Genomic DNA, 57671 nt, shown 5'->3' with positions numbered 1-57671 from the left:
GGGAATATATGGACAGGCCTTTGATCAATATAAGCGCGTGTCATTTGCTTGGCTTTTGCTTCGCAATAACGCTTTTCGAACTACTGACTTATATGGCCAGCGATATGATCATGCCGGCCATGTTGACTGTCACTCACGACTTGAATGCAAGTGCACAACATGTCCCATTCGCTTTCAATCTGTATCTGGCAGGAGGCATCCTGTTGCAGTGGCTTATCGGACCACTGTCCGATCACTTTGGTCGCCGTAGAATGTTACTTATCGGTTCTGCGGTATTCGCCCTCGCCTGCAGTGCCGCATTCAGTGTGCAAAGCATTTATGCGTTCAATGGATTACGCCTGATCCAGGGCTTGGGACTGGGGTTTGTCATCGCCGTCAGCTACCCGGCATTGCAGGAAGTGTTCTGCGAAGCGGACGCGGTAAAAATCATGGCACTGCTGGGAAATGTCGCACTGCTTTCTCCCCTTCTCGGCCCGCTGTTGGGCAGCCTGCTGCTGGAATGGTTAACCTGGAGGGAACTGTTTTTGCTGCTGGGCATGAGCGGCATGGCGGTCTGGCTGGCACTTTTTGTGTACATGCCGGAAACCGTGGGAACGTTACGCCATGACGGTCAACGCCTGATGGCCGTGCCGTTTGAATGGGGCGGTACCGTGCGCCGTTATGCCGCACTGCTCGGTAACACGCGATTCCTGAGCGCCAGTGTCGCGCTGGGCATCATGAGTTTGCCGTTGATTGCCTGGATCGGGTTGGCGCCACTGCTGCTGATGCATAACCAAGGGCTTTCGCCACTTGCTTACGGCCTGTGGCAAATCCCGGTGTTTGCCGCGGTCATTCTTGGCAACCTGATACTCAATCGATTGATCGCCAAGACCGACATCCCACAACTGATTAGATACTCGCTCTGGCCGTTGTGCGGTGGGCTCTTCGCATTGGTCGTCCTCAGTTTCTACGGCGTCTCGACGCCCTTGCTGATCGGTTGCCTTGGGCTTTACGCGGTCGGTCTTGGCATGAGCAACGCCGCACTCTATCGCCTTGCATTGTTCTCAAGCGATGACAGCAAAGGCCTGGTCTCGGCGATGATCGGCATGATCTCGATCCTTGTCATGGGGGGCGGTGGTTCGTTGCTTGCGGCAGTCGGCGCTGGTTACAGCCATGAATCCTTCTCCCTGATGGCGGGCATCGCCGGGCTTCTATCCCTGTTGCCCTTGCGGTTTTTTCTTCGCCGCAACGCTGTCGCACTTACCGTCTGATCCCCAAGCACAGGTCCATTGATGATCCATTTACCCCATACCGATGCGCTTTGCGCGTTAACGAAACCCTATTGCCTGGATTCGGTACCAGACGGCCTGTTTGATCGGGCGATGAGTGAAATCAGTCTGTTCCATTGTCAGCACACGCCGGGCTATGAACGCTGGCTGCACGCCAATGGCCTTGATGCCAACGCGCTGGCATCGATGGATGACTGGTCAAGAATGCCGCCGATTTTTGCCAACTATTTCAAGCGCCATTTATTACTGGGTTCCTCGGGAAAGGACGCGCTTGAGCTGACATCGTCTGGCACCAGCGGCCAAAAAAGTCGCATGCGCTATGACACTCGCAGCATGGCCGCCGCCCAAGGCATGGTGAACCACATTTTCCGGCACTACGGCTGGGACACTCCAGACAGCCCCTGCAACTACTTGCTGCTGAGCTATGAACCCGACGCAGTCATCAGCCTTGGAACCGCTTTCACCGATCAGTTTTTATGCCGCTATGCCCCCGTCAATCGAGTCGCCTATGGATTGCGCCGCACTGGAAATGGGCACGCGTTCGACCCGTTCGGGGTTGTCCACGCCTTGCAGCAATTTGCTGAAGAAGGCTTGCCCGTGCGCATTCTCGGATTTCCAGCGTTCCTGTCCCATGCGTTGCAACATATGGAAGACACCGGCCTGACGGACCTCAAGCTACCGGCCGAGTCATTGGTGATTCTCGGGGGCGGCTGGAAAACCCAGGCGGCGCAGGAAATGCCTCTGTCGCGGTTGTACCAACGGATCAACCGCCAACTGGGTATCGACCTGGCGCGCTGCCGGGATGGTTACGGCGCCGTCGAGCATGCCGTGCCTTACGTTCAGTGTGCTCACCAGCATTTTCATGTGCCGGTTTATTCGAAGGTTTTCGTGCGCAATCCCGCCGACTTCAGCGTCCAGCCCTACGGCAAACGCGGCTTGTTGGAGTTCGTATCGCCCTACATTTCTTCAAGCCCGGCGCATGCCGTGGTGATGAGTGATCTGGCGACATTACACCCCGGCGCAAGCTGCGGGTGCGGCTTGACGACCGACTGGTTTGAACTGCATGGACGCGCTGGAACAACCGCTAGCCGAAGCTGCGCAATGGCCGCGTCCGAACTGATGGGAGAGGCATGACATGTACTTGATCAATGGCCAACTGCGTGACGATGTCACCCTTGAGGCAACCCTTGAGCGCCTGCACCAACAACTGCCACGGCTACTGAGTGCACCGATCGACAGCGGTACCGTGATCGAAACCGTCACTCGTTTTGCCCTGCAATTGCAGACTCGAACAGTTGAATTGCCCCTCAACGATGAACAACGCCAAGGGCTTGTCGACTTCTGTCAGCGCAGCAACCTCAGCACCAAGCTTGAACGAGAACTGGGCGACCAACCCCGTTCGCTGCGACGTATCGACTACCGCCAAACAAGTTTTGAAAGCTGGCACCCGCTGGGGCTGGTGGTGCATGTGACGCCAGGCAATGCACCGCTATTGGCGTTCTGCGCGATCGTCGAAAGCCTGCTGGCCGGTAACATCAATTGGCTGCGCCCCAGTTCCAGCGACGAAGGCGTGACCGCTCGGTTACTCGCGGCACTGGTTAAGTGTGACACCAGCGACAGGTTGGCAGATTTCGTTGCGGTGCTGCCTGTCAGTACGGCACAGATCCCTGAACTCTGCACTCGCGCCGATGGCGTGTCAGCCTGGGGCGGCGAAGCGTCCCTTAAAGCCATTCGTCAGCACATCCCGGCCGGATGTCGCTGGATCGACTGGGGGCACAGAATCAGTTTCGCTTACCTGTCGCCAGACGCGGCCACTGCATCTACGCTGGACGCCTTGGTGGATGAAGTCTGCAGTCTGGATCAACAGGCCTGCTCCAGCCCGCAATGGCTGTTGGTCGACAGTGACGATCCCGTGGTGTTGCAGGGGCTGGGTGAACAACTGGTCGAAGCGTTTGAACGCCGTGCCCTGCAGTGGCCGGCGCTGACCCCGACCGATCAGGAAGCCTCGGAAATCACCACCCGTTGCGCCATGGCTCGACTGGATCTCTGCTTTGCAAACCAGACCGGCCAGGTCTGGAACGGCTCAGGATGGCGGATCATCTGGGAGCATGATCAAACACTGGCCCCCTCGCCACTGTTCCGCACGCTGATGCTCAAACCCGTGCCGCAACACTTGATCGCCGAGACGCTGCTGCCGTGGCGTACCGTGCTGCAGAGTTGCGCGCTGATCTGTTCACCCGCACAAGCGCCACAGCTGGTACGCACGTTGGTCAACGCGGGGGTCACGCGCATTGCGCCTTGCGGCTCTATTCATGATGGTTACGCCGGTGAACCGCACGACGGTGTCTACGCGCTGTCGCGTCTGAGTCGTCGCCTCTCGGTGAGCCTGCCGGCAGAAACAGCGACTGGCCGGGCAACACTCGACATGCCGCCACCGGCTCCCCCTTCAAGCCAAACGCCAATCATGGATAAAAACGCGTTCATGGCCCAGCCCATCAGTGGCGCAGCCCAACTGTATTTTCGTTCGGGGGGCAGCAGTGGCAGGCCGGCGGTGGCCGGGTACAGCTATCGCGACTTCGAGCGGCAAATGCGCGCGGCAGCCGATGGTATGTTCGCCGCCGGCCTCGACCCTTCTACGGACCGGGTGATGAACCTGTTTTACGGCGGCGGCTTGTACGGCGGGTTTTCCAGTTTTACCAAGGTGCTTGAGCTGATGGAGGTGACCCATTTCCCGATGGGGGCACCGCCGAATGACGACTTCAGCGAAATTGCGCAAATGATCGCGGACCAGCGTGTCACCGTGCTGATCGGCATGCCAAGCACCTTGCACCGCCTGTTCTTCAACGAGCAGGAACGCCTGCGCGTTTACGGCGGCATCCATAAAGTGTTCCTCGGCGGTGAACACCCGGCAGAGGCCAGCCTGCGCCTGATGGAAAGTTGTGGGGTGTTGCAGATTCGCTCGGCGATTTATGGCTCGGTCGATGCCGGTCCCCTGGGGCATGCCTGCGCATCGACGGCCAATGGGGTGTTTCATTTGATGGGCGATACCCAGCATCTGGAAATCGTCGAGATCGAACAGGATGTGCCCGTCCAGGCTGATGAAATCGGACGATTGCTGTTTACCTCCCGGGCGCGGCAAGGTCAGGACGTACGCCGGTATGACGTGGGCGATACCGGTCGCTGGGTACCCGGCCCCTGTCCTTGCGGACTTGAATCGCCGCGGTTCGAATTGCTTCAGCGCCACGGCAAGCTACTGCGGATAGGCACAGAGTTCATCTCGCCATCGGCGCTGCAAGAGCGTGTCGGCAGACCGATTCAAATTCAGCTGGATCATGCACCGAACGGCATGGAACGGCTGCGGGTTTTCATCGATTCAGACAGGGGTAGCGTTCGCCAGTCCCTATTGACCGATGAAGCCTTGTCGAGCGCGGTAAACAACTGCTTTTTAATGGTAGAAGTTCACGAATGTGCGGAATCGGCCTTCACAAGAAACAAACACAGCGGCAAAACACCCTTGGTTATTGATAACCGAATACAAATACACCGCTGATCAGCAACATCCTGTCTCTTAACCGTAGACATGCCTGATATAAAGAGAGCCCCGTGAATTCCATGTATTCGCTTGAACAACTCGTGCCTTTCATAAGGCAACACTCGAACTTTTACCGCAATCATCTGCAAGACTTGCCCATGTGCGAAGTTACCTTGAACGCGCTGCCATTAATAAACGTGGATGAGTATTGGGCAGACAGTCACGACTTGAATAACTGGGCCGTGCTGACAGGACGTATCGACGATGGCCTGGTATTTAAAACCGGGGGCTCGACCAGTCAAGGCAAACTTAGCGTTTATACCCCCAATGAATGGCGGACATTGGTAACCACATTTGCACACAGCATTTCCTCTCAACTGAAGAACGGCGACCGGGTCGCCAATCTGTTTTTTTCCGGTGATCTTTACGCCAGCTTCGTGTTCTTCCACGACTCACTGGCGCACGTCACACACTCCATTTGCGAGTTTCCCTTCACGGGCAATGTCGACCTGGACGTGCTGGCTGATGCTGTAGATCAGCATCGGATCAACGTGCTTGCCGGCGTTCCAGCCCAGTTGTTGCGATTTGCCGCCTACCTGAGTCGGCATCAACGGGTGTTGTGCGGCGTCGATACATTGCTGTACGGCGGCGAAAGCCTGTTCCCCGCGCAAATCGCCATGCTCAAGACAGCGCTTCCCAATGCGCGCATCGCCTCCGCCGGCTACGCCAGCGTCGATGCCGGCCTGATAGGGGCCAGTAGCCGTGACTGTGCCTTGGGAGAGCATCGGACGTTTGAACCCCACACACTGCTGGAAATTGTCGACGAACACACCGGCGAAGTCATCGAAGAGTGTGACCGTACCGGTTTGCTGGTGGTCACCAACCTTACGCGCCGGCTCATGCCCCTGCTGCGGTATCCCGTGGGTGACCGCGCTTGCTGGCGCGAGCCAAGCGCCACGCCGATGCGCAAATTCGCGCTCAAGGGACGCAGTGCCCACAGTCAACGGGTTCGGGTAGGGACATTGTCGTTGCTGATCGATGAAATCCTGTTGATCGTGCAGCACATCGCTGGCAGCGATCAATGGCAGTTGGTAATCGAGCAAGAGGGCGTCATAGACCTTGTGACGGTGAAGTGGGTGCCCACCATGCCATCCGCCGACACCCTCCCCATCTGCAGCGCGCTGCATGAAGCGCTGATCGCCCATTATCCCGGCATTGAGCAACTGAATCGCCAAGGGTTGATGGAACTGCGCGTGGTGCCCTGTGCAACCACCGATTTGAACCTTCACCCGCGCTCTGGCAAACAGATGCGGGTTCTGGACGTGCGCGCGTATGACTCGCCGTCAACGGAGCGTCAGTAATGTCGACCCTCGTTTATCGTCGCTTCCAGCCAGGTGATGCACGCGCCGTAAGTCAGTTGTTTCGCCAGATCTATGGGGATCATTACCCTCGACCGGACGTTTATCTGCCGAACATGATCAGTCAGCACAACGCCTGCGGCCAATGGTTCTCGATGCTGGCGGTCGACGGCGAATGCGTGTTGGGGCACGCCGCGTTATGCCGTGACTCACTGTCGGACATCCCCGAGCTGGCACTGAGCGTGGTCCATCCCGCTGCGCGAGGTCAGCGTATCGCGACACACCTGGGTCGGGAATTGTTGTTGCAGTCGCAGGCGCAACAGGTCAAGAACGTCTTGATCAAACAAGTCACGCACCATCCCCACACGCAACGCATGGCCCACAGCATCGGGTTTCACAGCACGGGATTGCTTCCCGACTACGCGCCGTCCCCGCTCACCAGGCCGCTGCCGGAAACCATGGTGCTCGGCTGTTATCTGGCCGAGGGGCACACACGTCCGTTACCCGAAGTTCAGTGGCCTGAAAGTTGTCGCACGCTTATGCAACGCTTGTGTGATGTGTTCGGGACTTATCGGGCCACGCTGTCGCCAGCGTCGATGCCGTTGCAAATCAGGCAAAATCACCAACGCTACGTCGTCGTCATTCAGCGTTTGAGCGACGCATTGCTGGACCAACTCCGGAGGTTGCCCAGCCATTGGCTCATCTCGGCCAAAATCGAGCTGTCACGCCACTTTGCCGAGGACCTGCACCGTTTGACCCTGCTGGGTTTCACCTTCAGCGGATTGATGCCCGCCCTGCGCAGCAACGGGTGGTTTGCGCTGTTTCACCGAGGGGCGCAGCCGCGTCATCTCTCCCTGCATTGCCCTGACATGCAACAGTTGCACGATAACTTGCAGCGCGACGCCAGCGCACAGGCCAACACCTGTTCAGCCGCTTGAACCCTTCCGGTAAACGTTAAGGCCCGGCTGCGCGCAAAGCTCCACCAGCCAATCGACAAACACCCTCACCCGCCGGGACAACTGGCGGTGAGGCGGATACAGCGCCGTCAACGGCATCACCGGTGGCGGCACGTTCCCGAGCACTTCACACAATCGGCCTTCATCGAGTTGGCGAGCAACGTGGTAATACGGGGTCTGAATCAGCCCATACCCCGCCTCACACGCCGCCAGGTAACCGTCGGCGCTGTTGACTGCCACCTGTTTGGGCAAATCCATGAGTTGCACTTCGTCATCAACCTGGAATTCCAGTCCAAAACGCTTACCGGTCGTGCCGGAGAAATACTCCACCATCCGGTGCCCTTCCAGGTCTGCCAGACATTGAGGGATTCCATGGCGTTGCAAGTAGTCAGGGCTGGCACAGGTGACCTGATCCAGCATGACCAATGGCCGCGCCACCAATGAATCATCCAGCGCGCAGCCACCACGCAACACGCAATCGACGCCTTCGCGGATCAGATCTATGGGGCGATCATTCAAACCGATTTCCAGCTCGATCAAGGGATAACGTCGGGTGAACGCCGGCAATGCCGGAATCACGATCAAGCGCCCAATTCCTGCCGGCATGTCCACCCGCAGCAACCCTTTGGGATTGTGTCGAGCGGCGGAAAACACCGCTTCAGTTTCTTCCAGGTCCGCCAATAGCCGCACACAACGGGGGTAATAGGCCGCGCCGTCGAGGGTCAGGCTGATCTGGCGCGTAGTCCGTTGCAGCAATTGGACCCCCAGATGCGCTTCAAGCTGCTTGATCAATACAGTGACCGAGGCTCGGGGCAATTGCAGGCTGTCGGCTGCTTTGGCAAACCCGCCCAGCTCGACGATTCGGGTAAACACGCGCATGGCGTTGAAACGGTCCATTACTCTGGCGTTCCTGATGATTATTTAGAAAAGACGAACAGTGATAGCAGTTTTAGCCGGTTTATCTTGTTTCTGTCGAGGTCGACACTGTGCGCTTACACCACAGGGAGTTGATTTCATGCAAACACGTCAATTGGGCAAAAACGGCCCGCAGGTTTCCGCCATCGGCCTGGGCTGCATGGGCATGACCGATTTCTACACCACCGGCGTAGACACCCAAGAGGCCACTGCAACCCTGCATCGCGCACTCGAACTCGGGATCAACCTGCTCGACACCGCCGACATGTACGGCCCTCACACCAACGAAGAATTGATCGGCAAAGCCATTGCCGGCAAACGCGACCAGGTATTTCTGGCGAGCAAGTTCGGCATTGTCCGTGACCCGTCCAATCCCACCGCACGGGGTGTCAATGGCCGACCGGACTACATTCGCGCCTCCATCGACGGCACACTCAAGCGTCTCGGCGTTGAAACCCTGGACTTGTATTACCAGCACCGGATCGATCCGCAGGTGGCCATCGAAGAAACCGTCGGCGCCATGGCCGAACTGGTGAAGGCCGGCAAGGTGCGTTACCTGGGCTTGAGCGAGGCGTCGGTCGCTACCCTGGAACGCGCGCACAAGGTTCACCCCATCAGCGCGCTGCAAAGTGAGTATTCGTTGTGGAGCCGTGACCAGGAAGAGAACGGTTGCCTGGCGGCGTGTCAGCGTCTGGGCGTGGCGTTTGTGCCTTACAGCCCATTGGGGCGAGGCTTTCTGACGGGCGCACTGAAAAGCCCGGATGACTTTGCGGCGGATGATTACCGTCGTTTCAGCCCACGTTTTCAAGGGGAAAACTTTGCGAAGAACTTGCTGCTGGTACAGCAAGTACAGGCATTGGCCGCAGAAAAAGGCGTGACAGCAGGCCAATTGGCGTTGGCCTGGGTGCTGGCGCAGGGTGACTACCTGATCCCGATCCCTGGAACCAAACAGCGCAAATACCTGGAGGAAAACGTTGCGGCACTGGAGGTCAAACTCAGCGCAGATGAATTGAAAGCGCTGGAGTCGATATTCCCCGCCAATGCCACCGCAGGCTTGCGTTACCCCGAGGAAGTCATGAAGTTGCTGGACCGCTAGCAACAGTGCCTGGCCCGCTCCACCCTGAGCGGGCCGGCAACCTTTCACGCCTTGGAGCTGACACCCTTGTCCGTAGGAGCGGTCGTGCCATTGCCCTTGCCATAAGTGGCCAGGTTTTGCAGGACGTAGATGGCGGTCTTGTATTCCGGGATCAGGCCAACCGCGTATTTATCGCCCTTGATGCTGTTGTTCTGGATGGTGTCCAGTTGCGTGGCGAAGTATTCCAGCGCATTGAACTTCGCATCCGGATCATTCTGTACCCCGAACCGGTCAAATTTGTCCCCGGCGTTCATCAAGGTCATCGACGTAATATCGGAGATCAGGCCTCTGCCCCGTAAAAATGCACTGAGATTGCCCAATTGTTTGGACGATACATTTTCCGGGTCGAAGCCTTTTACGTTCCTGAATATTTTCTGCTCATCCATCCTCGCCGCGTTCAGCGCATTTGGATTGGTGCCCACCAGCGCGAGCATTTGCTTGACCCTGGCGCTGTGCGTCACGGGCTTGCCGCCGCCAGTGTTCTGCACCAGTAGACCCGCCTTGGCCGTCCATCCCCCAGTATTGCCGATTGTCATGACTGAGCTTCCGACTGCGTGACCATATTCAGATCCTTCTTGAGTGGGTTTGGAGCGGGCGAGTATCGGGTCTGGCAACTGGCCACTCCAACCCCTATTTGCTCATTTTTACAATTTCCGTACATTTCAGATACAAACTGGCAAGTGCCCGGCTTTATTGCCCTAGACGAACTTTCCTGGAGGGGTCTAGACAACTAACCCAGCGATTTGTACGTCTCGGTTAGTTTGTTTGTATCCGTTTCGATACCTACCGCTTTCCGCTGATGCCCGTTCCTGGACGATCGTGCCTAAAGCTATCCCTGCCCAAGCCGATAGCCCGATGAAGCAGCGATGCCCCCTCCAAACCTAATAATAAAAATGCTGCACACAAGGACCGGTCCCATGCCCACATTCCGTTCGATCCAGGCTCGCTACACGCTGTTTCTGGTCCTGTTTATCCTGTTGCTGTTCGCGCTGACGGTGGTCGGAATCAGCCAGTTGGTCGCGCCTAAACTGCGCCATACCGAAGAACAGGTGGCCCTCAACCGCATCGCCGACGTCGCCCGACAAATCCAGGGCGAACTGAACAAGGTTCAGGCACAACAGCGCAGCATCACCCAAACCATTCCCTTACTCGACAGCGCTGGCATTGACACGGTATTGCCAGGCCTGGTGGATCAGTACGGTGAATTGAAAGTCTTTGGCGGCGGGATCTGGCCGTTGCCGGGCCAACGTGAAGCCGGGCGCAATAAATTCAGCACCTTCTGGCACCGTGACGCCTCGGGCAAACTGGCGGTCAATACGTTCTGGAACAGTGACGCCGCACCGAACTACTACGACCAGGCCTGGTACAAGGGCGGCATGCAAACGCCACGTGGCCAATGTGCCTGGGCGGCGGCCTATAAAGATGACGCCAGTGCCGAGCCGCGCACCAACTGCGCCATGGCCATTCAGAAAAATGGCGTGGCGTACGGCGTGTCGACCATCGACGTGACGCTGGGCTTCTTCAATGACTTGATCGCGCAAAAGGAAAAAGACCTTGGCGCCGAGATGCTGATCGTCGAAGCCGACGGCAAGATCATCAGCAACAGTTCGCGCATCAGCGGCCCCATCGTTCTGAAAAACATCAGTGAACTGGCGGGCAACTCACCGTTCGCCAGCCAAGTGAAAGCCGGCCTGCAAAACCGTGACCAATCGCAGCGCGTCGAATTCGACAACAACGGCGAAGACAGCACCTTCTTCATGCGCCCCATCGAAGGCTCACCGTGGTTCCTCGCCACCGCCCTGCCGAGCAAACTGATCACCGCCCAGCGTGATGACGTGCTCAGCACCCTGAGCCTGTTGCAAATCCCGATGGTCATTCTGCTGGCGCTGTTGCAGATCTACGCGATTCGCCAACTGGTCCAGCGCCTGAAAATCCTCAAGACCAATATCGATGCGCTGTCTGCCGGCGACGCCGACCTGACCAAACGCATCACCATCCGCGCCGAAGACGAACTGGGCGCCATCGGCCACTCGGTCAACGCCTTTATCGTCTACTTGCAGAACATGATCGGCGAAGTGACCCAGGCCACCGGCGCCATGGCCTCGAGCCTGGACAACCTGCAACGCACCTCGGCCCACACCAGTCAGATTCTGGTGCGCCATGCCTCGGAAACCGATCAGACCGTCACCGCCATTACCGAGATGAGTTCGACCGCTGAAAGCGTCGCACAAAATGCCGCCGAGACAGCGGCCTTCACCAAGCGCGCCAACGAAAACGCCGACCGTTCGCGGGTGGTGGTGGGCGAAGCGTCGAGCAGCGTAGTTGCGTTGATCGAGGAAGTGGCGAGTGCCACCCACAAAGTCGAAAGCATGCAGCAGGACGCGCAACGCATCACCGAGATTCTCGGGGTGATTGGTGCCATCGCCGGGCAAACCAACTTGCTTGCATTGAACGCAGCCATCGAAGCGGCCCGGGCCGGTGAACAAGGCCGAGGCTTTGCGGTGGTCGCCGATGAAGTCCGTGCCCTCGCCGGCCGCACCCAGGCCAGCACCTCGGAAATCAATGAAATGCTCACGCGCCTGACCCAAGGCGTCAGTTCGTCGGTCGCCGCAATGGAAAACACCCAGGCCAGTTGCCAGTCCGCCGCCGACGCGACAGCGCGGGTCAACTCGGGCCTGGATGAAATGGCCGGTTCCGTCAGCCACATCAACGGCCTGAGCACGCAGATCGCCACCGCGGCCTCGCAGCAAAGTGCGGTGACCGAAGAGATCAACCGCAGCATGGTGCAGATCCGGCACATGGTGGATGAACTGGTGAAAAGCGGTCAGGCCAGCGAGTTGAATACCCGGCAACTGGTGGACGCCAATGCGCGCGTCAGTTCGATCATGGGGCGGTTCAAGGTTCGTTGAGTACCTGAAAAGCCTGGAGCAAACCTGTGGGAGCGAGCTTGCTCGCGATAGCGGCCCTCCAGTCAGCATCATTGTTGACTGACACACCGCCATCGCGAGCAAGCTCGCTCCCTCAGGGTTTTGCATTGGCTGCATTGTCTTTGCATTACTTGGAAACAATCTCGCCCCTCATCCGTGGCTAAACTGGTCAAAATGCCTCTTTTTTTGACCGCCACCGAGTCGAGACCTTCCCATGCGAACCCCTCTGCGTCTGGCCGCCCTGAGCGTCCTTTTTATATCCTCCCTGGCTCAAGCCGCCGACCTGATCCCCATCGAAGTGCACCGCGACGCCAATTGCGGCTGCTGCAAAAAATGGATCAGCCACCTCGAAGCTAACGGTTTCAAGGTTGAAGACCACGTCGAAACCAACATGAGCGAATTCAAGCAGCAGCACGGTGTGCCACCGCGTCTGGCGTCGTGCCATACCGCGCTGATCAATGGCAAGTTCGTCGAAGGCCATGTCCCGGCGGACCAGGTGGTGGCGCTGAGCAAGCGTGACGACCTGCTGGGCGTTGCCGCACCCGGTATGCCCATGGGTTCGCCCGGGATGGAAATGGATGGCATGAGCGATGCCTATCAAGTGATCGGCCTGAAAAAGGACGGCAGTGATGTGGTGGTGGCGGACTACCCCGCCCATTGATGTCCGGTGCGTACCTCGGGCTGTTTCTCGCAGCGTTCGGTGCCGCGACGCTGCTGCCGCTACAGTCCGAAGCGGTGCTGGTGGGGTTGTTGCTCAGCGACCGGTATTGGCTTTGGTCGCTATTGGCGATCGCCACGTTGGGCAACGTACTCGGTTCGTTGGTGAACTGGTGGTTGGGACGCGGTATCGAACGGTTTCGCGACCGACGCTGGTTTCCGGTCAGCCCTCGTCACCTGGAACAGGCTCGACAGCACTATCAGCGCTACGGCCATTGGTCTCTGCTGCTGAGCTGGGTGCCGATTATCGGTGACCCGCTGACGCTGGTGGCCGGCGTCATGCGCGAACCTTTGGGACGATTTCTGCTGATGGTGACCCTGGCCAAGGCCGCCCGTTATGGCGTGCTGGCCCTGGCCACGCTGGGCTGGATGGGTTGAACGATCGAGCGCGGCAATTGCCTGTGTTTAATGTCGCCCTAATCAGGCCGATCCAGCATCGGCAGGTTTTCTTTGGAGTTCACCCATGCCCCTCGCCCTCTCCCGCTGGCTGCCCAGCCTGCTGCTGACCGCCGCACTGCCCCTCGTCGCCCACGCCGACGGGCCGGAATACGGCCCTCAATTGCAGGGCTTCGACTACCCCTACACCGTCAAGCATTTCGCCTTTGAGTCCCAAGGCAAATCCTTGCAAATGGGTTACATGGACGTCGCCGCCCATGGCAAGGCCAATGGCCGCAGCGTGGTGCTGATGCATGGCAAGAACTTTTGCGGTGCGACCTGGGACAGTTCGATCAAAGCCCTCAGCGAGGCGGGCTATCGGGTCATCGCCCCGGACCAGATCGGTTTCTGCACCTCGAGCAAACCCGAGCACTATCAGTACAGTTTCCAGCAACTGGCAACCAACACCCAGCAACTGCTCAAAGCCCTTGGCATCCAGAAAGCCAGCCTTCTCGGCCACTCCACCGGAGGCATGCTCGCTACCCGCTATGCGCTGCAATACCCCGAGCAGGTCGAGCAATTGGCGTTGGTCAATCCCATCGGCCTGGAAGACTGGAAAGCCCTCGGTGTGCCCTACCGCACCGTCGATCAATGGTACTCGCGTGAGCTCAAACTCAACGCCGACGGCATCCGCACCTATGAGCGCAACACCTATTACGGTGGCCGCTGGAAGCCGGAATTCGATCGTTGGGTCGACATGCTCGCCGGCCTGAACAAAGGCCCGGGGCATACGCAGGTCGCGTGGAACTCGGCGCTGATCTACGACATGATCTTCACTCAACCGGTGTATTACGAATTCAAAGACCTGAAGATGCCGACGCTGTTGCTGATCGGGACCTCCGACACCACGGCCATCGGCAGTGACATCGCCACACCTGAGGTCAAGGCGAAGCTCGGTCACTACGACGTGCTGGGCAAACAAGTGGCAAAACTGATTCCACAGTCGACCCTGATTGAATTCCCCGGCATGGGCCACGCGCCGCAAATGGAAGAACCGGCGCAATTCCACAAGGCCTTGCTCGACTGGCTGAACAAAACCAACCCCGTTCATTGATGAGGTAAGGCTGATGGCGGTGCAGATTGCGGTGATCGATGACTGGCAGGACGTCGCACGCGACGTGGTGGACTGGTCGGTGCTGGACAGCGTTGGCGAGGTGAGTTTCGTCCATGACTACCCCGCCGACAACGAAACCCTGGCCGAGCGTCTGGGTGCCTTCGAGGTGATTTGCGTGATGCGCGAACGCACCCGGTTCGATGAGGACCTGCTGCGTCGGTTGCCAAAACTCAAGCTGCTGGTGACTGGCGGTATGCGCAATGCGGCGCTGGACTTCAAAGCAGCCGCTGCATTGGGGATTCAGGTCTGCGGCACCGACAGCTACAAACATGCTGCACCGGAACTGACCTGGGCGCTGATCATGGCAGCGACCCGCAACCTCGTGGCCGAAGCCAACGCCTTGCGCGCGGGTTTTTGGCAGCAGGGCCTGGGCGGTGACTTGCACGGCAAAACCCTGGCCATCCTCGGGCTCGGCAGCATCGGCAAGCGCGTCGCCCAGTTCGGGCAAGTGTTCGGCATGCGGGTGATAGCCTGGAGCGAGAACCTGACCAGCGAGGCGGCTGCCGAAGTCGGCGTGACCTATGTCAGCAAGCAGGAACTGTTCGAGCAGGCCGACGTGCTGTCGGTGCATCTGGTGCTCAGCGACCGCAGCCGTGGCCTGGTCGACGCCCAGGCGCTGGACTGGATGAAACCCACGGCACTGCTGGTCAATACCGCCCGTGGACCGATTGTGGATGAGGCAGCGCTGATCAAGGCGTTGCAGAAGAATCGCCTGGCCGGTGCGGCGCTGGATGTGTTTGAAGTGGAGCCTCTGCCTGAACATCATCCGTTCAGGACGCTGGAAAATGTGCTGGCGACGCCGCATGTGGGGTATGTGAGCCGGCAGAACTACCAGCTGTTCTTTTCGCAGATGATCGAAGACATTCAAGCGTGGTCGGCGGGTAAACCCATTCGGTTGTTCACCTGATACCGCGATTTCGTTCTTCGCGAGCAGGCTCACGCCTACAAGGGACCGCATACCCCTGTAGGCGTGAGCCTGCTCGCGATGAGGCCATCAAATACCCCCATCAACCCGAACCAAACGCACCGCAACAGTGCACCACCCCCTCCCAATTCGCCCATTTTCGTGACTCACCAGTCCCATTTTGACCCACTCCCAAAAATAAACCTGCCCTTCGTCGGTGCGTTCCCCCCTGCGCGCGCGGTTCTTTTACCCTCTTGAAACTGATTGTCGAACAATTTCACCAGATGACCCGCCCCGCTCTAGGATCTGGCCTAGACTCAATTTCGCGAGGTAAAACCGGTCGGTCATCTGGTTGTAAAAAACTCGAAACTTTCAGTCCTGGCCAGGGGTCAGGTTAAAGGTAGGGCTAACGCGACTGGTGCATTCCTTGCAACGGCCCCTCCAACCCATCTGCTTCACCGCATTGGGCAGCATTTGCCACGATGCGTGCGCGTTTGCGCCCGGCCACAGGAATTGGCCACACCGTTTGTGCCAGACCTAAGCTTTAGATCAACACCACGGGAGATTCATATGATTAGTGCGGCTTTAGATATTCAGGGAGAGCGTGCTCATCAGCAGGTCGGCGAATCGAGCGCCGTCAATGCACCGAGCGCGCACCCCATCAGCGTCCCGGGAACCAAGACGCTGGCACCGGCTGCCAGTCAGAATCCAAATAGAAAGAAAGTGTTGTTCGTCACCTCCGAAATTGCCGACCTGGTCAAGACCGGCGGCCTGGGCGACGTCTCCGCCGCCCTGCCACGGGCCATGGCGCAGTTGCACGATGTGCGGGTGCTGATTCCCGGTTACCCGCAAGTGCTGCACAGCGAAAACCCGATCCACATCATTGGGGAACTGGGTGGGCACGCCGCACTGCCGCCCTGCAAGATCGGACGCATGGACATGCCGGACGGTCTGGTCATCTACGTGTTGATCTGCCCCGAACTCTACGAGCGTGAAGGTTCGCCCTACGGCGCCAACAATGGCCGCGACTGGCCAGACAACCACATTCGCTTCGCCCGCCTGGGCCTCGCCGCCGCCGATATCGCCGCCAATCTCGCACAAATTCATTGGTGCCCGGATCTGGTGCACGCCCATGACTGGCCTGCTGGCCTGGCGCCGGCCTACATGCACTGGCGTGGGCAGCGCACCCCAACGTTGTTCACCATTCATAACCTGGCCTATCAAGGCGTCACCAGCCTCGGCTCCTGCCCTGAACTGGGAATTCCCGCGCACGCCCTGCAACAGGAGGGTATGGAGTTCTACGGCAAGATGTCGTTCCTCAAGGCCGGCATGGCCTACTCGAGCCACATCACCACCGTCAGCGCCACCTACGCCCAGGAAATCACCACACCGGCCTTCGGCTGTGGTCTGGACGGTTTTCTCGCTGCCAAGACCCAGCAAGGCCTGCTCAGCGGTATTCCCAACGGTATTGATGAAAGCTGGGACGCGGCCACGGATTCGCACCTGTTCCGCCCGTTCAGCATTGGTGATTGGGACGGCAAAGCGGTGAACGCCGCGCACGTACGCGAATTGTTCGGCCTGGCCGATTCCGAAGGTCCGCTGTTTGCCGTGGTTTCGCGCCTGGTCTATCAAAAAGGCCTGGACCTGACCGAAGCGGTCTCCGAGTACATCGTTAAATCCGGCGGGCAGATTGCAATCATCGGCCGTGGCGAACCGGAAGAAGAACAAGCGATGCGTGAACTGGCCCTGCGTTTTCCAGGACAGATCGGCGTGCGCATTGGCTTCAACGAGACCGATGCCCGACGCATGTTCGCCGGCAGCGATTTCCTGCTGATGCCTTCGCGCTACGAACCCTGCGGCCTGAGCCAGATGTACGCCCAGCGCTTCGGCTCGTTGCCGGTCGCGCGCAACACCGGCGGCCTGGCTGACACCATTGAAAATGGCGTGACCGGCTTCCTCTTCGATGAATCCACCGTCGAGAGTTATCAGGAAGCCCTGAGCCGTGCGTTCAAGGTGTTCGCCTTCCCCGACCTGCTGCATGCCATGCGGTGCCGGGCCATGGCTGCGCCGTTCAACTGGTGCAAGGCAGTGGAACCCTACGCCGAACTCTACGAACAACTTGTGGCCAAGGCCTTGGGTAAATCAGGCCGACAGTAAGAGGTTTTCAACGATGCCGTTACGGACCCTTGAGACCTGGCCCCACGGCGCAATCATGCTGGACGCAGAGCACACGCGTTTTGCCTTGTGGGCGCCGGATGCGTTTTACGTCAGTGTCGAACTGGAAAATGGACAATCCTTGCCGCTGTTGCCTCAGGTTGACGGCTGGTTCGTGATCAAGACCCGCTGCCCCGCGGGCACCCGCTACCGTTACAACATCGATGGCGAGCTGGAGGTGCCGGACCCGGCCTCTCGCGCGCAGGCCGGCGATATTGGCAGCCACAGCGTGGTGGTCGATCCGCTGGCTTATCGCTGGCAACACAACACCTGGCAGGGCCGGCCATGGAACGAGGCGATCATCTACGAGCTGCACGTCGGTGTGCTCGGTGGTTTCAGTGCCGTCGAGCAACACTTGTCGCGCCTCGTCGAACTGGGCATCACCGCCATCGAGCTGATGCCGCTGGCGCAATTCCCCGGTGATCGCAATTGGGGCTACGACGGCGTCTTGCCCTACGCGCCGCAGGCGTCCTATGGCTCGCCGGAACAACTCAAGCACCTGATCGACACCGCCCATGGCCTTGGCCTGGCGGTGATTCTCGACGTGGTCTACAACCACTTCGGCCCGGATGGCAATTACCTGCACCGCTATGCCAAGGCCTTTTTCCGCGAAGACAAACACACGCCGTGGGGTGCGGCCATCGACTTCCGGCAGCGCGAGGTGCGGGATTTCTTCATCGACAATGCGTTGATGTGGTTGCTGGAGTACCGCTTCGACGGCTTGCGCCTGGATGCGGTGCACGCCATTGAAAGCCCGGATTTCCTTGAAGAGTTGGCGCAGCGCGTTCGCCAGCAAACCGAACCCTCGCGCCATGTGTGGCTGATGGTGGAAAACGAGCACAATGAGGCGAGCCTGCTGGAAAAAGGCTTCGACGCGCAGTGGAACGATGACGGCCACAACGCCCTGCATGTGTTGCTGACCGGTGAAACCGACGCCTACTACGCCGATTATGCCGAGCAGCCCACCGAACAACTGGCCCGCTGCCTGAGCCAGGGCTTTGTGTTTCAGGGCCACCTCAATCGCCACGGCACGCCGCGAGGTGAGCCCAGTGGTCACTTGCCGCCGACCGCCTTCGTGCTGTTTCTGCAAAACCATGACCAGATCGGCAACCGTGCGTTAGGTGAACGGTTGCATCAACTGACTCATCCCGATGCGCTCTACGCGGCCACCGTACTGCTGCTGTTGTCGCCGATGATCCCGCTGATGTTCATGGGGGACGAATTCGCCGCGCAGGCGCCGTTTCTGTTTTTCACCAGCCACCACGGTGAACTCGCAGAACTGGTGCGCGAAGGTCGACGCAATGAGTTTGCGGCATTCAGCGCCTTTGCCGATCCGCACAAACGTGAACAGATTCCGGATCCGAATGCGCCCCGGACCTTCGACGTGTCGCGACCGAAGCTGGGGGCCAGCGCACTGCCGTCCATTCACGACCTCTATCGCCGCCTGTTACAGCTGCGCCATCAGCACCTCATCCCTCGCCTGCCCGGTGCCCAGGCATTGGGCGCCGACGTGCTCGGCCACGGGGCGGTGAGCGCTCGCTGGCGACTGGGCGATGGCAGTGAGCTGCGCATTGACCTGAACCTCAGCGACACGCCAGTGGTCCACACCCCACAGGCCGACACGATCTTGCTGTTCGAACACCCGCCCCACTCGGCCGGCCTGTTGCACGAGGGCAAACTTGCCCCGTATTGCGCGCTAGTCAGTCTCACGGCCGCAGCCCCTTTGCTACCCCCGGATGGAGAGCGCCTATGAGCGATGCGCAACTTGAAATACTGGCCAGCCGCGCTGGCCTGGCCGTCGACTGGATCGACGCCAATGGCCGCCCGCAAAAAGTCGGCCCGTCGGTGCTGCGCGCCGTGCTCACCGGCCTCGGCCACCCGGCCGGCAGTGCCCAGGAAATCGACGCGAGCCTGCTGGAACTGCAAGCCGTCCAGCAGACCCACCGCCTGCCGCCGCTGTTGACGGTCGATGTCGGTGCCGGTCTCGATCTGGCGCGTTACTTCGAGCCCGAAACCCCGTGCGACATCCACCTCGAAGACGGTTCGAAGATCTACCTGAAACTCGATGCAAAAGCAGTGCTGCCGGGGCTGATTCCGGTCGGTTACCAACACGTCAGCATCGACGGACAGTCCTTCACCCTGGCGGTGGCGCCCGAGCGCTGCTACAGCGTCGGCGACGCAGTCGACAATCCGATTCCGCGCACCTGGGGCCTGAGCGTGCAGCTGTACTCCCTACGACGGGCCGGCGATGGCGGTTTCGGCGACACCCAGGCGCTGGAAGACCTTGCACGGGTGGCCGGTGAACGCGGCGCCGAGGCGTTGGCGATCAGTCCGTTGCACGCCATGTTCGGCAGCGACACCCAGCGGTACAGCCCCTATTCCCCTTCCAGCCGTTTGTTTCTCAACAGCCTGTATGCCGCGCCCGGTGCGATCCTCGGCGAGCGCGCCATGCGCGCGGCGATTGACGCCACGGGGCTTGCCGCCGAACTGCAAGCGCTTGAAGAACGGCCGCTGATTGACTGGCCCGTAGCCGCACGAGCCAAACACCGCATTCTGCAGGCGTTGTACGAAGGCTTCGTCCACGGTGAACATCCCTTGCACGAAGACTTCAGCAGCTTCCGCCATGCCTCGGGCGAAGCACTGGAAAATCATTGCCGCTTCGAAGCCCTGCAAGAGGCCCGCGCCGCCAAAGGCGAGAGCCTCGACTGGCGCGAATGGCCCGAGCAATGGCGCGACCCGCGCAGCGCTGCCTTGGCCGAATTCGCTGAAGAGAACGCCGCACGCATCGGTTTCTTCGCCTTCTGCCAGTGGCTGATCACCCGCTGCCTGGAGCGCGCGCAAACCGCGGCCCGCGGTGCCGGGATGAGCATTGGCCTGATCGCCGACCTCGCGGTGGGCGCTGACGGCGGTGGCAGTCAGGCCTGGAGCCGCCAGGACGAATTGCTCGCCTCGCTGACAGTGGGTGCGCCGCCAGACATCCTCAACCGGACCGGCCAGGGCTGGGGCATCTCTGCGTTTTCGCCAGAAGGTCTGGTGCGCAATGGATTCCGTGCGTTTATCGAAATGCTCCGCGCCAATTTCGCCCACGCCGGCGGTTTGCGGATCGACCACATCATGGGCCTGCAACGCTTGTGGGTGATCCCGAACGGCGCACTGCCCCGCGATGGCGCCTACCTGTACTACCCGGTTGACGACTTGCTGCGTTTGCTCACGCTCGAGTCCCACCGTCATCAAGCGATTGTGCTGGGCGAAGACCTTGGCACCGTGCCGGATGGCCTGCGGGAAAAGCTCATTGCACGTTCGATCCTCGGCATGCGCGTGCTGTTGTTTGAACAGGACAACGCCCACTTCAAACCGATCCTCGACTGGCCGGACAACGCACTGGCGACCACCAGCACCCATGACTTGCCGACGCTCAATGGCTGGTGGCACGGCCGCGACATCGACTGGAACGCACGGCTCGGCCTGACCGACGCCAGCAGTGAAATCGAGTGGCGCCAACACCGCGAACGCGAACGCGAAGGCCTGCGCCGCGTGTTGAGTCAGGACCCACAGAACTTTCGCGAAGAGTCCCACGAAACCGATCAGGTGCTCGACGCCAGTGTCCGTTTCCTCGGGCATACCCGCGCGCCGTTGGTGTTGCTGCCGCTTGAAGATGCCTTGGGCATTGAACAGCAGGCCAACTTGCCCGGCACCATCGACGCCCATCCCAACTGGTCACGACGCCTGCCCGGCGACAGCGAAGCCCTGCTCGATGACCCGGACGCGGCCCGACGCCTCGAATTGCTCGCCTGCGCGCGGCTTCAGGCGGGCGAGCGTGACCAATGACCGCGTCGAATATCCAACCGCTGCGGGCGACCCTGCGGCTGCAGTTTCATAAAGGCTTCACCCTCGATCAAGCAGTGCCGCTGGTGCCGTACTTCGCCCGACTGGGCATCAGCCACGTCTACGCTTCGCCGCTGCTGGCCGCGCGCGCCGGCTCGATGCATGGCTACGACGTGGTAGACCCGACCACCGTCAACCCCGAACTGGGTGGCGAACCCGCACTGCGACGTCTGGTCAGTGCCCTGCGCGAACAGCGGATGGGGCTGATCCTCGACATCGTCTCCAACCACATGGCCGTCGGTGGCGCGGATAATCCGTGGTGGCTCGACTTGCTGGAATGGGGGCGCCTGAGTCCGTTCGGCGAGTTTTTCGACATCCAATGGCACTCGCCGGACCCGTTGATGGAAGGTCAGCTGTTGCTGCCGTTCCTCGGCAGCGACTACGGCATCGCCTTGCAGGACGGCACCCTGCCCTTGCGCTTCGATGCGCAGGACGGCAGCTTTTATGTGCAGCACTACGACCACCGTTTCCCGATCTGCCCGATGAACTACGGCGAGTTGCTGCCCACCGAGGTCGAACCGCTGAAGTCACTGGCGGAACGCTTCACCACCCTGAGTTACCAGACCGACGCACACAGCCTGGCGGTGCCACTGAAAGCCGAATTGCGCGATCTGGCCAGCGCTCCTTCGCTGCTGAAGTCCATCGAACAGCACCTCGGCGCTTACGACTCGCTCACACCCGACGGTTTCCAACGCCTGCACAACGTGCTCGAACGCCAGAGCTATCGTCTGGCCAGTTGGCGCACCGCAGCAGATGACATCAACTGGCGTCGTTTTTTCGATGTCAACGAACTGGGCGGCCTGCGCGTCGAACGCCCCGCCGTGTTCGAAGCCACCCACGCGAAAATCTTCGAACTGGTGGCTGAGGGGCTGGTGGACGGTCTGCGCATCGACCATATCGACGGCCTCGCCGATCCCCGTGGCTACTGCCGCAAATTGCGCCGCCGGGTCGATCGCCTGTCACCGGGGCGGCACTTGCCGATCTACGTCGAGAAGATCCTCGGCGAAGGCGAAACCTTGCACCGCGACTGGTCGGTGGACGGCACCACCGGTTACGAGTTCATGAACCAGTTGTCGCTGCTGCAACACGATCCGCAAGGCGCACACACCCTCGGCGAACTCTGGCAGCGCTACAGCGAACGGCCGGCCGACTTCCAGCAGGAAGCGCAACTGGCGCGGCAGCAGATCCTCAATGGCTCGCTGGCCGGTGATTTCGAAAGTGTCGCTCAGGCCTTGCTGCAGGTGGCCCGGGACGACCTGATGACCCGCGACCTGACCCTCGGTGCGATCCGCCGGGCGTTACAGGAATTGATCGTGCACTTCCCGGTGTACCGCACCTACATCAGCCCCCGTGGCCGCTCCGCTGAAGACGATGTGTTTTTCCAGCAGGCCATGGACGGTGCACGCCACACCCTCAGCGAAGCCGATTGGCCAGTGCTCGATTGCCTGGCCGGTTGGCTCGGCGGCGAACCGTGGCGCAAACGTCCGGTGGGTCGCCAGCGCAAGATGCTCAAGCATGCCTGCGTACGCTTTCAGCAACTGACATCGCCGGCTGCCGCCAAGGCGGTAGAAGACACCGCGTTCTATCGCTCGGCGGTATTGCTGTCACGCAATGACGTGGGGTTCAGCACCGAACAGTTCAGCGCCCCGGTGTCGGACTTTCATGGGGCCTGCGCCAATCGCCTGGCCGAATTCCCGGACAACCTGCTGGCCACCGCCACCCACGACCACAAACGCGGCGAAGACACCCGCGCACGCCTGGCGGTGTTGAGCGAACGCAGCGCCTGGTACGCCGAGCAAGTCCCGCTCTGGCGCACGCTCGCCCGACCGCTGCGCGACGACGACCACATGCCGTCTACGGGCGATGAGTTGATCCTGTATCAGGCGATCCTCGGCAGTTGGCCGTTGACCCTGCACATTGACGATCAACCAGCGCTGGCGGATTACGCCAAACGCCTCTGGCAGTGGCAACAAAAAGCCCTGCGCGAAGCCAAACTGCAAAGCAGCTGGAGCGCGCCGAACGAACCGTATGAACAGTCGATGCAGGGGTTTATCGAGCGACTGTTTCTGGCGCCTGAAGGTGAGCTGTTACGTGCCGCCCTCGGCAAAGCCGTTCAGGCCATTGCGCCTTCCGGCGCCATCAACGGCTTGGCGCAAACCTTGCTGCGAATGACCGTGCCGGGGGTGCCGGACCTCTATCAGGGCAACGACTTCTGGGACTTCAGCCTGGTCGATCCGGACAACCGCCGGCCGGTGGATTACGCCAGTCGTGAACGAGCCCTTCAAGCGACACCGGAGGGGCCCGAACTGTTGTCGAGCTGGCGTGACGGGCGCATCAAGCAGACGCTGATCGCCGAGGTGCTGCACCTGCGCGCCGAGCATGCCGAACTGTTTTCCCGAGGGCGCTATCAGGCCCTTGAAGTGATCGGCAGTCAGGCCCATCGGGTGCTGGCATTTGCCCGCGTGCTGAAGGGAAAACGCGCCATCGTGATCGTCCCGATACGCTGCGCCGAACTGCTGAAAAACAGTGCCCAACCACAGATTGATGCGCCGCTGTGGGGCGATACACGGGTCAAATTGCCGTTCGCCTCCTCCGATGAAAATCTGAAGGGACTTTTTTCCAGCGTCGCAGTCACAAAAAACAGGGAGCTGAACATCAGCGCCGCGCTGGGGGTTGTCCCGGTCAATCTCTTTATCCAACTCTTTACCCAAGCTTGAGTTCAGTTCAGGAGCATTGCGATGAGTACCGACGATAAACGCGTTAGCGAATTTGCCTATCAGATCTGGGAATCGGAAGGAAAACCCGAGGGTCAGGAACTCCGCCACTGGGAGATGGCGCGCAAACTGGCCGAAGCGGAAGCCCTGGCACCGAAAAAAACACCGAAGTCCAGTGGCAGTAAAACCGCTGCCAAGCCTGCGGCAGCCAAAGGCAATGGCGCACTGGACGGTAAAGCCAGCGTCGCCAAACCGAAGGCCAAGGCCAAACCCGCAGCGGCGTCGAAAGTGATCCCGCCGGGTGAAAAAGCCGTCGAGAAGAAGCCTCGCGTGGCGAAAAAACCACCGATAACCTGACGCGCCAACCGAATTGTCCTGATCGCAAACGTGGCGAGTTCGCTCGCCACTGAGGGCGCGCTCGCCCTCGAAAAACACCCGATTCTTTCTTGCAGGAGCACGTATGACCACGCCAAAAAAATCCGCGCCAGAACCTCACGCCGAGGCTTCGCGAATCCGTGAAGGCTTGCCCTTCCCGCTGGGCGCAACCTGGGATGGTCTGGGGGTCAACTTTGCCTTGTTTTCCGCCAACGCCACCCGCGTCGAATTGTGCATCTTCGACGACGCCGGCGAAGTGGAGCTTGAACGGATCGAACTGCCCGAATACACCGACGAGATCTACCACGGCTACTTGCCGGACGCCCATCCGGGGCTGATTTACGGTTATCGCGTCTACGGCCCTTACGACCCGGCCAATGGTCATCGTTTCAACCCCAACAAATTGCTGATCGACCCTTACGCCAAGCAACTGGTCGGTCAGTTGAAATGGTCCGAAGCGCTGTTCGGCTACACCATCGGCCACCCCGACGCCGACCTCAGTTTCGATGAACGCGACAGCGCGCCCTTCGTGCCCAAATGCAAAGTCATCGACCCGGCGCACACCTGGGGCCACGACCATCGCGTCAGCGTGCCGTGGGACAAAACCATCATTTACGAAACCCACGTGCGCGGCATCAGCATGCGTCACCCTTCCGTCCCCGAGAACGTGCGTGGCACCTTTGCCGGGTTGATGGTCGATGACGTGCTGGAACATATCCGCAAACTCGGGGTGTCGTCGGTTGAGTTGCTGCCGATCCATGCGTTCGTCAATGACCAGCACTTGCTGCACAAAGGCATGACCAATTATTGGGGTTACAACAGCATCGCCTTCTTTGCCCCGGACCCGCGCTATCTGGCCAGTGGCAAGATAGCCGAGTTCAAGGAGATGGTTGCGCACCTGCACGAAGCCAACCTGGAAGTGATTCTCGACGTGGTCTACAACCACACCGCCGAGGGCAATGAACAAGGGCCGACCCTGTCCATGCGCGGCATCGACAACGCCTCGTACTACCGCTTGATGCCCGACGACAAACGCTTCTACATCAACGATTCCGGGACCGGTAACACCCTGGACCTGAGCCATCCGTGCGTCTTGCAAATGGTCACTGACTCCTTGCGCTACTGGGCAACGGAAATGCACGTCGACGGTTTCCGCTTCGACCTGGCGACCATTCTCGGGCGCTACCACGACGGTTTTGATGAACGTCACAGCTTCCTCGTGGCCTGTCGTCAGGACCCGGTGCTGCGCCAGGTGAAGATGATTGCCGAACCGTGGGATTGCGGCCCCGGCGGCTATCAGGTCGGCAACTTCCCGCCGGGCTGGGTGGAATGGAACGACAAGTTCCGCGACACCGTGCGCGCGTTCTGGAAAGGTGATGACGGCCAACTCGCCGATTTCGCCAGCCGCATGACCGCCTCGGGCGAGATGTTCAACCAGCGCGGCCGCCGGCCTTATGCCTCGTTGAATTTCATCACCGCCCACGACGGCTTCACCCTCAACGACCTGGTGTCGTACAACGACAAGCACAACGAAGCCAACGACGAGAACAATCAGGACGGCAGCAACAACAACCTGTCCTGGAACCATGGTGTCGAAGGCCCGACCGACGATCCCGAGATCAACGAGTTGCGCCAACGGCAAATGCGCAACTTCTTTGCCACGCTGTTGCTGTCCCAGGGTACGCCGATGCTGGTGGCCGGCGACGAATTCGCCCGTACTCAGGAAGGCAACAACAACGCCTACTGCCAAGACAGCGAGATCGGCTGGGTCAACTGGGACTTCAGCGAGGACGGCAAGGCGCTGCTCAAATTCGTCAAACGTCTGATCAAGTTGCGCCTGGCCTACCCGATCCTGCGTCGCGGGCGCTTCCTGGTGGGCAATTACAACGAGGACATCGGGGTCAAGGACATCACCTGGCTCGCGCCGGACGGCAGTGAAATGTCCCAGGAACAATGGGGCGAGGCCCACGGCCGTTGTCTGGGGATCTTGCTTGATGGCCGCGCTCAGGAAACCGGCATCCGCCGCAAAGGTGCTGACGCGACCCTGTTGCTGGTGGTCAATGCGCACCACGACATCGTCAACTTCACCTTGCCGGAAGTGCCGGACGGCGGGTTCTGGACCTGCATGATCGACACCAATCAACCGTCGATTCGCGGGCAGGAACGCTTTGAAATCGGCCACGAATATTCAGTGACCGGGCGTTCGCTGCTGCTGTTCGAATTGCAGCATGAGGAAGAAGAGTGAAATGGACCTTCAGGCGTTTCTCGCTCGCCAACCCGCGCATTACCCTGACACTCAGACGTTAGGTCAGTGTCTGCGGGCGCTGGTGGAAGCTGGACTGGATCAGCTTCCGCTGCCGGGCAGTGGTCGGACGCTGGAGCGTTTTCAGCGTTTGGCCGAGGTCGGCGGGCATGATTTGGGGTTGTGCAAACTGTACGAAGGTCACACCGATGCGCTCGCAATCATCGCGCAACGGGGTGGCGAGCCCACACCCGGTAGCACGTGGGGCATGTGGGCCGCTGAACCGCCGAATGCGCGGGTGCGGGTCAGCCCCCAAGGTTTGCTGAACGGGCGCAAAGCCTGGTGCTCGGGCGCGGCGGTGTTGAGCCATGCCTTGCTCACCGCGTGGGATGAAAACGACTGTCAGCAATTGGTCGCGGTGGCACTGGATCAACCCGGCGTCAGCGTGACGGATCAAGGCTGGCAAGCCGTCGGCATGGCCGCCACCGGCAGCGTCGACGTGCTGTTCGACCATGCTGACACGCACCTCATTGGCCAACCCGGTGATTACTTGCAACGGCCCGGTTTCTGGCAGGGCGGGATCGGCATTGCCGCCTGCTGGTACGGCGCCGCACGCAGCCTCGCCGAACGCCTGCGCACGCACTGTGCGCAACGCGAAGAACCCCACGCCCTCGCCCACCTCGGCGCGGTCGACCGTGCTCTTTTCGCCGCCGTGCAGGTGTTGCGCGCCAGCGCCATGAGCATCGACGCTTCGCCGCTGGATAACGCCGAGTTGCTGGCTCGCCGCGCCCGGGCGGTGGTCGAACAGGCCGCCGAACAGGTGATCCTGCACGTCGGCCACGCCCTCGGCGCCGGGCCTTACTGCAAGGACCGGCAATTCGCCCGGCTGATTGCCGACCTGCCGGTGTTCCTGCGACAAAGCCATGCCGAGCGGGACCTTGCCGCACTGGGCAAACACACCATCAACGGAACATGGACGTTATGAAAACCAACCCCATCGTCGGCCAGGGCACGCCCCTGCACCTGTGGCAAACCTCCCTTCAGCTGGCGCAATTACCGGTGATCGACATCCTCAGCCTGGTGCCAGAAGGCGCCCGCGCGGTGATCATCGCTCCGCACCCGGACGATGAAGTGCTGGGCTGCGGTGGTTTCCTGCAAGTGCTTGCGGCGGCGGGTCGGGCGTTGCAACTGATTTCGGTCACCGATGGCAGCGCCAGTCATCCCGGTTCGACACGCTGGCCCGTGGAACGTCTGAGCGCCGTGCGTCCGCAAGAATCGGCTGAAGCGCTGCGCCGTCTCGGTTTGCCGCTGCACCAGCTGAAATGGCTGCGCGGCGGTTTCAGCGATAGCCAGGTCGCCGCGCGCGAAATCGAGTTGAGCGCGTTCATCGAACAGCATCTGCGCCCCAACGACGTGGTGTTCACGACCTGGCGCGAAGACGGCCATTGCGATCATGAAGCCGTGGGGCGAGCCAGTGCCACCGCCGCCAGACGCGTCGGTGCAACCCTGCATGAACTGCCGGTGTGGACCTGGCACTGGGCAACGCCGGAAGACGCGTTTGTACCGTGGCACCGCGCACGAAAAATCCTCCTGACACCGCCGCTGATCGCGCGCAAACGCCATGCGATTCACGCCTTCGCCAGCCAATTGGAAGGTGACCCGCACATCGGCCTGCCGCCCGTACTGGCGCCCTACGTGCTGGACCGCCTGTTGCAGCCGTTCGAGGTGGTGTTCCTATGAGTGTCGACGATCGTTATTTCGACGGCTTGTTTGCCGGTAACGATGATCCGTGGGCGTTTCGTCAGCGCTGGTACGAGCAGCGCAAACGCGCCATCACCCTCGCCGCCCTGCCCCGTGCGCATTACCGCGCGATCTTTGAACCCGGCTGCGCCAATGGCGAACTGAGTTTTGAACTGGCCAGCCGTTGCGATCGCCTGCTGTGCTGCGACACCGCCGCCGCAGCCGTTGCGTTGGCGCGCACCCGCCTCGGCCCGTTCGATCACGCCGAAGTGCGCCACGCGCGCTTGCCAGTCGATTGGCCGGAGGAAAAATTCGACCTGATCGTGCTCAGTGAAATCGGTTACTACCTCGATGCCGAGGACTTGAAACGCCTGATCCAACAAGCCGAACAGTCACTCACCGCCGACGGCCAACTGCTGGCCTGCCACTGGCGCCCGCCCATCGACGGCTGCCCGTTGAACGCACGACAAGTGCACGACTTGCTCCACGAACACTTGCCGCTGCCGCGTCTGGTCTTGCATCAGGAAGCGGATTTCCTGCTGGAGCTCTGGAGCCGCGAACCACGCTCCGTGGCGACACTTGAGGGCCTGCGATGATTGGCATTCTGATCCCCGCGCATAATGAAGAAGACTTGCTCGCCGACTGCCTGCAAGCCGCCCTGTGTGCGTCGCAACATGAGTTGCTGCGCGGTGAAAGCGTCGCGGTGCTGGTGGTGCTCGACAGTTGCACCGATCGATCGGGCGAGATTGTCCAGCGCTACCCGGTCCACAGTCTGAGCATCGAGGCTCGCAACGTCGGCCAGGCACGCGCGGTCGGGGCAAGCTTTCTGCTGGCATTGGGGGTGCGCTGGATTTCCTGCTCAGACGCCGACAGTCGAGTCGCGCAGGATTGGCTGGTGGCGCAGTTGTCCCTGGATGCGGACGCGGTGTGCGGCACGGTCACGGTCGATGCGTGGCACGAGTCATTCGACGAATCGGCACAGATTCGCTACCACCAGCATTACCACGCCCGCGACGGCCATCGGCACATTCACGGCGCCAACCTGGGCATCAGTGCCGACGCCTATCGGCGCGCCGGCGGGTTCGAACCGCTGGCCTGCCATGAAGATGTGCAACTGGTGCGACAACTGGAGCGCTGCGGCGCGAAAATTGCCTGGAGTCATCGCCCGCAAGTGCTCACCAGCGCCCGCCTGGACAGTCGCGCTCGGGGTGGTTTCGGCGACTATTTACACGATCTGGCAAAGATCGACTAAAAAAAACCGGCTTAGGTGGAACCGTTACGCGACGAATAGGATTACTTGAGCAATACTCAGCACGCGACGATCCAGGGTACGGAGAAGTCGCACATTGCTATCAAACAGAACAAGGACGTAGCCCCGATGAAATCCGTCTCCATCATCGACAGCAGCCAGCCAGCACAAATCTGGAACAGCGCGCTGCAACTGGACAACATCCCCGTCATCAACACCCAGACCCTGGTCCCCGCCGGCGCTCGCGCCGTGGTGATCGCGCCGCATCCCGGCGATGAAGTGGTCACCTGCGGCGGCCTGTTGCAGTTGCTCTCGACCCTCGGTCATCCCCTTCAATTGATCTCGGTCACCGATGGCAGTGCCACTCAACCGGGCTCACAACAATGGTCGGAAAAGCGCCTAAGCGTGTTTCGCGGTCAGGAAAGCGTCGAGGCCTTGCGCCGGCTCGGCTTGCCGATGCACAGCCTGAAATGGATTCGGGGGGGCTTCACTGATTTCGTCCTGGCGGAATACGAGACGCAACTGACCCGTTTCATCGCCCGCTACCTGCGTCCCGGCGACGTGGTGTTCAGCACCTGGCGCGAAGACGGCACGCCCGACCACGACGCCGTCGGCCGTGCCACCGCCGCTGCGGCGAGCATGGTCGGTGCGACATTCCATGAAATACCGGTGTGGGCCTGGCACTGGCCGGCTCGTGACCAGGGGCTGATGCCCTGGCATCGGGCCCGCAAAGTCCGCCTCGACACCTGGACGGTCGCGCGCAAAAGCCACGCCACCCATGCCTACGCCAGCCAGCTCGACGGCGAACCGGCCTTGGGCATCGCACCGCTGCTGCCCCGGGTGATCCTGGACCGCATGCGCTTGCCCTATGAAATCGTCTTCGTCTGACACACCGCAAAACCCAAAATCGCGGTAATGCGAGGATCCCGCTGAACTGCACGGCACTGCATCAGTCGCATGCATAAGCAGCCAAATTTCAGAGGAGCCATCGTGACCAGCGATTCCGAGCAGCGGGCCACCCTCAAGCCGTCCCCGGCGATTCATCGCCTGAGGGTGCTGACGGTCAATACGCACAAGGGCTTCACCGCCTTCAACCGGCGTTTCATCCTCCCGGAGCTGCGCGAGGCGGTGCGCAGTACGTCGGCAGATCTTGTGTTCCTGCAAGAAGTGGTCGGCGAACACGATCGGCACTCTTCGCGTTATTACAACTGGCCGCAGACCTCGCAATACGAATTCCTCGCCGACAGCATGTGGAGCGATTTCGCCTATGGGCGCAATGCCGTCTACCCGGATGGCCACCACGGCAATGCCTTGCTGTCGAAATACCCGATCCGCGAGTTCCGTAACCTTGACGTGTCAATCACCGGTCCCGAACGACGCGGGTTGTTACATTGCGTGCTGGAGGTGCCTGGGCACGCTGAAGTGCATGCGATTTGCGTACACCTGAGCCTGCTCGAAAGTCATCGTCAGTTGCAGTTGCAGCTCCTCTGCCAACTGCTGGACTCCCTGCCCGACGATGCCCCGGTGATTATTGCCGGCGATTTCAACGACTGGCAGTTGCACGGCAATGCCGCCCTCGCCCGTCGCGACTACCTGCACGAAGCGTTCGAACGCCATAACGGGCGACCGGCCAAAACCTACCCCGCGCGTTTTCCGTTGCTGCGCCTGGACCGGATTTACCTGCGCAATGCCAGTAGCCATGAACCACGAATCCTCGGCAATAAACCCTGGACGCACCTGTCGGATCACCTGCCGCTGGCGGTGGAGGTACACCTCTAGCAATTGAGTAAAAGCTCTGATTAGCGGCTTTCTTGACGTTTTGTCGAACAAACAAGCGCTTAGATCTGCGTCGAAAATCAGTCACTTGCAGCGCCTAAAATACCCATACCATTTATCGGGCATTTTCTTGACGCACCGTCAACGGTCTTCTTAGCTACACCTTACTACCCCCGAAGTACCATCAGGGGGCATCCCCCCCAGACACCCGCCAATCCGGGCGCCCAGCGGCTTGCCCTCACTCCATTCGGCCGCCCCTCATTCGGGGTAGGAGAGACGCCACAGCGAGATACCGCATGCGATTGCAAGGTAGACCCCCATGAAGACTTCATTCACCCAACAAGAGATAAAAGTCACTTTTTGCACTGTCTCGAGCTCTATCCTGCTGTGCTCGACCCTCGAGGCCCAGGCGGCACCCGCGGAGGAAGAAACCCTTCCATGGTATCGCCAGGATGTTCCCGTCCTCACCTTGCCAACCACGCATTTCACCTCGCTGTACCCCGGTCACTTCGGCGCCGCGTCCGATAGTCGAAGTTCACACCTGACCATCGAAGACGAAGCGCCTTCGACCTGGGACCAGGTCTACGGCAAGCCGTCGCGGCAGGCGCAAACCGATTTTCTGTCACAGGGCTCTTCGATCACGGGCAGCACTGAATTCAAAGGGCCGGCGATCCTCACCTTGCAGAGTGGTAGCGGTCATACCCAGCAGGTCGGACTGGTCGGCGGCACCACCCGATTACAAGGCAATAGCAACGGCTTGCTGACCAGTCCAGCCCTGGCCGACCCCAACAACGATACCCTCAACCTTCAAGGCCAGAGTCTCGGTGCTTACTGGAGCCTGACCGGCCCTCAAGGCTGGCACGTGGATTTGACCGCCAGCGGTGGCCGGGTCAACGGCTTCAGCCGAAATGACCAGGGCGCGCGGCAAGCCACCGAAGGCAGTGCGATGACGTTGTCGGTGGAAGGCGGTTTCCCGATTGGCCTGAGTGAGAACTGGGTCGTCGAACCCCAGGCTCAGTTGATCAATCAACGCATCACACTGGATACGCCGTATGCCGGCTCAGGGAACGCGTCATCCAGCGACCTGACGTCCTGGAGCGGCCGGGTCGGTGCGCGATTGAAAGGGAGTTACGACATCAATGGCCTGGGCGTCGAACCCTACGTGCGGACCAACTTGTGGCACACCGTGTACACCGGCAATACCGTGACCCTCGATCAGGTCGACAAGATCAGCAGCAGCCGCAATTCATCCACGGTTGAGGTGGGGCTGGGATTGGTGGCCAAGGTCACGCCAGCGGTGAGTTTCTACGTCAGTGCGGATTACAGCAGTGATGTGGATGACAATGATTTGAATGGGTTGATCGGGAGTCTGGGGGTGCGGATGCGGTGGTGAGCGCCAGACATCAAAAGAGGCTTTGTCAGGGCTGACGCCTTCGCGAGCAAGCCTCGCCCCCACAGTTGGAATGCGTACCCCTGTGGGAGCGTGGCTTGCCCGCGATGGGAGCGACTCGGTCTCAGATCAGCCCTCAGGCCGCAAGATCAATACCGCCAGCGGCGGCAGATTCAATACCAGCGACAGTGCCTGCCCATGGCTCGGTTCCTCCTCCGTAAACGCCCCGCCACTGTTGCCATAATTGGAACCGGCATACATCGCCGCATCGCTGTTGATCAATTCGGTCCAGCGCCCGGCAAACGGTACGCCGACGCGATAGCCCTCACGCGGCACCGGCGTAAAGTTGGCCACGACCAGCACCGGCCGCCCCTCCTTGCTCCAGCGCAACCACGCGTAGACGCTGTTGATCGCATCGTCTCCGATCAGCCACTGGAAGCCTTGCGGGGCATCGTCCTGCTCATGCAGCGCCGGCTCTTCGCGGTACAGCCGATTGAGGTCGCCGACCAGCTTCTGCACCCCTTTGTGCTCGGGGTATTGCAGCAGGTACCAGTCGAGTTGCTGATCGTGGTTCCACTCGCGCCATTGGCCAAATTCGCAGCCCATGAACAACAGCTTCTTGCCCGGGTGCGTCCACATGAAGCTCAAGTAGGCGCGCAAATTGGCAAACTTCTGCCAGCGGTCGCCGGGCATCTTGTCGATCAGCGAGTGCTTGCCGTGGACCACTTCATCGTGGGAAATCGGCAGGATGAAACGCTCGGACCAGGCGTACACCAGGCCAAAACTCAATTCGTTGTGATGATGGGCGCGGTACACCGGGTCCTGCTGGATGTAATGCAGCGAATCGTGCATCCAGCCCATGTTCCATTTGTAGGCAAAGCCCAGACCGCCCTGTTGCGTGCTTTGGCTGACACCCGGCCATGCGGTGGACTCTTCGGCGATGACCAGCGCACCCGGCGCCTCGAGCGCCACCACGTCGTTGAGGTGACGCAAGAAGTCGATGGCTTCGAGGTTTTCACGACCGCCGTGGCGGTTCGGCACCCATTCTCCAGCCTTGCGCGAGTAATCGCGATAGAGCATCGACGCCACCGCATCGACACGCAGCCCATCGACGTGGAAATGCTTGAGCCAGTGCAACCCTGAAGCCAGCATGTAACCGTGCACTTCGGTGCGGCCGAGGTTGTAGATCAGCGTGTCCCAGTCCTGATGAAAACCTTCCTGCGGGTTGCCGTATTCATACAACGCCGTGCCGTCGAATTGCGCCAGGCCGTGGGTGTCGGTCGGAAAATGCGCCGGCACCCAATCGAGAATCACGCCGATTTCCGCCTGGTGGCAGGCGTTGACGAACGCGGCAAAGTCATCCGGCGAACCGTAACGGGCGCTGGGGGCGAATTGCGACAGCAGTTGATAACCCCACGAGCCGCCAAACGGGTGCTCCATGATCGGCATCAGTTCGATGTGAGTGAAGCCCAAGTCCTTCACATACGGAATCAGCCGCTCACCCAACTCGTGCCAGGTGTACTGGCGGGCGACCTCGCCCAGATCGTCCAGCTCACATTGCCAGGAACCGGCATGCAGTTCGTAGATCGACAGCGGCGCCGTAGGTCGCTGACGTTCGCCACGCGACGCCATCCACGCCTGATCCTGCCAGTCGATGTTCAGCGGCGAAGCGACTTTCGAGGCCGTGTCTGGCGGCAAGGTAGTGGCCAACGCCATCGGGTCAGCCTTGAGCGGCAATATGCCGTGGCTGCCGAGGATTTCGTATTTGTACGCCTCACCGGCTCGCAGACGCGGGATGAACAGCTCCCAGACCCCGGTCGGATGGCGCAGACGCATGGGATGGCGACGACCGTCCCAGTTGTTGAAATCACCGACCACCGACACGCGCTTGGCGTTGGGCGCCCACACGGCGAAACGCACGCCGTCGACGCCGTCGACCGTCTTCAACTGCGCGCCGAGGCAACTGCTCAGGTCGCGGTGATTGCCTTCGGCAAACAGGTACAAATCCATCTCGCCGAGCAGCGGGCCAAAGCTGTAAGGGTCTTCGCTGACTTGTTCGCCACCGGCCCAACGGGTGCGCAACAGGTACGCCTGGGCGCGGTCGAAATGCCCGACAAACAGCCCCGGTGTCTGGGTGGCTTCAAGGTGGCCGAGCTCTTCCCCGGAGTCCCTGGCCAACACTTGCACGCTCAAGGCGTCCGGCAGATAGGCACGAATGAATTGCCCACCGGCGCCATCGCCATGGGGGCCGAGAATTGCAAAGGGGTCGTGATGCTCGGCGCGCACCAGCGCGTCGATGTCCCGCGATCTGGGCAGTAACGCCTCTTTAGCGTGACCCTGTTCCTTGTTCGAGAAACTCATGACTACTCTCCACCAAGATCGGAAAAGGGTTTAAGCCCACTTAATAATCCATACAAACCGTGCAACGGCACCGGCAGCCAAGTGGGTCGATTTTCGGCCTCATACGCCACTTCATAGGCCGCCTTCTCCAGACCGAACAACGCCAGCGCGGCGTCCTCGCCTTCCGGATCTTGCCACGCATGAGCAAGACTAGCTGCCGCCAGCCGATAAGCGTCGACAAATGCCTGTTTTGCTTCAATCAGGTAACGCTCGGCGACCCGATGGCGCGCCCCCTGAGCCTCAGCCGTGTTGTCGACGTTATGCACATTGATCGTCATCGCGGCGGCGTAATCGAATGAACGCAACACGCCGCTGACGTCTTTGTACGGGCTGTGCTTGCCCCGTCGTTCACGCAGCGGCCGCGCCGGCTCACCCTCGAAATCGATCAGGTAGGCATCGCCCTTGATCACCAACACCTGGCCCAGGTGCAAGTCGCCGTGGACGCGGATGCGCAAGCCACCGACGGCTTTCCTGCCCAGTTCCTGAACGTGGCTGAGGATGGCTTTTTTCTCGTCCAGTAAACGACTGACCAAGGCTTGGTCCGCCGGGTTCAGTTGATTTTGATGCTGTTTGAGCAACTTGAGCGCGTGCTCCAGCTGCGCCGCCACGTCCTTGGCCGAGGCCAGTGCCTCTTTCGCCGTCGTCACCTGCGGCGCGAAGTCCTTGTCTTGGGTCGGCGCTGCCAGCACCTGGTGCATTTCCCCCAGGCGCTGGCCGAGCATGCCGGCAAAATCCCTCAGCTCACCGAGGGCGTTGTAGTGCTGTTCCTGCTCGGAGATCGCATCAGCCAACTCGTCACGCAGCGCGCGTTCAAGGTTGTTCTGGGTCCATTCCCAGGCATCACCCTGATTGCTCAAATAACCCTGGGCGATCATCAACAAGGTGTCTTCGCCGTGTTCGTCACGGCGCACCACCGAGCCCAGCAGTGGCGAGATGTTCTGGAACCCGGCGTTGGTCAGGTAGGCGCTCATTTCCAGTTCCGGGTGCACGCCCGAGGCGAGTTTGCGGATCAGTTTGAGCACCAGGCTGTTGCCGATCACCACCGAACTGTTGGATTGCTCGGCCGACAGATAGCGAACAGGCGACTCTTGCGTCAGTCCGAGTTTCGCCAGCTCCACGGTCGGCTCGAAGCGGATGTCACCCGCGCTCGACGGCAACACCGTCTCGTTCTGCATACCAGCCAGCACGGCATGGATAAAGGGTTCGAGGCTGAAGGCATCAGTAATCAAACCCACCTGACGGCCCCGACGCACCCGCGACAACGCCAGCTGCTGAGGCAGTGCGGCGCCGACCTGATCTTCGGGAATAAAGCCGAATGGCAACTGGTAGCGGTGGGTCTGGCCGGCGCTGGTGACTTCGATTTCGCTCAACAGCACCGGGTGCAGCGGATCGCCGAAGCGTACGCCATAGGCCAGGTTGACCTGTTCGATGGCCGCGTCCTTGCCGGCAAACCAGCGGCGGTTCTGTAGCCAATTCGGCAGAATGCCTTGTTCCAGCGTGCCGCGAGACGGCGTTTCGAGCAGTTCTTCCATGCGTTTCTTCAACACCAGCGTGGTGAAGTCCGGCAGGCTTTGTGCCGGTTCCACGTGCCAGCTCGGCATCTGGTTTTCCGCCGCGAGCCCGAACCAATAGAAGCCGTATGGCGCCAGGGTCAGGAGGAAATTCAACTGTCCAATCGGAGGGAACGCATTACCACCGAGCATCTCCACCGGCACCATGCCGACGTACGCCGACAGGTCGAGTTCCGCCGCCTGGGCACTGCGCGAGACGTTGGCTACACAGAGGATGATTTCGTGCTTGCCATCCTCGCCAGTGAATTCACGGGTGTAGGCCAGAATCCGGCGGTTGCTCGGCGAAAGCATTTTCAGCGTACCGCGCCCGAACGCCTTGGACTGTTTGCGCACCGCGAGCATGCGTCGGGTCCAGTTGAGCAGCGAATGCGGATCGCCAGCCTGGGTTTCGACGTTGACCGACAGGTAGCCGTATTGCGGGTCCATGATCGGTGGCAACACCAGGCTCGCCGGGTCGGCGCGGGAGAACCCGCCGTTGCGGTCAATCGACCACTGCATCGGCGTGCGCACGCCATCGCGGTCGCCGAGGTAGATGTTGTCGCCCATGCCGATTTCATCGCCGTAATACAGGGTTGGCGTGCCGGGCATCGACAGTAGCAGGCTATTGAGCAGCTCAACGCGACGGCGATCTCGCTCCACCAGCGGCGCCAGTCGACGGCGAATCCCCAGGTTGATTCGCGCCCGACGGTCGGCCGCGTAGTAATTCCACAGGTAATCGCGCTCCTTGTCGGTGACCATTTCCAGGGTCAGCTCATCGTGGTTGCGCAGGAAAATCGCCCACTGACAATTGGCCGGGATCTCCGGGGTCTGGCGCAGGATGTCGGTGATCGGGAAGCGATCTTCCTGGGCCAGCGCCATGTACATGCGCGGCATCAACGGGAAGTGAAAGGCCATGTGGCATTCGTCGCCATTCAAGCCCTGGGCGTCGGTTTCACCGAAATACAGTTGCGTGTCTTCCGGCCATTGATTGGCTTCGGCCAGCAGCATGCGGTCCGGGTAATTGGCGTCGATCTCGGCGCGGATCTGCTTCAGGACGTCGTGGGTCTCGGGGAGGTTTTCGTTGTTAGTGCCGTCCCGTTCGATCAGGTACGGAATGGCGTCCAGCCGCAGGCCGTCGATGCCCATGTCGAGCCAGTAGCGCATCACCGAGAGCACGGCTTTCATGACCTGCGGGTTATCGAAATTCAGGTCCGGCTGGTGGGAGTAGAAACGGTGCCAGAAGTATTGGCCGGCCACCGGGTCCCAGGTCCAGTTGGATTTCTCGGTGTCGAGAAAGATGATCCGGGTGCCGTCGTACTTGTGGTCGTCATCGGACCAGACGTAAAAGTCCCGCGCCGCCGAGCCGGGTTTGGCCTTGCGCGCACGCTGGAACCAGGCGTGCTGGTCCGAGGTGTGGTTGATGACCAGTTCGGTAATCACACGCAGGCCGCGTTCATGGGCTTCAGAGATGAAGCGCTTGGCATCGGCCATCGTGCCGTAGTCGGCGTGGACACCTCGGTACTCGGCGATGTCGTAGCCATCATCGCGGCGTGGCGAGGGGTAGAACGGCAATAGCCAGATGGTGTTGACGCCGAGGTCGGCAATGTAGTCGAGTTTGGCGATCAGGCCGGGAAAGTCGCCGATCCCGTCATTGTTGGAGTCGAAAAATGATTTGACGTGAACCTGGTAGATCACCGCGTCCTTGTACCAGAGCGGGTCCTTGATGAAGGTGGCTGCCTTGGGTTTCTTCGCCATTTGAAACTCCTGTTGAAATCGAAAAAGCCGCTGAGCCCAAACACAATGATTACCTGCGGGAGCGAGCCTGCTCGCGAAGAGGCCGGTACATCCGATCCATCTTTGGCGATTGGATCACCGCTTTCGCGAGCAGGCTCGCTCCCACAGGTTCTGCGTTCTAGACGGTTATTCGCCATATGCCGAACGGCTGATACGCCGGGTCGATACGCATGAACTGGTACTTGCCATACCAGGTCCAGCGATGCCCGTTCATCAAGTCTTCGCCCTGGGTGATGGCGTCGTCAGGCAAACCCATTTCCCACAGCGGCAATTCGAAATTCGCTTCCTGGACGTTATGCGGATCGAGACTGACCGCCACCAGAATGAAGTTGCTGCCGTCCGCGCTGCGCTTGCCGAAATACAGAATGTTGTCGTTCCACGCGTTGTAGACCTTCAGGCCCAGGTGCGTATGCAATGCCGGGTTCTGCCGGCGGATGCGGTTGAGCTGCGCGATCTCGGCAATGATGTTGCCCGGCGCATTGAAGTCCCTTGGGCGAATTTCGTACTTCTCGGAGTCCAGGTATTCCTCTTTGCCCGGGATCGGCGCCGATTCACACAGTTCAAAACCCGAGTACATGCCCCATAGGCCAGAGCCCATGGTCGCCAGCGCCGCGCGGATCAGAAAACCGGCACGCCCGGACTCGTGCAAAAAGAACGGGTTGATGTCCGGCGTGTTAACGAAGAAATTCGGCCGGTAGCATTCGCGCCACGGCGATTCATTGAGCTCGGTGAAATACGTCGCCAGCTCATGCTTGGTGTTGCGCCAGGTGAAATAGGTGTAGCTCTGCGAGTAACCGACCTTGCCCAGCCGCGCCATCATCGCCGGGGTGGTAAAGGCTTCCGCGAGAAAAATCACTTCGGGGTACAACGCGCGTACATCGGCGATCAGCCATTGCCAGAACGGCAGCGGCTTGGTGTGCGGGTTGTCGACGCGAAAGATCTTCACGCCCTCCTCGACCCAGCCGACCACGATGTCGCGCAATTCGACCCACAGACTGGGAATCGCCTCGGCCGCATAGAAATCGACGTTGACGATGTCCTGGTATTTCTTCGGCGGGTTCTCGGCGTATTTGATCGTGCCGTCCGGCCGCCAGTTGAACCAGCCCGGGTGCTGCTGCAGCCAGGGGTGGTCCTGTGAGCACTGAATGGCAAAATCGAGGGCGATTTCCAGTCCGTAGTCCGCCGCCGTGGCGACCAGTCGGCGGAAGTCTTCGCGGGTCCCCAGTTCTGAATGAATCGCCTCGTGCCCACCCTCTTCGCCACCAATCGCATAGGGGCTGCCGGGATCGTCGGGGCCGGCGGTCAGGGAATTGTTCGGGCCTTTGCGATAACTGCGGCCGATCGGGTGGATCGGCGGAAAGTACAGGACGTCGAAGCCCATGTCCTGAATCATCGGCAACCGCGAGTGCACATCATTGAAGGTGCCATGACGGGCCGGATCGTCGGTGATCGAGCGCGGAAACAACTCATACCAACTGGCGAACTGCGCCAGTTCCCGTTCGACATCCAGCGGGAACTCGGGGCTGAGGCTGAGATAAGCACGATGGTCGGCCTGGGCCATCAGGTCGGCGCTACGTTGGTGCAGAAACAGCGCCACCTGCTCGTTTTCGAGCAGGCCGGACAATTCGTGGTGCAGCGCCGCCAGTTGTTCGCTCAACTCGCCGTCGCTACGTTCGGCCGCCAGGTGGACCTGCGTGCGCCCTTCCTGCAACTCGAGACTGACCGGGACTCGCGCCGCGTGCTTCTTCCCAAGCTCATAACAGAAGCTGGCGAACTGATCGATCCAGGCTTCGATGCAAAAGAGGTAGCGCCCCTCACGCACGACACGGAACTGGCCTTGCCAGCCGTTATTGCCCAGCTCCGCCATGACTGCGCTTTGCCAGACCTCGTCGCCTTCGGCACGCCAGCGCACCCGCACGGCCAGTTTGTCGTGACCGTCGGCAAACACTTTGCTGGTCACCACCACGTCCTGACCGATCACGGCCTTGACGGCGAACTGTCCGCCATCGAGGGTCGGGTGGGTGTTTTCAATCGCGATTCGCGGTAGCAGCAACGCCTGCGACAGCGGCATGTGAGGGTTGTAGTTCAGCTCTGTCGGTTTTTCAGCAGTCATCGAGCATCTCTCCTTTACGCCCCATGGACGCTCTTGTACCGGATGGTCCCTGAATAGATTCACTTAGGTTGGGAGCCACCGGCTTCACTAAAAGTTCAGAGGGATTTGCCTTGGCGTTTAAGGGGAATCAAATCCCGCGTCGGGAGGTCAATCCACTTAAGCACGACTTACGCCATGTGCCACTGGAGGCTTGAACAATGAGTATTCCAATCCCTGCCGAAACACCTGATCCGAACATCGACAGCCCGGTGATTCCGCCGACCGAGCCGCAACCCGTGCCCGAGCAAGACCCGCCCGGCACTCAACCGCCACCTCGGGAAGAACCACCGAGCACCCTGCCGCCGGTGATTGTGAAGCCCTGATCATGACAATTTACGGGGTGCGGTCCTTGTCGATCAGGCGCACGATCCTTGGCATCACGCTAAAAATGGCCAATGCCAAAAACGTACTGAACACCGCCGTCGCCTCGCGCCCCAGCCCGGCCGACACTCCGATGGCGGCGGTCATCCACAACCCGGCGGCGGTGGTCAGGCCTTTGACATGACCTTCATCACCCTCGTTGTTTTTCAGGATAGTCCCGGCGCCGAGAAAGCCGATCCCGGCGATGACGCCCTGCACCACACGGCTCATGGCGTCGGCCTGAGCGCCGGACATCTGCGGCACCAGCACAAACAGCGCCGCCCCCAGCGCTACCAGCATGTGGGTGCGCACCCCGGCGGCCTTGCCTTTGTGCTCGCGCTCGAAACCGAGAATTCCACCCAGCACCGCCGCTATCAGCAGGCGCACAGTAATACGCGTCAATTGGGACGCGTCACCGATGTCGGCGAACTCCCCTTGCAGCGTCACCCAAACTTCATGCCACCAGGCGTTCATGCTGTGGTCCTTGTGCGGGTTGTTTGAGGATGGACCGCGCCGACCATTAATCAGTTGCACCGAACGATGGCCGGCGAATGCGCCCTAACGTTTAAGTACCCGCAGAAAAAAGGACAACACCATGACCGTGCGCATCGAAAACAAGACCTGCTTCTTTACCACCGAAAACGGCGAGGAAATTCGTTTGGGTCCCGACGTCACCATCATCACTGACTCGGAAAAATCCATGTCAGCGGTGGACCTCAACGACCAGCGTATTTACATCACCGAAGCAGAAGCCGATGCATTGACCGTAGCAGGCGCGGTGGACGGTCGCCGGCATTTGAAGGCCACGGACAGTGATTCGGTGATTTGACTGACACCGATCAACAACCCCGGCGCAGGCTTGGGATAGAGGTCTGCGTCCTGTCAGGGCAGGTGCTTCAAGTTGTCGCACAGGGCGGATCAGCGCTCATCTGATCCGCTTTTTATTGCAATACCTGAGTCTGTTATGCAAACAGATCGACGCTCATAGTGCACTGGCCTGATGGAGGCTGATGAGCGACAGACCATGAGCGATAGAATCCCCGTCCGATTAGTTGAAAGCCCCCCTGCGGTCCAGACGTTTGAGCCTTCGAGACCGAAGATAAAGGCCAAGTCCAGCGACAACCTGATCCGCACCCGTAGCTTCACCGGCCTGTTCCGCACCTTGCGATTGAGCGGTGCAGGCTGTCTGTTTCTGCTGTTTTTCGGCACGGTGTGGTTGAACTGGGGTGACCGCCAAGCGGTGCTCTGGGACCTTTCCGAGAGCAAATTTCACATCTTCGGCGCGACCTTCTGGCCGCAGGATTTCATTCTGCTGTCGGCGCTGTTGATCATCGCCGCGTTCGGCCTGTTTGCGATCACCGTGTTCGCCGGTCGGGTCTGGTGCGGCTACACCTGCCCGCAGAGTTCCTGGACCTGGATCTTCATGTGGTGCGAGAAAATCACCGAAGGCGAGCGCAACCAGCGCATCAAGCTGCAAGCCGCGCCATGGGGCCTGAACAAACTGCTGCGGCGTTCCGCCAAGCACACACTGTGGCTGGCGATCAGCCTGCTCACCGGCCTGACCTTCGTCGGCTATTTCACCCCGATCAGGCCGTTGGCCGAAGAGCTGCTGACCTGGCAAATGGGCGGCGTCAGTCTGTTCTGGGTGCTGTTCTTTACCGGCGCCACGTACATCAACGCCGGCTGGCTGCGCGAAGCGGTGTGCATGCACATGTGCCCGTATGCGCGGTTCCAGAGTGTGATGTTCGACAAGGACACCCTGACCATTTCCTATGACGCGGCCCGTGGCGAAAACCGTGGTGCGCGCAAACGTGAAGTGAAACCGGCCGAGGTCGGGCTGGGCGATTGCATCGACTGTCAGTTGTGCGTGCAGGTCTGCCCGACCGGCATTGACATCCGTGATGGCTTGCAGATGGAGTGCATCGGTTGTGCCGCGTGTATCGACGCCTGTGATTCGATCATGGACAAAATGGGCTATGCCCGTGGGCTGATCAGCTACACCTCCGAGCATGAATTGCAGGGAGGCAAGACCCACCTGCTGCGGCCACGGCTGATCGGTTACACGGCGGTGCTGTTGGTGATGATCGGCGCCCTCGCTTTTGCCTTGGTGGAACGGCCGATGGTGTCGCTGGACGTAAGCAAAGACCGTGGGTTGTTCCGTGAAAACAGTCAGGGGCAGATCGAAAACATCTACAGCCTCAAGGTCATCAATAAAACCCAGCTGCGTCAGGACTATCGTTTGAGTCTGGTCGATGGCGACGGCTTCCAGCTGCAAGGCAAGACGCAACTGAGCCTGGCGCCGGGCGAGATTGTCGATGTGCCGGTGTCGGTGGCGATGACCACAGAACGGCCGAGCAGCAGTTCGCAGACGATCATATTCAAGATTGAAGACAGCGATGAGCCGGATGTTTATAGCGAAGCCAAGAGCCGGTTTGTTGCGCCGATGAACCGTTGATCCCTTAGACTGCGGTGCCCTGTGGCGAGGGGGCAATCCCCCTCGCCACAACGGTGCACCACATGAATCACTCCAACTCGGGCACTCGATGAAACGCTACGAAAAATTCGCCGACGACATCGCTGAACTGATCCGCTCCGGCGTCCTTGGGCCCGGCCAGCGCGTGCCATCGGTGCGCTACGCCAGCCAGACCTACGGCGTGAGCCCGTCCACGGTATTCCAGGCCTACTACCTGCTCGAACGCCGAGGCCTGATCCGCGCCCGCCCGCGCTCCGGCTACTTCGTCAACGTCCACGCACCGAGCCCGTTCTCGGAGCCGGTGATCAGCAGCCAGGTCAGCGAGTCCACCGAAGTCGACGTCAGCGAACTGGTGTTTTCGGTGCTCGATTCGATCAAGGACCCGAACACCGTCCCGTTCGGTTCTGCCTTTCCCAGCCCGACCCTGTTCCCTTTGCAGCGCCTGTCGCGCTCGCTGGCCAGTGCTTCCCGGGAGATGGACCCGCGCATGGTGGTCACCGACATGTCGCCCGGCAACCCGCAATTGCGTCGGCAAATCGCCCTGCGCTACATGGTCGGCGGGCTGATGCTGCCGATGGAAGAGTTGCTGATCACCAACGGCGCCCTCGAAGCCTTGAACCTGTGCCTGCAAGCGGTCACGGAACCCGGCGACCTGGTGGCCATTGAAGCGCCCGCGTTCTACGCCTGCCTGCAAATACTCGAACGACTGAAACTCAAGGCCGTGGAAATCCCGGTGCATCCTCGGGACGGCATCGACCTCGGGGTACTGGCGCAGACACTGGAGCGTCATCCAATCAAGGTCTGCTGGTGCATGACCAGTTTCCAGAACCCGATGGGCGCGACCATGCCCGAGGCGAAAAAGCAGGAGTTGGTGGAATTGCTGCGCCGCCATCAAGTGCCGCTGATCGAAGACGACGTCTACGCCGAGCTGTATTACGGGCAACAGGCGCCGAAACCGGCCAAGGCGTTTGATACCGAAGGGTGGGTGATGCACTGCGGTTCGTTCGCCAAAAGTCTGGCCCCCGGCTACCGCATCGGTTGGGTCGCGGCCGGGCGTTTTGCGCAGAAGATTGAACGTCTGAAACTCATGACCTCACTCTGCGCTTCGATGCCGGCGCAGGCCGCCATCGCCGATTACCTGCAACACGGCGGTTACGACCGGCATTTGCGTAAATTGCGTTATGCACTGGAAGAACAGCAAAGCGCCATGCTCGCCGCCATCGCCCGCTACTTCCCGGCCCAGACCCGCGTCAGTCAGCCGGCCGGCGGCTACTTCTTGTGGCTGGAATTGCCGCCGCAGATGGATTCGCTGAAATTGTTCCAGATGGCCTTGGCACAAGGCATCAGCATCGCGCCGGGGCCGATCTTTTCGCCGACGCAGCGGTTCAGGAATTGTATTCGGCTGAACTATGGCAGTCCGTGGACCGAGGATTCGGAGAAGGCGATGGAAACACTGGGAAGGATTGTGCGGTCGTTCTGACGTTTTGACGTTGTCTTGACTGTCGCGAGCAAGCTCGCTCGCTCCCACAGTGGATTTTCAGTGTCCACAAAACCTGTGGGAGCCAGCTTGCTCGCGATGAGGCCAGTAAAGGCAATACAAAAGCTATGGATTAACGCCCACCGCCAAGATCAACAAAAGTCCCGGTCGCATAAGAAGCTTTATCGGACAGCAACCACACAATCGCCTCCGCCACTTCATCCGGCCTACCACCGCGAGCCATCGGAATCGCCGACTCAAGCTTGCTGACCCGGTCCGGATCCCCGCTCAGCGCATGGAAGTCGGTGAAGATTAACCCCGGCCGCACGGCGTTGACGCGAATGCCCTCACCCGCCACTTCCTTGGACAGACCAATGGTGAAGCTGTCCAGCGCACCTTTTGACGCGGCGTAATCCACGTACTCGTTGGGCGAGCCCAAACGCGAGGCCACCGACGACACGTTGACGATGCTGCCACCCTGCCCGCCGTGTTTTGGCGACATGCGCAGGATCGCGTGCTTGGCGCAGAGGATCGGCGCCAGGACGTTGGTCTTGAGAATTTTGAGAATGCGGAACTCGGACATTTCGTCGACCCGGGACTTGTGCCCGACGGTGCCGGCGTTGTTCACCAGTGCCGTGACCCGGCCCAGTTCGGCGTCCACGCGGCGGAACATGGCGATCACTTCATCTTCGATGCTGACATCGGCGCGCACCGCAATGGCCTGGGCGCCCAGTGCGCGGACTTGCTCCAGCACACTTTGCGCGGCGGACTCGTCAGACTGGTAGTTGATACAGATCCGATAGCCCTGTTCGGCGGCCAGCAAGGCGGTGGCGGCACCAATGCCGCGGCCGCCACCGGTGATGACGATGACTTTGTCCATGTAAGCGTTCCCCCAATCCAACATAAGCAGTCGGGATCAAGAATAACCGCCATTGCCGGCTTTTGCATGGGCTCACATCAACAGATACGACCAACACCTCCACACCGCCGACTGCCCGCCCCGACCGACCACCCGACCGTAGCAGCTGACGAGCAGCGCGAGGCTGCGTCCGGCTGCGCAGCAGTCGTGAACCCTACGCACGCGATCTGTCTGAAACACCGCGCCGCCTGAATTCACGACAGCTTCGCTGCCGGACGCAGCCGGACGCTGCTCGTCAGCTGCTACAGGTCGCACGGGTTCAGGCGGTGGTCAGTTGTTCTGCGCGCAGGATGTCGACCATGAAGCGGTCCGCCGGCAGCGGGTGCCCCAGCAGATAGCCCTGCAACGAATCACATCCCAGCTTGGTCAGGAAGTCTTGCTGCACGCCGGTTTCGACGCCTTCGGCAACGATCCGCAAGCCCAGCGCCTGCCCGAGTGCGACGATCGCGGAGACAATCGCCGCGTCGTCGCTGTCGTGTTCGAGGTCGCGGACGAAACCGCGGTCGATCTTCAACTCATTGGCCGGCAGGCGCTTGAGGTACATCAGGCTCGAATAGCCCGTCCCGAAGTCATCGATGGACAGGTCGACGCCCATGGCCGAGAGTTCCTGCAACACCGTCATGCTCGCATCGGCGTCGCTCATGGCGGTGGTTTCGGTGATTTCCAGGGTCAGGCTATTGGCCGGCAGTTGATGGGCGCTCAGGGCCCTGGCGACGCTTTGAACCAGCCCGGCATGGCAGAACTGCAACGCCGAGAGGTTCACCGCGATCCGCCAGTCGGTGTAGCCCAGCACATACCATTCGCGCATCTGACGGCAGGCTTCGTTGAGCACCCACTCGCCGATCGGAATGATCAATCCGGTTTTTTCCGCCAGGTCGATAAACGTGTCCGGCAGGATCATGCCACGCGTCGGATGCGCCCAACGCAGCAGTGCTTCGGCGCCCACTGGCCGACCATCCATCGCGTCGAACTTGGGCTGGTAATAGAGACTGAACTGTTTCTGTTCGAGCGCATTGCGCAAATCCTGCAGCAATTGCAGCTGCTTGCGCGCATTGCTGTTCATTGAGGCGTCGAAAAAGCTGTAGCCGTTTTTCCCGGCACCCTTGGCGTGATACATCGCAGCGTCAGCGTTCATCAGGAGGTCTTGGGCGGTCTGTCCATTGCCCGGGTACAGCGCGATGCCGACGCTGGCGGAAATCTGCAAGTCATGTTCAGCCACCCGGAACGCGCGAGCAATTAAACCGACCTGACGCGCCGCCAGGCTCAGCGCATCATCCGGCTCGGCAAGCCGCACCAGTAGCACAAACTCATCGCCGCCAATGCGCGCCAACGTGTCCTGACTGCGCAAATCTTCGCGCAAACGCAGGCTGACTTCGCGCAACAACTGATCGCCCATGTGGTGGCCAAAGGCGTCATTGACCGGCTTGAAGCCGTCGAGGTCGATGAACATCAACGCGAAACAACCGCCCTGCTCCTTTACCTTCGACATCGCCTGTTCGATGCGATCGGCCAGCAAGACGCGATTGGGCAAACCGGTCAGAGGGTCGTGCAAAGCCAGTTGCGTCAGTTCGCGGTTGGCTTCGGTGAGCGAACGCGCCAAGTCCGCGGTGCGCGCTTCCAGACGTGCATCCAGCACCGATGTCAGCAAGGCGATGCTCAGCACCGCCAGCGTGGTGATCAGCACCAGATTGTCCAGGCCCTTGCCGTTCAAGCCGCTGACGGCCGCCCCACAGAAACTGCCGTCCGGGAAACGCGCTGCCGCCATGCCGGTGTAGTGCATGCCGACGATGGCGATGCCCATGATCACCGCCGCGCCCGCGCGGATCAGGCCGACGTAAGGCGTGTACTGGCGCAGACGGAAAGCGATCCAGAGTGCCGCGCCGGACGCGCCAACGGCGATCAGCAACGAGGTGCCAAACAATGTCGGATCGTAATCGATGCCCGGTTGCATGCGCATGGCAGCCATGCCGGTGTAGTGCATCGCACTGATCCCGGCGCCCATCGCTAGCGCGCCAAACGCCAGTTGCCAGGCTGGCAACTTCGGCTGACTGACAAGCCAAAGGGCAAATCCGCAAGAGAGAATGGCGGTCAGCAGCGACAGGACGGTGATCGTGAGGTCGTAGCCCAGGTCAATCGGCAAATTGAACGCGAGCATCCCGATGAAGTGCATCGACCACACGCCAATGCCCATGGCAAAGGCACCACCCGCCGTCCACAGATGCACCGCCCGACCTTTGGCCGTGGCGATGCGCCCGGTCAGGTCGAGCGCGGTATAGGACGCAAGAATCGCCACACAGAGCGAAATGATAACCAGGGTGGGTGAATAGCTACCGATCAGCATGAGACTTCTCGCGAGCGCCCGCCGTAGAGCGTCCTTACTCGGGGGGCAAATGCGGGCGATTGTACTGATTGCGCAAAAGAACGCACTGACAAAATAAGCAATTGGCCATCAACCCGATGAAACGCTTGTTTGATGCCCAGCAACCCTACGGGGTTATTTGTTTTCGCTGACCTGCAACGCCCCGTCCCAACCGCCGCCCAGCGCAGCGATCAATTGCACACTGGCAATCAACCGGCTCTGCAAAAGATCCAGCACGTTGCGTTCGTTGTTCAACGCCGTGGCTTGAACCACCACCACATCCAGATAAGCAATCAGACCGGCCTTGTACTGATTCTGGGTCAGGCGCAACGAGATACGCGCGGCCTCCAGCGCTTCCTGGCGCACGCCGGCTTCCTGCTCCAGCACCTTGAGTTGCACCAGGTAGTTTTCCACTTCGCGGAAGCCGTCGAGCACGGTCTGGCGGTACTTGGCCACCGTCTCGTCGTAGGCCGCCTCACTGCGATCGACTTCTGCCGAACGCTGGCCACCATCAAACAAGGTCATGGCCAGTTGCGGCCCGACCGACCAGAAGCGGTTCGGCACGCTGATCCAGTTGGAATAGGTGCTGCTGCTATACCCGCCGTTCAGGCTCAAGGTGAAATCCGGGTAATACGCGGCCTTGGCAACGCCGATGTTGGCGTTGGCGGCCATCACCGAGCGCTCGGCGGAGGCAATGTCCGGACGGCGCTCCAGCAATTGCGAAGGCAATCCTACCGGCACTTCGGGCAGGGTCGGGATGGTGGTGGTTTCTGCCAGGCTGAACTCGGCGGGAGGCAACCCGATCAACACGGCAATGGCGTTCTCGAACTGGGCACGCTGCCAGATCAGGTCAACCATGTCGGCCTGGGTGCCTTTGAGCTGGGTTTGCGCCTGCGCCACGGAGTCCCGGCCGGAAACGCCAGCGCGGTATTGGTTTTCAGTCATGGTCAGCGAACGTTGATAGGCCTCGACCGTGGCTTCCAGCAAACGTTTCTGTTCGTCGATCACCCGCAATTGCAGGTAGTTCTGCACCAGCTCGGACTGCTGGCTCAGGCGCATCGCGGCCAGGTCGGCAAAGCTTGCCTGGGCATTGGCGGTGTCGGCTTCAAGGCCTCGGCGCAGTTTGCCCCACACGTCTGCTTCCCAACTGACTCCAGCCTGGGCGGTGTAGGTGTCACGAATACCGCTGGAGGAGCTGGTCAGGCTCGAACTGCTGCTGCCGGTGCCCTGGCTGGAGCGGTTTTTGCCGACGGTCAAATCCACTGTCGGAAAAAACGCCCCGCGCGCACTGCGCACCAACGCCTGGGCCTGACGGTATTGGGCCTCGGACTGGGCCACTGTCTGGTTGGAGCGGTTGAGTTGCTCGATCAGGCCGTTGAGCTGCTGATCGCCATACAACTCCCACCAGGCACCGCGCGCCAGGGAGTCGCTCGGACTGGCCTGACGCCAGCCTGCCGCTTCCTTGTATTGCACCGGCGCAGCCGCTGGCGGGCGCTGATAGTCCGGGCCGACAGCACAAGCGCTGAGCATCGCCACGCACAGCGCCAGGCTCAGCAGACGCGAGCCTCGGGCGGCAGCCAGCGGGACAGCCAGATTGATAAGCGAACGGTCAGTCATAGCGGAGTTTCCAGAGCAGCATCGGTACGCACCCCACGCCATTTATTGAAGCGATGGCGCAGTTTGTCGAGATAGAGGTAAACCACCGGGGTGGTGTAAAGGGTCAACACCTGGCTGAAGATCAGCCCGCCAATAATCGTCAAGCCCAGTGGCTGGCGCATTTCCGCCCCTTCGGCCCGGCTCAGCAGCAACGGCACGGCGCCGAGGATCGCCGCCAGGGTGGTCATCAGGATCGGACGCAAACGTTGCAGGCACGCACTGCGAATCGACTCCAACGGTGCCAGGCCTTGATGGCGTTCAAGTTGCAGTGCGAGGTCGATCATCAGAATGGCGTTTTTCTTCACCACGCCGATCAGCAGAAACAGCCCCAGCAACGAGATCAGGCTGAACTCGCCGCCCAGCGCGTAGATCGACAGCAACGCGCCGACCCCGGCTGACGGCAAGGTGGACAGAATGGTCAGCGGATGGATGTAGCTTTCATACAGCACACCCAACACCAGATAAACCGCCAGCAGTGCGCCGAGAATCATCCAGGGCTGGCTCTTCTGGGTGGCGGCGAACGCATCGGCGGTGCCGGCCATTTTCGCGATCACGTCTTCAGGCAAACCGACTTTGGCAATCGCCCGTTCGATGGCAGCGGTGCCCTGCTCGACCGTCACGCCTTCGGCCATGTCGAACGACAGGCTTTCGGAGGCAAACTGACCTTCGTGGCTGACCCGATCGTCTTCCAGGCTGTTTTCGTAGTGAGCGATGGTCGACAACGGAATCCGCGCGCCATCGGCGGTGATCACCTGCACTTGCTTGAGCGTCACCGGGTCCTGGGCGTATTTCGGGTCGACCTCCATCACCACCTGATACTGGTTGAGGCTGTCGTAAATCGTCGAAATCTGCCGCTGGCTGTAGGCGTTGTTCAGTACAGCCGTGACCATGCTCATGTCGACACCCAGGCGCTTGGCCTGATCGCGATCGACGATCAGCGTGACCTGCCGCGCACCGCGACCTTCCCGAGCGTCGATCGCCGTCAATTCCGGCAACGCCTTGAGCGCGGTGACGACTTTCGGGTACCACTCGCGCAATGCCCCCAGATCACCGCTTTGCAGGATGTAGGAGTACTGCGACGAGGTTTGTTCGCGGCCACCGCCAAACTGCAGGTCCTGGTCCGCCATCAACATCAGCTGTGCGCCGGGAACCTTGGGCATTTCCTTGCGCAGGCGCTCGATGACTTTCTGCGCGGAAATGCTGCGTTCCTTGATCGGTTTGAGTCGCACGATCATGACGGCATTGTTGGTGCCGTTCGTGCCGCCGATGAACCCGGCGACGCTTTCCACCGCGTCGTCCTTGAGTACGGCACGGCGGAAGGTTTCCATCTTCGGCTGCATTACGTTGAACGACAGGCCGTCGTCACCGCGCACAAAACCAATCAGTTGACCGGTGTCTTGTTGCGGAAGAAATGTTTTAGGAACAACCACATACAGTGCAATGTTCACGCCAATCGTCACCAACAGGCTGAGCAAGGTCAGTCGACGGTGACGCAATACCCAATCGAGGCTGGTGGCGTATTTGCCGACCATCCATTCGTTGGCGCGCTGGCTCCAGCGCTGCAATCGGTTTTCCTGGCCTGGCGTGTGTGGCTTCAGCCAACGGGCACAGAGCATTGGCGTCAGGGTCAGCGAGACCACCAGCGACACCACGATGGACGCGGCCAGAGTGATGGAAAACTCGCGGAACAGGCTCTCGATGATCCCGCCCATGAACAGGATCGACAGGAACACCGCCACCAGCGAGACGTTCATCGACAGCAAGGTAAACCCGACTTCCTGAGCACCGAGGTACGCGGCCTTCATCGGCGGCACGCCTTCGTCGATGTGCCGGGAGATGTTCTCCAGCACCACGATGGCGTCGTCGACCACCAGCCCGGTGGCGAGGATCAGCGCCATCAGCGACAGGTTGTTGAGCGAGAATCCGTAGAGGTACATCACCGCAAAGGTGCCGACCAGCGACACTGGCACCGCCAGCGTCGGGATCAGCGAGGCACGGAAATTACCGAGGAACAGGAACACCACCAGAATCACCAGCGTCACGGCGATCAGCAGGGTCATTTCCGCTTCATGCAGGGTCGCCTTGATCACCGGCGAGCGGTCCATCGCCAGGTTCAGCTTGACGCTGGCCGGCAGCACCGCCTGCAACGCTGGCAGCTGTGCCTTGATTTCATTGACCGTCTCGATGATGTTGGCGCCGGCCTGGCGGTTGATCACCAGCAGCACCGCCGCGTCGTCGTTGAAGAACCCGCTGTTGTAGCGGTCCTCGACGCCGTCGCTGACCTTCGCCACATCCTTGAGGCGCAAGGCTGCACCGCCGTTGTAATGGATGATCAGCGACTCGTAATCCTTGGCTTTTTCCAGTTGATCGTTCGCCTGGACCTGCCATAACCGCTCGCCATCTTCGACCGAGCCCTTCGGCCGGCGCACGTTGGCGTTGGCAATGGTGTTGCGGACATCGTCGAGGGCCACGCCGTACTGGTTGAGGGCTTGCGGTTCGAGCTCGATACGCACCGCGGGCAACGAACTGCCGCCGATCTGTACTTCGCCCACGCCCTGCACCTGCGACAGGCTCTGAGACAGGATGGTCGAGGCCAAATCGTAGAGCTGGCCCTTTTCCAGCACATCCGACGTCAGCGACAGCACCATGATCGGCGCCTGGGAGGGGTTGACCTTCTTGTAGGTCGGCATGCTGCGCATCCCGCTCGGCAGCAGGTTGCGCGAGGCGTTGATCGCCGCTTGCACTTCCCGCGCCGCGCCGTTGATGTCGCGGTCGAGGTCAAATTGCAGGATCACCCGGGTCGAGCCCTGGCTGGAACGGCTGCTCATGGTGTTGACCCCGGCGATGGCGCCGAAGGATCGTTCCAGCGGCGTGGCCACGGTCGAGGCCATGACCTCGGGGCTCGCGCCGGGAAGGCTGGCCTGCACCACGATCACCGGGAAATCCATTTGCGGCAACGGCGATACCGGCAACAGGCCGAAACTCACCCCGCCCAGCAGCATGATCGCCAGGCTCAGCAACATCGTTGCGACCGGGCGCTTGATGAACGGTCCGGACAGGTTCATGGCTGTTCTACCGCTTCCACGGTGTCAGCCTTGTGGCCCCAGCGCCGGCCGAGTCGGTCGAAGTACAAATAGATGACAGGCGTGGTGAACAAGGTCAGCACCTGGCTCACCAGCAACCCACCGACCATCACCAGACCCAGCGGCTGACGCAATTCTGCGCCGGAGCCGGTGGCCAGCATCAGCGGCACCGCGCCAAACAACGCTGCCAGCGTCGTCATCAGAATCGGCCGGAAGCGCAGCAACGCGGCTTGATAGATCGCGGTTTCCGGGTCCATGCCCTGATTGCGCTCTGCATCGAGGGCGAAGTCGATCATCATGATCGCGTTCTTTTTCACGATACCGATCAGCAAAATAATGCCGATGATCGCGATCATGCCCAGGTCATTGCCGCTCAGGATCAATGCCAGCAAGGCGCCGACCGCCGCAGACGGCAAGGTCGAGAGAATGGTGATCGGGTGGATATAGCTCTCGTACAACACGCCGAGCACGATGTACATGGTCACCACCGCGGCCAGAATCAGCAGCAAGGTGCTGGACAGCGACGCCTGGAACGCCTCGGCCGCCCCTTGGAACTGGGTCTGCACGCCAATCGGCATGCCGATGTCTTTCTGCACCTGGTCGATGATCTCGACCGCATGCCCCAGCGCCACACCCGGCGCCAGGTTGAACGACATCATCACCGCCGGGAACTGGCCGATGTGGGTGATTGCCAGTTGCGCCTGACGCTCTTCGATGTGCGCCAGGCTGGACAGGCGAACCTGCCCGCCGTCCGTGGTTTTCACGTGAATCTGATTCAGCGCATCCGGACCGATCTTCTCCCCGGACTGCGATTGCAGAACCACGCGGTACTGGCTGGCCTGGGTGTAGATGGTCGAAATCTGCCGCTGACCGAAAGCATCGTAGAGCGCATCGGTAATGTTCGACACCGAGACCCCGACCCGTGAAGCGGCATCGCGGTCAATCACCAGATAGACCTGCAAGCCCTTGTCCTGCAAATCGCTGGCAACGTCGGTCAGTTCTGGCCGGTGGGACAATGCATCGACCAGACGACCGCTCCACAGGGCGAGCAATTCCGAATCCGGGGACGACATGCTGAACTGATATTGCGTGCGGCTGACACGGTCTTCGATGGTCAGGTCCTGCACCGGCTGCATGAACAGGCGGATGCCGACCAGCTTGTCCAGTTCCGGTTGCAGGCGGGCAATCACCTGGGTCGCACTCAGATCACGGTCGCTATGGGACTTGAGATTGATCAGCAGGCGCCCGCTGTTCAGCGTCGAGTTGTCACCGTCGACACCGATGTAGGACGACAGACTTTCCACCGCTGGATCGGCGAGGACTACCTTGGCCAGCGCCTGTTGACGATCGCTCATCGCCGCGAAGGAAATCGACTGCGGCGCCTCGGAAATGCCCTGGATCACCCCCGTGTCCTGCACCGGGAAGAAGCCCTTGGGCACCACCATGTAGAGGAATACGGTCAACGCCAGCGTGCCGATGGCCACCAGCAATGTCAGCGGCTGGTGCTTGAGCACCCACTGCAATTTGCGCCCGTAGGCCGCGATCATCCAGTCAATCGCCGCGCCGCTGGCCCGGTAGAAACGCCCCTGCTCTTCTTCCTTCGGTTCACGCTTGAGCAATCGCGCGCACATCATCGGCGTCAGGGTCAGGGACACGACCAGCGAAATCAGGATCGCCACCGCCAGCGTGATCGCAAACTCGCGGAACAAGCGCCCTACCACGTCGGCCATGAACAGCAGCGGGATCAATACCGCGATCAGCGACAGGGTCAGGGAAATCAGGGTGAAACCGATCTGCTTCGCGCCTTTGAGCGCCGCATTCAACGGAGTGTCCCCTTCTTCGATAAACCTGGAAATGTTCTCCAGCATCACGATCGCATCGTCCACCACAAAACCGGTGGCGATGGTCAGGGCCATCAGGGTCAGGTTATTGACCGAAAACCCGGCGAGGTACATCACGCCGAACGTACCGACCAACGACAGCGGCACGGCAATCGATGGAATGATCGTCGCACTGGCACGGCGCAGAAACAGAAAGGTCACCATCACCACCAAGGCAATGGCGATCAGCAACTCGTGCTGCACGTCTTTGACCGAGGCCCGAATGGTCTGGGTGCGGTCGGTCAGCACGGTGACGTCGAGACCGGCCGGCAGGTTGTCAGTGATGCTCGGCAGTAACGCCTTGATCCGGTCGACCACCTCGATCACGTTGGCACCCGGCTGGCGCTGAATGTTCAGCAGCACGGCCTGGTTTTCATTGGCCCATGCCGCCAGGCGTTCGTTTTCCGCACCGTCGACGATTTCCGCCACGTCCTTGAGCCGCAACGGCGCGCCGTTGGCATAAGCCAGGATCAGGTTGGCGTAGTCCTTGGGCGACGTCAGTTGATCGTTGGCATCGAGCATCGACACCCGGGTCGGGCCGTCGAAGTTGCCCTTGGGCTGGTTGACGTTGGAAGCGCCGATCAGCGTGCGCACGTCCGACAGGTTCAGACCGTTGGCCGCGAGGGCCTCGGGATTGACCTTGATCCGCACCGCCTGACGCTGGCCGCCAGCAATGCTGACCATGCCAACACCGCTGATCTGGGCGATTTTCTGGGCCATGCGCGTGTCGACCAGGTCATTGAGCTTGGGCAACAGCATGGTTTTGGACGTAATGGCCAGGGTCAGCACCGGGGTGTCCGCCGGGTTGACCTTGTTGTACACCGGCGGTGCCGGCAGGTCCTTGGGCAGCAAATTGGTCGCGGCGTTGATCGCGGCTTGCACCTGCTGTTCGGCGACATCCATGTTGATGTCGAGGCTGAACCGCAAGGTCAGCACCGAGGCGCCGCCCGAACTGGTCGACGCCATCTGGGTCAGGCCGGGCATTTGCCCGAACTGACGCTCCAGTGGCGCAGTGACTGCGCTGGTCATGACATCCGGGCTGGCGCCGGGATACAGCGTCATGACGCGGATGGTCGGGTAATCGACCTGGGGCAACGCCGACACCGGCAGCAACCGATAGGCGATCAAACCGGCCAGTACAATGGCCAGCATGCTCAGGGTCGTGGCGACCGGACGAAGGATGAACAGTCGCGAGATGTTCATGCGCCGCCCTTTTTCGCCTTGTCGGCAGCGGCCGGCTCATTGGCGTCCGCCGCCAATTTGCCTTGCAGGTGACCGGTCGGGGTAGCAGGCACGTCCTCGGGGCTATTGACCACTTCGACTTCGCTGCCTTCCTTCAAGCGGTCGGTGCCTTCCAGGACCACACGATCCCCGGGCGCCAGGCCTTCAGTGATCACAGTGTTCGTGCCATCGCTGGCGCCGACTTTCAACTGACGGATCGTGACCTTTTTGTCGCCGTCCAGCGCATAGGCGAAGGTGCCGTTGGTGCCAAACTGAATCGCCGCCGACGGAGCGAGCACCACCCCCTTGAGGGTGTCGGCCAGCAAGTGGACGTTGACGAACTGATTAGGGAACAGGGTCTGATCGCGGTTGTCGTAGCGCGCCTTGAATTTCAGGGTGCCTGTGGTGGTGTCGATCTGGTTGTCCAGGCTCTGCAAGACACCAGTGGCCTGCAGTTTGGTGTCGCTGCGGTCCCAGGCTTCGACGGGCAGTTTGGCGCCGGTGCGATAGCGGGCCAATACCACGTCAAGGTTGTTTTCCGGCAAGGTGAAGGCGACGCTGATCGGTTGGGTCTGGGTGATGATCGCCAGCGCCGTGGTGTCATTGGCGGCGACCAGGTTGCCGACATCAAGCTGACGCAAACCGACACGCCCGGTAATCGGCGCGCGGATCCTGGTGAATTCGAGATTGAGCTTGGCGTCGTTGACCGCCGCCTGATTGGTCTTGACGGTGCCCAGATACTGACCAACCAACGCCTCGGCAGTGTCCAGGGTTTGCTTGGCGATACTGTCTTCCTTGAACAGCCCTCGATAACGCTCGACATCGACCTGAGCGTTTTTCAGTTGCGCCTGGTTCTGCAGCAACGTGCCTTCGGCCTGGAGCAAGGCGTTCTGATACGGACGCGGGTCGATTTCAGCCAGCAAATCGCCGGCCTTGACCATTTGCCCTTCCTCGAACGCCACCTTGGTCAACTCGCCGCCCACACGACTGCGCACGTTGATGGTGTTCAGCGCAGTCACGGTGCCCAGCGCCTTGTAATACAGCGGGAAGTCACCCTTGACCGCAGGCGCAACGCGCACGGGCACCGGGCCAGTCGCCCCGCCGAACCCTGGGCGCATCCCTCCGGACCTGCCGGTATGACCGGCCACGGTTTTCTGCCCTGCGCCCTCCTTTTGAGCAGCACCGGTGGGCCAGAATTTCCAGCACACGCCAGCGATGACCAACAGGACAAGCAGGCCGAACAGCCAGCGACGAGGACTACGGGAAGCGGAGGATCGCATTGAATAATCAACCATTGGGCGCGTGGGCTTCTTTTACATGAGGCTGAACGATAAGCACTGGCGGCTATTAAGCAAAGCGGCTTTACCGGCAATTTACCTTCGGCTTACGTAACAGGAGATTTGTCTAAGGCACTGAAGCACAAATGAAAACGGCCTGGACAGGGCCAGGCCGTTAACAATTGTAATGACGCCGCTTACTTCAGAACGGAAAGTGCCGCTTC

General features: G+C 60.6%; 40 protein-coding genes and 2 pseudogenes (1 of these 42 cut by a window edge). 29 read left to right on the top strand and 13 right to left on the bottom strand.

The genetic code is table 11. The features are described from left to right. The first annotated feature begins 8 nt into the window (after window positions 1-8). From D882_RS0112090 to D882_RS0112070, 5 genes are read left to right on the top strand one after another with little or no spacing between them, the layout of a single operon-like run. Window positions 9-1250: an MdfA family multidrug efflux MFS transporter gene (locus D882_RS0112090; RefSeq protein ID WP_027923488.1), complete on the top strand. Its 1242-nt coding sequence runs from the start codon at window positions 9-11 to the stop codon at window positions 1248-1250. 21 nt (window positions 1251-1271) lie between these two features. Continuing rightward, a complete protein-coding gene (locus D882_RS0112085; RefSeq protein WP_027923487.1) occupies window positions 1272-2402 on the top strand; it encodes an acyl-protein synthase in 1131 nt (376 codons plus the stop codon). A 1-nt stretch (window position 2403) separates the two neighbouring features. Further along, the gene (locus tag D882_RS0112080; protein WP_027923486.1) at window positions 2404-4818 is read left to right on the top strand and encodes an aldehyde dehydrogenase family protein; all 2415 of its coding nucleotides are present in this window, start codon (window positions 2404-2406) and stop codon (window positions 4816-4818) included. A 53-nt stretch (window positions 4819-4871) separates the two neighbouring features. Then, window positions 4872-6161 carry an AMP-binding protein gene (locus D882_RS0112075; protein WP_027923485.1) on the top strand — a complete coding sequence of 430 codons (1290 nt, stop codon included), beginning with the start codon at window positions 4872-4874 and terminating at the stop codon, window positions 6159-6161. Then, window positions 6161-7096 carry a GNAT family N-acetyltransferase gene (locus D882_RS0112070; RefSeq protein ID WP_027923484.1) on the top strand — a complete coding sequence of 312 codons (936 nt, stop codon included), beginning with the start codon at window positions 6161-6163 and terminating at the stop codon, window positions 7094-7096. Before D882_RS0112075 ends, D882_RS0112070 begins: the two co-directional genes overlap by 1 nt. Here the strand turns inward: D882_RS0112070 and D882_RS0112065 are convergent. Then, the gene (locus D882_RS0112065; protein WP_027923483.1) at window positions 7085-8011 is read right to left on the bottom strand and encodes a LysR family transcriptional regulator; all 927 of its coding nucleotides are present in this window, start codon (window positions 8009-8011) and stop codon (window positions 7085-7087) included. The genes D882_RS0112070 and D882_RS0112065 overlap by 12 nt on opposite strands. 118 nt (window positions 8012-8129) lie before the next feature. Here D882_RS0112065 and D882_RS0112060 point away from each other — a divergent pair, with 118 nt between their 5' ends. Then, on the top strand, window positions 8130-9125 hold the full coding sequence (locus D882_RS0112060; RefSeq protein WP_027923482.1) for an aldo/keto reductase: 996 nt from the start codon (window positions 8130-8132) through the stop codon (window positions 9123-9125). 44 nt (window positions 9126-9169) lie between these two features. Here the strand turns inward: D882_RS0112060 and D882_RS0112055 are convergent, their stop codons facing one another. Then, window positions 9170-9700 (bottom strand): hypothetical protein, encoded by a 531-nt coding sequence (locus tag D882_RS0112055; protein WP_027923481.1) that lies wholly within the window; start codon window positions 9698-9700, stop codon window positions 9170-9172. A gap of 330 nt (window positions 9701-10030) precedes the next feature. On the opposite strand from D882_RS0112055, the pseudogene D882_RS1000000133530 reads away from it, so the two are divergent. From D882_RS1000000133530 to D882_RS0111965, 19 genes and pseudogenes are all read left to right on the top strand, one after another. Then, window positions 10031-11212 (top strand): annotated as a pseudogene (locus D882_RS1000000133530) (cache and HAMP domain-containing protein); the annotation flags it as partial. A gap of 333 nt (window positions 11213-11545) precedes the next feature. Further along, a pseudogene (locus D882_RS1000000133525) lies at window positions 11546-12073 on the top strand (methyl-accepting chemotaxis protein); the annotation flags it as partial. A gap of 232 nt (window positions 12074-12305) precedes the next feature. Continuing rightward, a complete protein-coding gene (locus tag D882_RS0112045) occupies window positions 12306-12752 on the top strand; it encodes a DUF411 domain-containing protein (protein ID WP_027923479.1) in 447 nt (148 codons plus the stop codon). After that, the gene (locus D882_RS0112040; protein WP_027923478.1) at window positions 12752-13186 is read left to right on the top strand and encodes a YqaA family protein; all 435 of its coding nucleotides are present in this window, start codon (window positions 12752-12754) and stop codon (window positions 13184-13186) included. The genes D882_RS0112045 and D882_RS0112040 overlap by 1 nt, the downstream gene beginning before the upstream one ends. Before the next feature lie 85 nt (window positions 13187-13271). Next, a complete protein-coding gene (locus D882_RS0112035; RefSeq protein WP_027923477.1) occupies window positions 13272-14297 on the top strand; it encodes an alpha/beta fold hydrolase in 1026 nt (341 codons plus the stop codon). Window positions 14298-14310: 13 nt separating this feature from the next. Next, window positions 14311-15264 (top strand): D-2-hydroxyacid dehydrogenase family protein, encoded by a 954-nt coding sequence (locus D882_RS0112030; RefSeq protein WP_027923476.1) that lies wholly within the window; start codon window positions 14311-14313, stop codon window positions 15262-15264. Between the two features lie 567 nt (window positions 15265-15831). Then, window positions 15832-17418, top strand: a complete 1587-nt coding sequence (glgA, locus tag D882_RS0112025; protein ID WP_027923475.1) for a glycogen synthase GlgA — start codon at window positions 15832-15834, stop codon at window positions 17416-17418. 13 nt (window positions 17419-17431) lie between these two features. Further along, window positions 17432-19228 carry a malto-oligosyltrehalose trehalohydrolase gene (gene treZ, locus D882_RS0112020; protein ID WP_027923474.1) on the top strand — a complete coding sequence of 599 codons (1797 nt, stop codon included), beginning with the start codon at window positions 17432-17434 and terminating at the stop codon, window positions 19226-19228. Then, window positions 19225-21303 carry a 4-alpha-glucanotransferase gene (malQ, locus tag D882_RS0112015; protein ID WP_027923473.1) on the top strand — a complete coding sequence of 693 codons (2079 nt, stop codon included), beginning with the start codon at window positions 19225-19227 and terminating at the stop codon, window positions 21301-21303. Before treZ ends, malQ begins: the two co-directional genes overlap by 4 nt. Beyond that, on the top strand, window positions 21300-24077 hold the full coding sequence (locus D882_RS0112010) for a malto-oligosyltrehalose synthase (RefSeq protein ID WP_027923472.1): 2778 nt from the start codon (window positions 21300-21302) through the stop codon (window positions 24075-24077). Before malQ ends, D882_RS0112010 begins: the two co-directional genes overlap by 4 nt. Window positions 24078-24098: 21 nt before the next feature. Next, window positions 24099-24431 carry a DUF2934 domain-containing protein gene (locus D882_RS0112005; protein ID WP_027923471.1) on the top strand — a complete coding sequence of 111 codons (333 nt, stop codon included), beginning with the start codon at window positions 24099-24101 and terminating at the stop codon, window positions 24429-24431. A 103-nt stretch (window positions 24432-24534) separates the two neighbouring features. Then, window positions 24535-26694 (top strand): glycogen debranching protein GlgX, encoded by a 2160-nt coding sequence (glgX, locus tag D882_RS0112000; RefSeq protein ID WP_027923470.1) that lies wholly within the window; start codon window positions 24535-24537, stop codon window positions 26692-26694. A 1-nt stretch (window position 26695) separates the two neighbouring features. After that, window positions 26696-27676: an acyl-CoA dehydrogenase gene (locus tag D882_RS0111995; RefSeq protein WP_027923469.1), complete on the top strand. Its 981-nt coding sequence runs from the start codon at window positions 26696-26698 to the stop codon at window positions 27674-27676. Then, window positions 27673-28431 carry a PIG-L deacetylase family protein gene (locus tag D882_RS0111990; protein WP_027923468.1) on the top strand — a complete coding sequence of 253 codons (759 nt, stop codon included), beginning with the start codon at window positions 27673-27675 and terminating at the stop codon, window positions 28429-28431. Before D882_RS0111995 ends, D882_RS0111990 begins: the two co-directional genes overlap by 4 nt. Further along, entirely contained in the window at window positions 28428-29027 is a 600-nt protein-coding gene (locus D882_RS0111985) for an SAM-dependent methyltransferase (RefSeq protein ID WP_027923467.1), read from the top strand. The genes D882_RS0111990 and D882_RS0111985 overlap by 4 nt, the downstream gene beginning before the upstream one ends. Beyond that, entirely contained in the window at window positions 29024-29683 is a 660-nt protein-coding gene (locus D882_RS0111980) for a glycosyltransferase family 2 protein (RefSeq protein ID WP_027923466.1), read from the top strand. The genes D882_RS0111985 and D882_RS0111980 overlap by 4 nt, the downstream gene beginning before the upstream one ends. Before the next feature lie 126 nt (window positions 29684-29809). Next, window positions 29810-30568, top strand: a complete 759-nt coding sequence (locus D882_RS0111975) for a PIG-L deacetylase family protein (RefSeq protein WP_027923465.1) — start codon at window positions 29810-29812, stop codon at window positions 30566-30568. Between the two features lie 102 nt (window positions 30569-30670). After that, window positions 30671-31459 carry an endonuclease/exonuclease/phosphatase family protein gene (locus D882_RS0111970; RefSeq protein WP_027923464.1) on the top strand — a complete coding sequence of 263 codons (789 nt, stop codon included), beginning with the start codon at window positions 30671-30673 and terminating at the stop codon, window positions 31457-31459. A gap of 316 nt (window positions 31460-31775) precedes the next feature. Continuing rightward, window positions 31776-32849, top strand: a complete 1074-nt coding sequence (locus tag D882_RS0111965) for an autotransporter outer membrane beta-barrel domain-containing protein (RefSeq protein ID WP_027923463.1) — start codon at window positions 31776-31778, stop codon at window positions 32847-32849. A gap of 126 nt (window positions 32850-32975) precedes the next feature. Here D882_RS0111965 and glgB read toward each other — a convergent pair whose 3' ends face one another. The 3 genes from glgB to D882_RS0111950 all read right to left on the bottom strand — a co-directional run bounded on the left by glgB (window position 32976) and on the right by D882_RS0111950 (window position 40703). Next, window positions 32976-35207, bottom strand: coding sequence for a 1,4-alpha-glucan branching protein GlgB (gene glgB / locus D882_RS0111960; protein WP_027923462.1), 2232 nt, complete (start codon window positions 35205-35207; stop codon window positions 32976-32978). 2 nt (window positions 35208-35209) lie between these two features. Further along, a complete protein-coding gene (gene treS, locus D882_RS0111955; protein WP_027923461.1) occupies window positions 35210-38551 on the bottom strand; it encodes a maltose alpha-D-glucosyltransferase in 3342 nt (1113 codons plus the stop codon). Between the two features lie 157 nt (window positions 38552-38708). Beyond that, complete coding sequence (locus tag D882_RS0111950) at window positions 38709-40703, bottom strand: alpha-1,4-glucan--maltose-1-phosphate maltosyltransferase (RefSeq protein WP_027923460.1); 1995 nt, start codon at window positions 40701-40703, stop codon at window positions 38709-38711. A 197-nt stretch (window positions 40704-40900) separates the two neighbouring features. Here D882_RS0111950 and D882_RS1000000132880 point away from each other — a divergent pair, with 197 nt between their 5' ends. Next, window positions 40901-41065, top strand: coding sequence for a hypothetical protein (locus D882_RS1000000132880; RefSeq protein WP_172825905.1), 165 nt, complete (start codon window positions 40901-40903; stop codon window positions 41063-41065). A 10-nt stretch (window positions 41066-41075) separates the two neighbouring features. On the opposite strand, the gene D882_RS0111940 is transcribed toward D882_RS1000000132880, so the two are convergent. Further along, on the bottom strand, window positions 41076-41576 hold the full coding sequence (locus tag D882_RS0111940) for an MgtC/SapB family protein (protein ID WP_027923459.1): 501 nt from the start codon (window positions 41574-41576) through the stop codon (window positions 41076-41078). A gap of 121 nt (window positions 41577-41697) precedes the next feature. Here D882_RS0111940 and D882_RS0111935 point away from each other — a divergent pair, with 121 nt between their 5' ends. The 3 genes from D882_RS0111935 (at window position 41698) to mapR (ending at window position 45055) form a co-directional block, all read left to right on the top strand. Beyond that, a complete protein-coding gene (locus D882_RS0111935) occupies window positions 41698-41931 on the top strand; it encodes a DUF3203 family protein (protein WP_027923458.1) in 234 nt (77 codons plus the stop codon). Window positions 41932-42126: 195 nt separating this feature from the next. Then, window positions 42127-43557: a cytochrome c oxidase accessory protein CcoG gene (ccoG, locus tag D882_RS0111930; protein ID WP_027923457.1), complete on the top strand. Its 1431-nt coding sequence runs from the start codon at window positions 42127-42129 to the stop codon at window positions 43555-43557. A gap of 88 nt (window positions 43558-43645) precedes the next feature. Next, window positions 43646-45055 carry a GntR family transcriptional regulator MpaR gene (gene mapR, locus D882_RS0111925; RefSeq protein ID WP_027923456.1) on the top strand — a complete coding sequence of 470 codons (1410 nt, stop codon included), beginning with the start codon at window positions 43646-43648 and terminating at the stop codon, window positions 45053-45055. A 130-nt stretch (window positions 45056-45185) separates the two neighbouring features. Here the strand turns inward: mapR and D882_RS0111920 are convergent, their stop codons facing one another. The 7 genes from D882_RS0111920 to tpx all read right to left on the bottom strand — a co-directional run. Continuing rightward, window positions 45186-45932: an SDR family oxidoreductase gene (locus D882_RS0111920; protein WP_027923455.1), complete on the bottom strand. Its 747-nt coding sequence runs from the start codon at window positions 45930-45932 to the stop codon at window positions 45186-45188. Between the two features lie 298 nt (window positions 45933-46230). Next, complete coding sequence (locus D882_RS0111915; protein WP_027923454.1) at window positions 46231-48312, bottom strand: bifunctional diguanylate cyclase/phosphodiesterase; 2082 nt, start codon at window positions 48310-48312, stop codon at window positions 46231-46233. A 153-nt stretch (window positions 48313-48465) separates the two neighbouring features. Further along, window positions 48466-49947 (bottom strand): efflux transporter outer membrane subunit, encoded by a 1482-nt coding sequence (locus D882_RS0111910; protein ID WP_027923453.1) that lies wholly within the window; start codon window positions 49945-49947, stop codon window positions 48466-48468. After that, window positions 49944-53051, bottom strand: coding sequence for an efflux RND transporter permease subunit (locus D882_RS0111905; RefSeq protein ID WP_027923452.1), 3108 nt, complete (start codon window positions 53049-53051; stop codon window positions 49944-49946). Before D882_RS0111905 ends, D882_RS0111910 begins: the two co-directional genes overlap by 4 nt. Further along, a complete protein-coding gene (locus tag D882_RS0111900) occupies window positions 53048-56152 on the bottom strand; it encodes an MdtB/MuxB family multidrug efflux RND transporter permease subunit (protein WP_027923451.1) in 3105 nt (1034 codons plus the stop codon). Before D882_RS0111900 ends, D882_RS0111905 begins: the two co-directional genes overlap by 4 nt. After that, complete coding sequence (locus D882_RS0111895; protein WP_027923450.1) at window positions 56149-57465, bottom strand: MdtA/MuxA family multidrug efflux RND transporter periplasmic adaptor subunit; 1317 nt, start codon at window positions 57463-57465, stop codon at window positions 56149-56151. The genes D882_RS0111900 and D882_RS0111895 overlap by 4 nt, the downstream gene beginning before the upstream one ends. Before the next feature lie 179 nt (window positions 57466-57644). Next, a protein-coding gene (gene tpx / locus D882_RS0111890) for a thiol peroxidase (protein WP_027923449.1) crosses the window boundary here: on the bottom strand, window positions 57645-57671 show its 3' end. The gene runs 474 nt beyond the window's last position; only the last 27 of its 501 coding nucleotides appear in the window; its start codon lies off the right edge, out of view; the stop codon is at window positions 57645-57647.

Origin of the sequence: Pseudomonas sp. URMO17WK12:I12 (assembly GCF_000514395.1) — a bacterium.
Lineage (GTDB): Bacteria > Pseudomonadota > Gammaproteobacteria > Pseudomonadales > Pseudomonadaceae > Aquipseudomonas > Aquipseudomonas mucoides.
The sequence above is the reverse complement of the archived record's forward strand: the minus strand, read 5'-3'. Positions and strand labels throughout refer to the sequence as shown.

Coding starts and splice junctions, on each gene's coding strand:
- D882_RS0112090 (WP_027923488.1), top strand. CDS start 9: ATGGACAGGCCTTTGATCAATATAAGCGCGTGTCATTTGCTTGGCTTT.
- D882_RS0112085 (WP_027923487.1), top strand. CDS start 1,272: ATGATCCATTTACCCCATACCGATGCGCTTTGCGCGTTAACGAAACCC.
- D882_RS0112080 (WP_027923486.1), top strand. CDS start 2,404: ATGTACTTGATCAATGGCCAACTGCGTGACGATGTCACCCTTGAGGCA.
- D882_RS0112070 (WP_027923484.1), top strand. CDS start 6,161: ATGTCGACCCTCGTTTATCGTCGCTTCCAGCCAGGTGATGCACGCGCC.
- D882_RS0112065 (WP_027923483.1), bottom strand. CDS start 8,011: ATGGACCGTTTCAACGCCATGCGCGTGTTTACCCGAATCGTCGAGCTG.
- D882_RS0112060 (WP_027923482.1), top strand. CDS start 8,130: ATGCAAACACGTCAATTGGGCAAAAACGGCCCGCAGGTTTCCGCCATC.
- D882_RS0112055 (WP_027923481.1), bottom strand. CDS start 9,700: ATGACAATCGGCAATACTGGGGGATGGACGGCCAAGGCGGGTCTACTG.
- D882_RS0112045 (WP_027923479.1), top strand. CDS start 12,306: ATGCGAACCCCTCTGCGTCTGGCCGCCCTGAGCGTCCTTTTTATATCC.
- D882_RS0112040 (WP_027923478.1), top strand. CDS start 12,752: ATGTCCGGTGCGTACCTCGGGCTGTTTCTCGCAGCGTTCGGTGCCGCG.
- D882_RS0112035 (WP_027923477.1), top strand. CDS start 13,272: ATGCCCCTCGCCCTCTCCCGCTGGCTGCCCAGCCTGCTGCTGACCGCC.
- D882_RS0112030 (WP_027923476.1), top strand. CDS start 14,311: ATGGCGGTGCAGATTGCGGTGATCGATGACTGGCAGGACGTCGCACGC.
- glgA (WP_027923475.1), top strand. CDS start 15,832: ATGATTAGTGCGGCTTTAGATATTCAGGGAGAGCGTGCTCATCAGCAG.
- treZ (WP_027923474.1), top strand. CDS start 17,432: ATGCCGTTACGGACCCTTGAGACCTGGCCCCACGGCGCAATCATGCTG.
- malQ (WP_027923473.1), top strand. CDS start 19,225: ATGAGCGATGCGCAACTTGAAATACTGGCCAGCCGCGCTGGCCTGGCC.
- D882_RS0112010 (WP_027923472.1), top strand. CDS start 21,300: ATGACCGCGTCGAATATCCAACCGCTGCGGGCGACCCTGCGGCTGCAG.
- D882_RS0112005 (WP_027923471.1), top strand. CDS start 24,099: ATGAGTACCGACGATAAACGCGTTAGCGAATTTGCCTATCAGATCTGG.
- glgX (WP_027923470.1), top strand. CDS start 24,535: ATGACCACGCCAAAAAAATCCGCGCCAGAACCTCACGCCGAGGCTTCG.
- D882_RS0111995 (WP_027923469.1), top strand. CDS start 26,696: ATGGACCTTCAGGCGTTTCTCGCTCGCCAACCCGCGCATTACCCTGAC.
- D882_RS0111990 (WP_027923468.1), top strand. CDS start 27,673: ATGAAAACCAACCCCATCGTCGGCCAGGGCACGCCCCTGCACCTGTGG.
- D882_RS0111985 (WP_027923467.1), top strand. CDS start 28,428: ATGAGTGTCGACGATCGTTATTTCGACGGCTTGTTTGCCGGTAACGAT.
- D882_RS0111980 (WP_027923466.1), top strand. CDS start 29,024: ATGATTGGCATTCTGATCCCCGCGCATAATGAAGAAGACTTGCTCGCC.
- D882_RS0111975 (WP_027923465.1), top strand. CDS start 29,810: ATGAAATCCGTCTCCATCATCGACAGCAGCCAGCCAGCACAAATCTGG.
- D882_RS0111965 (WP_027923463.1), top strand. CDS start 31,776: ATGAAGACTTCATTCACCCAACAAGAGATAAAAGTCACTTTTTGCACT.
- glgB (WP_027923462.1), bottom strand. CDS start 35,207: ATGAGTTTCTCGAACAAGGAACAGGGTCACGCTAAAGAGGCGTTACTG.
- treS (WP_027923461.1), bottom strand. CDS start 38,551: ATGGCGAAGAAACCCAAGGCAGCCACCTTCATCAAGGACCCGCTCTGG.
- D882_RS0111950 (WP_027923460.1), bottom strand. CDS start 40,703: ATGACTGCTGAAAAACCGACAGAGCTGAACTACAACCCTCACATGCCG.
- D882_RS1000000132880 (WP_172825905.1), top strand. CDS start 40,901: ATGAGTATTCCAATCCCTGCCGAAACACCTGATCCGAACATCGACAGC.
- D882_RS0111940 (WP_027923459.1), bottom strand. CDS start 41,576: ATGAACGCCTGGTGGCATGAAGTTTGGGTGACGCTGCAAGGGGAGTTC.
- D882_RS0111935 (WP_027923458.1), top strand. CDS start 41,698: ATGACCGTGCGCATCGAAAACAAGACCTGCTTCTTTACCACCGAAAAC.
- ccoG (WP_027923457.1), top strand. CDS start 42,127: ATGAGCGATAGAATCCCCGTCCGATTAGTTGAAAGCCCCCCTGCGGTC.
- mapR (WP_027923456.1), top strand. CDS start 43,646: ATGAAACGCTACGAAAAATTCGCCGACGACATCGCTGAACTGATCCGC.
- D882_RS0111920 (WP_027923455.1), bottom strand. CDS start 45,932: ATGGACAAAGTCATCGTCATCACCGGTGGCGGCCGCGGCATTGGTGCC.
- D882_RS0111915 (WP_027923454.1), bottom strand. CDS start 48,312: ATGCTGATCGGTAGCTATTCACCCACCCTGGTTATCATTTCGCTCTGT.
- D882_RS0111910 (WP_027923453.1), bottom strand. CDS start 49,947: ATGACTGACCGTTCGCTTATCAATCTGGCTGTCCCGCTGGCTGCCGCC.
- D882_RS0111905 (WP_027923452.1), bottom strand. CDS start 53,051: ATGAACCTGTCCGGACCGTTCATCAAGCGCCCGGTCGCAACGATGTTG.
- D882_RS0111900 (WP_027923451.1), bottom strand. CDS start 56,152: ATGAACATCTCGCGACTGTTCATCCTTCGTCCGGTCGCCACGACCCTG.
- D882_RS0111895 (WP_027923450.1), bottom strand. CDS start 57,465: ATGGTTGATTATTCAATGCGATCCTCCGCTTCCCGTAGTCCTCGTCGC.